The 56,088-nt window shown below is 58.9% G+C and carries 57 protein-coding genes (2 of these 57 only partly in view); 28 read left to right on the top strand and 29 right to left on the bottom strand.

What is annotated here, in order from left to right:
• Together mobB and GJU83_RS11145 are read left to right on the top strand one after the other, a co-directional pair.
• On the top strand, nt 1-362 hold the 3' portion of the coding sequence (mobB, locus tag GJU83_RS11150) for a molybdopterin-guanine dinucleotide biosynthesis protein B (protein WP_069182758.1). 145 nt of this gene lie to the left of the window's left edge; the window shows 362 of its 507 coding nt (coding positions 146-507); its start codon lies beyond the left edge, outside the window; its stop codon occupies nt 360-362.
• A complete protein-coding gene (locus GJU83_RS11145) occupies nt 359-1,606 on the top strand; it encodes a molybdopterin-binding protein (protein WP_153634355.1) in 1,248 nt (415 codons plus the stop codon). The genes mobB and GJU83_RS11145 overlap by 4 nt, the downstream gene beginning before the upstream one ends.
• On the opposite strand, the gene GJU83_RS11140 is transcribed toward GJU83_RS11145, so the two are convergent.
• The 4 genes from GJU83_RS11140 to GJU83_RS11125 are packed head-to-tail and all read right to left on the bottom strand — an operon-like array spanning nt 1,607 to nt 5,628.
• Nucleotides 1,607-2,083: a DUF6505 family protein gene (locus tag GJU83_RS11140; RefSeq protein ID WP_136629941.1), complete on the bottom strand. Its 477-nt coding sequence runs from the start codon at nt 2,081-2,083 to the stop codon at nt 1,607-1,609. It abuts the gene before it with no gap.
• A complete protein-coding gene (locus tag GJU83_RS11135; protein WP_227514456.1) occupies nt 2,080-2,787 on the bottom strand; it encodes a biotin/lipoate--protein ligase family protein in 708 nt (235 codons plus the stop codon). The genes GJU83_RS11140 and GJU83_RS11135 overlap by 4 nt, the downstream gene beginning before the upstream one ends.
• Nucleotides 2,784-3,629: an Mrp/NBP35 family ATP-binding protein gene (locus tag GJU83_RS11130; RefSeq protein WP_083231750.1), complete on the bottom strand. Its 846-nt coding sequence runs from the start codon at nt 3,627-3,629 to the stop codon at nt 2,784-2,786. The genes GJU83_RS11135 and GJU83_RS11130 overlap by 4 nt, the downstream gene beginning before the upstream one ends.
• Before the next feature lie 19 nt (nt 3,630-3,648).
• Nucleotides 3,649-5,628 (bottom strand): 4Fe-4S binding protein, encoded by a 1,980-nt coding sequence (locus tag GJU83_RS11125; RefSeq protein WP_153634354.1) that lies wholly within the window; start codon nt 5,626-5,628, stop codon nt 3,649-3,651.
• Between the two features lie 142 nt (nt 5,629-5,770).
• On the opposite strand from GJU83_RS11125, the gene GJU83_RS11120 reads away from it, so the two are divergent.
• The 9 genes from GJU83_RS11120 (at nt 5,771) to GJU83_RS11085 (ending at nt 13,165) form a co-directional block, all read left to right on the top strand.
• The gene (locus GJU83_RS11120; RefSeq protein ID WP_069182754.1) at nt 5,771-6,349 is read left to right on the top strand and encodes a DUF3305 domain-containing protein; all 579 of its coding nucleotides are present in this window, start codon (nt 5,771-5,773) and stop codon (nt 6,347-6,349) included.
• Entirely contained in the window at nt 6,349-6,996 is a 648-nt protein-coding gene (locus GJU83_RS11115; protein WP_153634353.1) for a DUF3306 domain-containing protein, read from the top strand. Before GJU83_RS11120 ends, GJU83_RS11115 begins: the two co-directional genes overlap by 1 nt.
• A 109-nt stretch (nt 6,997-7,105) precedes the next feature.
• Nucleotides 7,106-7,717, top strand: a complete 612-nt coding sequence (locus GJU83_RS11110) for a TorD/DmsD family molecular chaperone (protein WP_069182752.1) — start codon at nt 7,106-7,108, stop codon at nt 7,715-7,717.
• Nucleotides 7,718-7,757: 40 nt separating this feature from the next.
• Complete coding sequence (locus GJU83_RS11105) at nt 7,758-7,949, top strand: twin-arginine translocation signal domain-containing protein (protein WP_153634352.1); 192 nt, start codon at nt 7,758-7,760, stop codon at nt 7,947-7,949.
• Nucleotides 7,950-8,040: 91 nt separating this feature from the next.
• Entirely contained in the window at nt 8,041-10,926 is a 2,886-nt protein-coding gene (locus GJU83_RS11100; RefSeq protein WP_153634351.1) for a formate dehydrogenase subunit alpha, read from the top strand.
• A gap of 15 nt (nt 10,927-10,941) precedes the next feature.
• Complete coding sequence (gene fdh3B / locus GJU83_RS11095; protein ID WP_069182749.1) at nt 10,942-11,550, top strand: formate dehydrogenase FDH3 subunit beta; 609 nt, start codon at nt 10,942-10,944, stop codon at nt 11,548-11,550.
• Nucleotides 11,551-11,638: 88 nt separating this feature from the next.
• On the top strand, nt 11,639-12,811 hold the full coding sequence (locus GJU83_RS11090) for a formate dehydrogenase subunit gamma (protein ID WP_153634350.1): 1,173 nt from the start codon (nt 11,639-11,641) through the stop codon (nt 12,809-12,811).
• Nucleotides 12,808-12,933, top strand: a complete 126-nt coding sequence (locus GJU83_RS19130) for a hypothetical protein (protein ID WP_264754179.1) — start codon at nt 12,808-12,810, stop codon at nt 12,931-12,933. The genes GJU83_RS11090 and GJU83_RS19130 overlap by 4 nt, the downstream gene beginning before the upstream one ends.
• The gene (locus GJU83_RS11085) at nt 12,926-13,165 is read left to right on the top strand and encodes a sulfurtransferase TusA family protein (protein WP_153634349.1); all 240 of its coding nucleotides are present in this window, start codon (nt 12,926-12,928) and stop codon (nt 13,163-13,165) included. The genes GJU83_RS19130 and GJU83_RS11085 overlap by 8 nt, the downstream gene beginning before the upstream one ends.
• A gap of 46 nt (nt 13,166-13,211) precedes the next feature.
• Here the strand turns inward: GJU83_RS11085 and GJU83_RS11080 are convergent, their stop codons facing one another.
• Nucleotides 13,212-13,766 carry a hypothetical protein gene (locus tag GJU83_RS11080; protein ID WP_228715178.1) on the bottom strand — a complete coding sequence of 185 codons (555 nt, stop codon included), beginning with the start codon at nt 13,764-13,766 and terminating at the stop codon, nt 13,212-13,214.
• Between the two features lie 255 nt (nt 13,767-14,021).
• On the opposite strand from GJU83_RS11080, the gene GJU83_RS11075 reads away from it, so the two are divergent.
• Genes GJU83_RS11075 through GJU83_RS11065 form a run of 3 tightly spaced genes read left to right on the top strand, consistent with a single transcriptional unit; the run spans nt 14,022 to nt 18,961 of the window.
• Nucleotides 14,022-15,596, top strand: coding sequence for an NADH-quinone oxidoreductase subunit L (locus GJU83_RS11075; RefSeq protein ID WP_153634348.1), 1,575 nt, complete (start codon nt 14,022-14,024; stop codon nt 15,594-15,596).
• The gene (locus GJU83_RS11070; protein WP_153634347.1) at nt 15,596-17,965 is read left to right on the top strand and encodes a YbcC family protein; all 2,370 of its coding nucleotides are present in this window, start codon (nt 15,596-15,598) and stop codon (nt 17,963-17,965) included. Before GJU83_RS11075 ends, GJU83_RS11070 begins: the two co-directional genes overlap by 1 nt.
• Before the next feature lie 6 nt (nt 17,966-17,971).
• Nucleotides 17,972-18,961 carry an L-threonylcarbamoyladenylate synthase gene (locus GJU83_RS11065; protein ID WP_153634346.1) on the top strand — a complete coding sequence of 330 codons (990 nt, stop codon included), beginning with the start codon at nt 17,972-17,974 and terminating at the stop codon, nt 18,959-18,961.
• Here the strand turns inward: GJU83_RS11065 and nei are convergent.
• Complete coding sequence (gene nei, locus GJU83_RS11060; protein WP_069182739.1) at nt 18,958-19,800, bottom strand: endonuclease VIII; 843 nt, start codon at nt 19,798-19,800, stop codon at nt 18,958-18,960. The genes GJU83_RS11065 and nei overlap by 4 nt on opposite strands.
• A gap of 170 nt (nt 19,801-19,970) precedes the next feature.
• Between nei and GJU83_RS11055 the strand changes: the two genes are divergently transcribed.
• Entirely contained in the window at nt 19,971-20,357 is a 387-nt protein-coding gene (locus GJU83_RS11055) for a hypothetical protein (RefSeq protein WP_153634345.1), read from the top strand.
• A 30-nt stretch (nt 20,358-20,387) separates the two neighbouring features.
• Here the strand turns inward: GJU83_RS11055 and GJU83_RS11050 are convergent, their stop codons facing one another.
• Together GJU83_RS11050 and GJU83_RS11045 are read right to left on the bottom strand one after the other, a co-directional pair.
• On the bottom strand, nt 20,388-20,675 hold the full coding sequence (locus GJU83_RS11050) for a hypothetical protein (RefSeq protein ID WP_153634344.1): 288 nt from the start codon (nt 20,673-20,675) through the stop codon (nt 20,388-20,390).
• Nucleotides 20,676-20,768: 93 nt separating this feature from the next.
• On the bottom strand, nt 20,769-21,416 hold the full coding sequence (locus GJU83_RS11045; protein ID WP_069182736.1) for a hypothetical protein: 648 nt from the start codon (nt 21,414-21,416) through the stop codon (nt 20,769-20,771).
• A 131-nt stretch (nt 21,417-21,547) separates the two neighbouring features.
• On the opposite strand from GJU83_RS11045, the gene GJU83_RS11040 reads away from it, so the two are divergent.
• A complete protein-coding gene (locus GJU83_RS11040) occupies nt 21,548-22,498 on the top strand; it encodes a hypothetical protein (RefSeq protein WP_153634343.1) in 951 nt (316 codons plus the stop codon).
• Between the two features lie 91 nt (nt 22,499-22,589).
• On the top strand, nt 22,590-22,910 hold the full coding sequence (locus GJU83_RS11035) for a hypothetical protein (RefSeq protein WP_153634342.1): 321 nt from the start codon (nt 22,590-22,592) through the stop codon (nt 22,908-22,910).
• An 11-nt stretch (nt 22,911-22,921) separates the two neighbouring features.
• Here the strand turns inward: GJU83_RS11035 and GJU83_RS11030 are convergent, their stop codons facing one another.
• From GJU83_RS11030 to GJU83_RS11005, 6 genes are all read right to left on the bottom strand, one after another.
• Nucleotides 22,922-24,724, bottom strand: a complete 1,803-nt coding sequence (locus GJU83_RS11030; RefSeq protein ID WP_153634341.1) for an AMP-dependent synthetase/ligase — start codon at nt 24,722-24,724, stop codon at nt 22,922-22,924.
• Entirely contained in the window at nt 24,721-25,530 is an 810-nt protein-coding gene (locus GJU83_RS11025) for an ABC transporter ATP-binding protein (protein WP_069182732.1), read from the bottom strand. The genes GJU83_RS11030 and GJU83_RS11025 overlap by 4 nt, the downstream gene beginning before the upstream one ends.
• 8 nt (nt 25,531-25,538) lie before the next feature.
• Entirely contained in the window at nt 25,539-26,747 is a 1,209-nt protein-coding gene (locus tag GJU83_RS11020; RefSeq protein WP_153634340.1) for an ABC transporter substrate-binding protein, read from the bottom strand.
• A 71-nt stretch (nt 26,748-26,818) separates the two neighbouring features.
• A complete protein-coding gene (locus tag GJU83_RS11015; protein WP_069182730.1) occupies nt 26,819-27,862 on the bottom strand; it encodes a branched-chain amino acid ABC transporter permease in 1,044 nt (347 codons plus the stop codon).
• Between the two features lies 1 nt (nt 27,863).
• Nucleotides 27,864-28,742, bottom strand: coding sequence for a branched-chain amino acid ABC transporter permease (locus GJU83_RS11010; protein WP_064229120.1), 879 nt, complete (start codon nt 28,740-28,742; stop codon nt 27,864-27,866).
• Nucleotides 28,742-29,557 carry an ABC transporter ATP-binding protein gene (locus GJU83_RS11005; protein ID WP_069182729.1) on the bottom strand — a complete coding sequence of 272 codons (816 nt, stop codon included), beginning with the start codon at nt 29,555-29,557 and terminating at the stop codon, nt 28,742-28,744. Before GJU83_RS11005 ends, GJU83_RS11010 begins: the two co-directional genes overlap by 1 nt.
• A 249-nt stretch (nt 29,558-29,806) precedes the next feature.
• Between GJU83_RS11005 and GJU83_RS11000 the strand changes: the two genes are divergently transcribed.
• Entirely contained in the window at nt 29,807-30,601 is a 795-nt protein-coding gene (locus GJU83_RS11000) for an enoyl-CoA hydratase/isomerase family protein (protein ID WP_153634339.1), read from the top strand.
• On the opposite strand, the gene GJU83_RS10995 is transcribed toward GJU83_RS11000, so the two are convergent.
• A complete protein-coding gene (locus GJU83_RS10995) occupies nt 30,581-31,771 on the bottom strand; it encodes a GGDEF domain-containing protein (RefSeq protein WP_153634338.1) in 1,191 nt (396 codons plus the stop codon). The genes GJU83_RS11000 and GJU83_RS10995 overlap by 21 nt on opposite strands.
• A gap of 141 nt (nt 31,772-31,912) precedes the next feature.
• Here GJU83_RS10995 and nfsA point away from each other — a divergent pair, with 141 nt between their 5' ends.
• Complete coding sequence (gene nfsA / locus GJU83_RS10990; RefSeq protein WP_153634446.1) at nt 31,913-32,650, top strand: oxygen-insensitive NADPH nitroreductase; 738 nt, start codon at nt 31,913-31,915, stop codon at nt 32,648-32,650.
• A gap of 3 nt (nt 32,651-32,653) precedes the next feature.
• Here nfsA and GJU83_RS10985 read toward each other — a convergent pair whose 3' ends face one another.
• The 4 genes from GJU83_RS10985 to GJU83_RS10970 are packed head-to-tail and all read right to left on the bottom strand — an operon-like array spanning nt 32,654 to nt 38,425.
• Nucleotides 32,654-35,473, bottom strand: a complete 2,820-nt coding sequence (locus GJU83_RS10985; RefSeq protein WP_153634337.1) for an FAD-binding and (Fe-S)-binding domain-containing protein — start codon at nt 35,471-35,473, stop codon at nt 32,654-32,656.
• Nucleotides 35,470-36,141 carry a LutC/YkgG family protein gene (locus GJU83_RS10980; protein ID WP_153634336.1) on the bottom strand — a complete coding sequence of 224 codons (672 nt, stop codon included), beginning with the start codon at nt 36,139-36,141 and terminating at the stop codon, nt 35,470-35,472. The genes GJU83_RS10985 and GJU83_RS10980 overlap by 4 nt, the downstream gene beginning before the upstream one ends.
• A complete protein-coding gene (locus GJU83_RS10975; protein ID WP_153634335.1) occupies nt 36,138-37,589 on the bottom strand; it encodes a LutB/LldF family L-lactate oxidation iron-sulfur protein in 1,452 nt (483 codons plus the stop codon). The genes GJU83_RS10980 and GJU83_RS10975 overlap by 4 nt, the downstream gene beginning before the upstream one ends.
• The gene (locus tag GJU83_RS10970; protein WP_153634334.1) at nt 37,586-38,425 is read right to left on the bottom strand and encodes a (Fe-S)-binding protein; all 840 of its coding nucleotides are present in this window, start codon (nt 38,423-38,425) and stop codon (nt 37,586-37,588) included. Before GJU83_RS10970 ends, GJU83_RS10975 begins: the two co-directional genes overlap by 4 nt.
• 220 nt (nt 38,426-38,645) lie before the next feature.
• On the opposite strand from GJU83_RS10970, the gene GJU83_RS10965 reads away from it, so the two are divergent.
• Complete coding sequence (locus tag GJU83_RS10965; RefSeq protein ID WP_069182721.1) at nt 38,646-39,422, top strand: GntR family transcriptional regulator; 777 nt, start codon at nt 38,646-38,648, stop codon at nt 39,420-39,422.
• Between the two features lie 18 nt (nt 39,423-39,440).
• Here the strand turns inward: GJU83_RS10965 and GJU83_RS10960 are convergent, their stop codons facing one another.
• The 4 genes from GJU83_RS10960 to GJU83_RS10945 all read right to left on the bottom strand — a co-directional run bounded on the left by GJU83_RS10960 (nt 39,441) and on the right by GJU83_RS10945 (nt 43,366).
• Nucleotides 39,441-40,181 (bottom strand): ParA family protein, encoded by a 741-nt coding sequence (locus tag GJU83_RS10960; protein WP_069182720.1) that lies wholly within the window; start codon nt 40,179-40,181, stop codon nt 39,441-39,443.
• A gap of 165 nt (nt 40,182-40,346) precedes the next feature.
• Entirely contained in the window at nt 40,347-41,102 is a 756-nt protein-coding gene (locus GJU83_RS10955) for a putative 4-mercaptohistidine N1-methyltransferase (RefSeq protein WP_153634333.1), read from the bottom strand.
• Nucleotides 41,103-41,139: 37 nt separating this feature from the next.
• Nucleotides 41,140-41,970 (bottom strand): ethanolamine ammonia-lyase subunit EutC, encoded by an 831-nt coding sequence (eutC, locus tag GJU83_RS10950; RefSeq protein ID WP_153634332.1) that lies wholly within the window; start codon nt 41,968-41,970, stop codon nt 41,140-41,142.
• Nucleotides 41,963-43,366, bottom strand: coding sequence for an ethanolamine ammonia-lyase subunit EutB (locus GJU83_RS10945; RefSeq protein WP_153634331.1), 1,404 nt, complete (start codon nt 43,364-43,366; stop codon nt 41,963-41,965). Before GJU83_RS10945 ends, eutC begins: the two co-directional genes overlap by 8 nt.
• 76 nt (nt 43,367-43,442) lie before the next feature.
• On the opposite strand from GJU83_RS10945, the gene GJU83_RS10940 reads away from it, so the two are divergent.
• Nucleotides 43,443-44,219, top strand: coding sequence for a crotonase/enoyl-CoA hydratase family protein (locus GJU83_RS10940; RefSeq protein ID WP_153634330.1), 777 nt, complete (start codon nt 43,443-43,445; stop codon nt 44,217-44,219).
• On the opposite strand, the gene GJU83_RS10935 is transcribed toward GJU83_RS10940, so the two are convergent.
• On the bottom strand, nt 44,185-45,057 hold the full coding sequence (locus GJU83_RS10935; protein ID WP_153634329.1) for an Nmad3 family putative nucleotide modification protein: 873 nt from the start codon (nt 45,055-45,057) through the stop codon (nt 44,185-44,187). The genes GJU83_RS10940 and GJU83_RS10935 overlap by 35 nt on opposite strands.
• A gap of 97 nt (nt 45,058-45,154) precedes the next feature.
• Here GJU83_RS10935 and GJU83_RS10930 point away from each other — a divergent pair, with 97 nt between their 5' ends.
• A complete protein-coding gene (locus GJU83_RS10930) occupies nt 45,155-45,784 on the top strand; it encodes a metallophosphatase domain-containing protein (protein ID WP_174805026.1) in 630 nt (209 codons plus the stop codon).
• An 85-nt stretch (nt 45,785-45,869) separates the two neighbouring features.
• On the top strand, nt 45,870-46,877 hold the full coding sequence (locus GJU83_RS10925) for an LLM class flavin-dependent oxidoreductase (RefSeq protein WP_153634327.1): 1,008 nt from the start codon (nt 45,870-45,872) through the stop codon (nt 46,875-46,877).
• Here the strand turns inward: GJU83_RS10925 and GJU83_RS10920 are convergent.
• A complete protein-coding gene (locus GJU83_RS10920) occupies nt 46,874-47,374 on the bottom strand; it encodes a glutathione peroxidase (RefSeq protein WP_228715184.1) in 501 nt (166 codons plus the stop codon). The genes GJU83_RS10925 and GJU83_RS10920 overlap by 4 nt on opposite strands.
• 190 nt (nt 47,375-47,564) lie before the next feature.
• Here GJU83_RS10920 and GJU83_RS10915 point away from each other — a divergent pair, with 190 nt between their 5' ends.
• The 5 genes from GJU83_RS10915 to GJU83_RS10895 all read left to right on the top strand — a co-directional run bounded on the left by GJU83_RS10915 (nt 47,565) and on the right by GJU83_RS10895 (nt 51,774).
• On the top strand, nt 47,565-48,104 hold the full coding sequence (locus GJU83_RS10915; RefSeq protein WP_228715176.1) for a YqiA/YcfP family alpha/beta fold hydrolase: 540 nt from the start codon (nt 47,565-47,567) through the stop codon (nt 48,102-48,104).
• A 141-nt stretch (nt 48,105-48,245) separates the two neighbouring features.
• Nucleotides 48,246-49,274 (top strand): TRAP transporter substrate-binding protein, encoded by a 1,029-nt coding sequence (locus tag GJU83_RS10910; RefSeq protein WP_153634324.1) that lies wholly within the window; start codon nt 48,246-48,248, stop codon nt 49,272-49,274.
• Nucleotides 49,275-49,382: 108 nt separating this feature from the next.
• The gene (locus GJU83_RS10905) at nt 49,383-49,976 is read left to right on the top strand and encodes a TRAP transporter small permease (RefSeq protein WP_069182710.1); all 594 of its coding nucleotides are present in this window, start codon (nt 49,383-49,385) and stop codon (nt 49,974-49,976) included.
• A 35-nt stretch (nt 49,977-50,011) separates the two neighbouring features.
• Nucleotides 50,012-51,295, top strand: a complete 1,284-nt coding sequence (locus GJU83_RS10900) for a TRAP transporter large permease (RefSeq protein ID WP_069182709.1) — start codon at nt 50,012-50,014, stop codon at nt 51,293-51,295.
• A 38-nt stretch (nt 51,296-51,333) separates the two neighbouring features.
• The gene (locus GJU83_RS10895) at nt 51,334-51,774 is read left to right on the top strand and encodes a universal stress protein (protein ID WP_069182708.1); all 441 of its coding nucleotides are present in this window, start codon (nt 51,334-51,336) and stop codon (nt 51,772-51,774) included.
• Nucleotides 51,775-51,778: 4 nt separating this feature from the next.
• Here the strand turns inward: GJU83_RS10895 and GJU83_RS10890 are convergent, their stop codons facing one another.
• From GJU83_RS10890 to GJU83_RS10875, 4 genes are all read right to left on the bottom strand, one after another.
• Complete coding sequence (locus GJU83_RS10890) at nt 51,779-54,037, bottom strand: sensor domain-containing diguanylate cyclase (protein ID WP_153634323.1); 2,259 nt, start codon at nt 54,035-54,037, stop codon at nt 51,779-51,781.
• Nucleotides 54,038-54,133: 96 nt separating this feature from the next.
• A complete protein-coding gene (locus tag GJU83_RS10885) occupies nt 54,134-54,469 on the bottom strand; it encodes an antibiotic biosynthesis monooxygenase family protein (protein WP_069182706.1) in 336 nt (111 codons plus the stop codon).
• Between the two features lie 63 nt (nt 54,470-54,532).
• On the bottom strand, nt 54,533-55,384 hold the full coding sequence (locus GJU83_RS10880) for an ABC transporter permease (protein ID WP_069182705.1): 852 nt from the start codon (nt 55,382-55,384) through the stop codon (nt 54,533-54,535).
• Nucleotides 55,385-55,394: 10 nt separating this feature from the next.
• Nucleotides 55,395-56,088, bottom strand: the 3' portion of a protein-coding gene (locus tag GJU83_RS10875; protein ID WP_174805025.1) for an ABC transporter permease. 167 nt of this gene lie beyond the right edge of the window; the window shows 694 of its 861 coding nt (coding positions 168-861); its start codon lies beyond the right edge, outside the window — the gene reads right to left on this strand; its stop codon occupies nt 55,395-55,397.

Raw genomic sequence — 56,088 nt, 5'->3', positions numbered from 1 at the left:
CGGACAGCTACAAACACCGTGAAGCCGGTGCCCGCGAAGTGATTCTGGCCGGGGGCCAGCGCATTGCCATCATGCACGAGCTGCGGGGCGCAGGTGAGCCCTCACTGGAGGATTTGCTGGCCCGCCTGTCGCCCTGCGACTGGGTCGTGGTGGAGGGTTACAAAACCCACGCGCACCCGAAGATTGAAGTACACCGGCAGGAATCGGGCCGATCGCCCCTTTACCGGGAAGACGCCAACATCATCGCCGTTGCCAGCGACTATGCCGCCGATTTTTCCGGGCCTTTGTTCGATATCAATGACGTCACCGGCATTGCCGATTTTATTATTGATCATGTACAGCCACCAGCGAGAGAGTCATGAAGCCGCTTCGCAATGACTGTTTTGCCCTTCCCCCGGGCGTGAACTGGACGCCGGTCGAAGAAGCCCTTGAGCGGTTGCGTTCAAGGTTGCATCCCGTGGTGGAGGTGGAGCGTGAGGTTCCGCTGTCACAGGTGAACGGCCGAATCCTGGCAAGTGATGTCTATGCGCCCCGGGCTCATCCCCCAAGCACCAATTCCGCCGTGGATGGCTATGCTCTTGCCGGGCCGTTAACGGACGTGCCCTGCACCCTGCCTCTGGTGGATGGCCGCAGCGCCGCCGGTGAGCCTTACAAGGGGCAGGTGCCCAAGGGATACGCAATCCGGATTCTGACAGGCGCGGTTATTCCCGCCGGCACGGATACCGTGGTTCTGGAGGAAGACTGCGAAGTCCGGGATGGCCAGTTGCATTTGAACGGTACGCTAAAAGCAGGCGCCAATGCCCGCAAAGCCGGTGAAGACATCAAAGTCGAGGACCGGATTCTTACGGCCGGAACGCGGCTCAGTCCGACCCAGATTTCGGTGCTTGCCAGCGTGGGCGTGGAAGCCGTTGATGTTTATCAGAGACTAAGGGTGGGCGTGCTGTCCACCGGTGATGAGGTGAAGCCGGTGGGCGCACCCGTCACAGACTGGCAGATATACGACGCCAATCGCCCTATGCTCAGCGCCCTGGTATCACAACTCGGCTACGAGCTCGTGGATCTTGGCCATGTGCTGGACCGGGCCGAAGAGGTGAAGGCGGCCCTGGAGCGCGGCGCGGAGCAGTGTGACCTGATCCTGACCAGCGGCGGCGTGTCCGCCGGCGACGAGGATCATGTGTCGAAAACCCTGAAAGAACACGGTGACATCAGTAACTGGCGCATTGCCATCAAACCCGGCCGTCCTCTGGCGCTTGCCATGTTCCGGGGCACGCCGGTAGTCGGTCTGCCGGGTAATCCGGTGGCCGCCTGGGTCTGTGCGCTGAGGTTTGGTGCGCCTGCCATGGCATTGTTGGCAGGGGCCGAATGGTTCGAGCCCCAAGCGTATACCATGCCGGCTGACTTCTCGAAGAACAAAAAACCCGGGCGCAGCGAGATGCTGCGGGCACGGGTTCGCGATGGGAAGGTCGAGGTATTCGGGTCGGAAGGCTCTGGCCGGGTGACCGGTCTGGCCTGGTCCGAGGGTCTGGTGGAACTGGATGAGAGCGCCCAGCAGATCGAGCCCGGCACCCCCGTCCGATTTATTCCCTACGGCAGCTTCGGCCTGTAATCAGTCAACGCTGCCGTGGACCGCAAAGGCCTCCAGTGAGGCATCCTGCGGGCCACGGGAGCGGTAGGTTTCCTCAACGCCCAGGTCGGTCAGGGTGCGGCTGACCATCAGCAGGGTGTTGTCCTCAAAGTCTTCGCACATGCTGCGCATCTGGTCGATTTCTTCACAGGCCACCGGGTAAGCGGCCTCGATGTCCGGCGCGCCATAGATCTCCACAAAAGTCTGCGCGAGCGTCTGGCGTAGCCGCTCCAGCTCCGGCTCGGTAATGTCGCACACGCCAACAAAGCTGGCACGACCACCCGACTCAATGCTGTACCAGCCATTGGTGAAGGCTTGCCGGGCTTTGCCTGTCAGGTCCGCCTCGGTCCAGTTGGAAAACTCGAAGCCGCCAGAAATGGCCCACTCCCCACTGGGTGCCGGCCGCTCGAAGACGTTTTCATCGGAAATGTCCAGTCTCAGGGTTCGGGCCAGTTTCATAGGTGCTCCGCATAATCAATCAGGCTAACAGTTTCGGTCATCACATCCTGGCGCAACAGCATGCGCCCCTTTTCATCCAGACCCACGAACAGGCCGGCTCTGGGCTCCTCGATGCGCTTGCCAATGGTATCGCAGCGCGGACGCCACTCGTTGTGGACCCGCTCGAACCCGCTGTCCAGAAAATAGGTCAGCCATAACAGCGTATGCTTGGACCAGCTCTCCAGCAACGCCATGGGCATTATCTCTACACAGCCCTCTTCGTACAGACAGGTCTGATCCGGCGTTTCACCCGGCTCGCCGCCAGGATGGGTGAAGGGCACCACGATACCGATCACCAGCCAGTTCGGCGTTTCTTTGGGGTCGGACACATCGGCCGCAAACCGGACACTGCCACACAGGGCCCCGTTGACCTTGATGCGGTCAGGCCACTGGAACTGCACCGGCACCTCGGGCGGCGCCAGGGCCCCGAGGCTCTCGGCCAGGCCAATCTGGGCCACGTACACCGCCTGAATAGCCTCTTCCAGCGGCGTCTCGGGTGCCAGCACCAGTGCCGCGCGCAGGGTATCCACGGCCTCGGAATAGAAAATGGTGCCGGAATCCACGCCGGCGATGGCACGGCTGACGGCCTTATCGAAAGGATCCGTATGCGGGGGCACAACCTCGCCGCTCAGTAGCGGTGGGAAACGGGGAGACTCAATGATCATTGGACGGCCCGGGCGTATTGTTCGGAGGCAATGATTTGATCGGCCAGCCGCTGGAAAGCCTGGGCCTGCGGACTGTCGGGCTTGGACACCACAATGGGCACCCCGCCATCGGAGCCGATCCTGATATCGAGATCCAGAGGAATTTCACCGAGGAACGGTGCCCCCAGCTTCTCGGCCTCAGCCCGGGCACCACCGTGGCCGAAGGGATGATGCTCCTTGCCGCAGCCATCGCAGATGAAAGAAGCCATGTTCTCCACCAGGCCGAACAATGGCACGTCCATGCGCTTGAACATGTCGATGCCTTTGCGTGCATCCATCAGGGCAATGTCCTGGGGCGTCGACACCACGATGGCGCCGGCCACGAAAAACTTCTGGCTCAGGGTCATCTGGACATCGCCAGTGCCCGGCGGCAGATCCACCAGCAACACGTCCAGCCTTCCCCAGTCCACTTGGTTCATCATTTGCTGCAGAGCGCCCATCAGCATGGGTCCGCGCCAGACAATGGCTTCCTCTTCGGAGGTCATCAGCCCGAGTGACATCAGGGTCACGCCGTGGTTGCGAAGCGGCAGGATGGTGTTGCCGTCCGGGCTGGAAGGTCGGCCAGACACACCCAGCATCCTCGGCTGGCTGGGGCCATAGACGTCGGCATCCAGCAGGCCGACTTTCAGGCCCTTGGACGCCATGGCCACGGCCAGATTGGAGGACACGGTGGATTTCCCCACCCCGCCCTTGCCTGAGGCAACCGCAATAATACGATCCACGCCCCTGGGGTTCTTGTCCTGTGGCCGGGGCGCATCGGTGCCAATCAGGTTACTTTTTCCTACTTCGGTGTACTGGACCATGGAAATTCCTGTCTATCAATCAATTGTCCCGGTAGTCATCACTGGTACGGACCCTGGGTCTGGCGGCGCCAGCCATGGGCGCCGTGTCGCCATGGAACTGTGCCTTCACCCGGCAGTCGTCGCACATCTTGATGAGCTGGACATTATCAGATTTGGTGTACATCCAGTGCTGGTTCTCCAGCTTTTCGACAATCCGGTTGATGGTACTGGCCACACCAAACGGTTTGCCGCACTGGATGCACTCGAACGGTTCTTCGCCATGCAAAGCCCTCGGGCTGAGCGCAGCCTTTGACAGATCCAGCTGCGGCTTGAGCGTAATCGCCGTTTCGGGGCAGGTGCTGTCGCAGATACCACACTGCACACAGGCGTTCTCGGTAAATTGCACTTCCGGCCGGTCCGGGTGATCCCCCAGTGCGCCGGTGGGGCACAGGGAAACGCAGGCAAGGCACAGAGTGCATTTGTCTGAATCGATCTCGATGGCACCGTACGGCGCACCCTTGGGCAGCGGGATCGGCTCGTCCACCTTCTCCGCCATGGCTGTGGCGGTCACCCGGGTAATGTCGCGACGGCCGCCCACCAGCAGCACCGGCTCACTGACCCGTCCCGCGTTGTCGCCCGGCGCGGACAACTCTATGGCATCAATCACCCGAACCCGGCTTGGCGAGTTATGGGTGCCTTTGAGCATGGCCTGGGCCAATTCTACTTCGGCCGCCAGGGCCCGACGATCCAGTTCGTTGTCTGCCAGAATCAGCACTTCGGCATAACCGGCACCGAACGCCGCCATGATCTCGGCGTGGCCAATACGGTCCACATGTTCCAGTCCGAGTGGGATCAGATCGTCGGCCAGGCCATCGTCGTAGCGAGCCAGGTAGGTGATGGCTTCCGAGCCGGCGCCCAGGGTATGGAATACCAGGCGTGGCGATTCGTGAGTGTGCTCGCGATAGGTCTTCGCCATCACGTCCATGACTTTGACTATCGCCTCGTAGGGCGTTTCGTTCATGGTGACTGCGGATGTGGGGCAAACCGCCGCGCATGAGCCACAACCTGCGCAGATGTCAGAATCGATCTGGATGTGGTCGCCGGCAGAGAAGATCGCTTCCGTGGGGCAAACGTCCAGGCACCGGGTACAGCCCGGCTTGTTAGCCCGGGAATGGGCACACAGGGACTCTTCCAGCCGGAAAAAGACGGTTTTTTCGAACTCGCCCACCATTTCCCTGGCTGTGAGGGCAATGCGTTCCAGCTCGCCGGCTTTGTTCGGATCGGCCCAGAAATACCCATTGCGCTTCTCGTGGCTGGGGAAGGCCTGCGCGCCACCGCGCAGATCAATAAACACGTCGCACTCGCTGCGAGCCGTTGTCTGCGCCGGCGTGTAACCCAGCTCACCCCGACCGGCCGGATGCAGGGTCTGCAACCCGGCGAACTCCAGCTTGAAGTTGCCGAGGGCGCCATAAGCGCTAGTCAGTTGACCCTTGGCCACGTCGTAGGCGGCCGATGGCAACTGGATGGGGCCGGCATCGTTGACCACACAGGTAACGCCCAGCTCATCCTGTACCAACCCGGCCATGCGAATGGCTTGCTCGGTGGGGCCTACGATGCAACAGACGCCGTTGGACTGAATGCTTTTCGCCGGGGCGGTGGGCCCTGGCAACTGGGCTGCGGCCACCAGGGCCGCCTGTTTGGCTTCCAACCGCTTGGGGTTGGCATCGGCAGAACTCCAACCCGCCCGGTCACGTATATCGATGGTGTGCAGTGGCGCTACATGCTGGATCTCGGCGTGAATGTCCTCGGCCAGGCGCTCGAACAGCGCTGCCTGCTGGCCACAGGCGATAAGCACGTCGTTGCTGGCGCCCAGGTGCTCGGCTGCGACTTTCATATCGTTGCCGCACAGCTGGTCTACCGCGACGACCTGCTCGGCACCCGCAACCGCCTGAAGGGCCTCGGAATTGAAGCCCTGGCTCTTGTCGCAGGTGCACAGCAATAGAGATTTTTTTGATGTCATCAGGAACTTTACTCTGTTCGTTGTTGTTATACGTATACGAATCACTCTCTTATTTCGAGCATGCCACAGCCATCTACTTTCGGACAATTGGATAATTGTTGGAGCCCTGCTAGCTTTTATCTATAACAAAAAGAGACACATCATGAGCAGTAGAACCGATCACTGGAAACGAGCATTGCAGGTGGGTGCCGTTGTTCGCCGATCGCCGGGGGTAACGCGGTGGGCGAAACACGTCTGGAAACCTGTTGCTGTCATCCCCGGGGCACCGGACGCCTTCTGGAAAGAACTGGTACGCGAGGGCGAGGTGGTCGATTACCACGCCGGCACGGTCACTATGGAGCTGTTCCGTGCCGATGTCGAAGGTTATCTCGTCTCCCTCAACATGAGCACGCCTTCCGTCTGGATCATCCTGGACCGTGACGTCACCGGTCAGTCGCCCTCAGGCTGGGCGGTCAGCACCGTTACCGCCAGCGCCCACGAGGCTCTGGACTCCCTGGACAGCGGCGAAAGCATTGTTGAGGCCGTGCCTATTCCGGAATCCCTGGCCGCCTGGATCAAGGAATTTGTCGACATGCATTACATCGAGGAGCCGTTCAAGAAACGGCGCCGGGATGAGGTGCGCGTGGACGCTGTGGAAGACGCCAAGGGTGATCCACGTATTCGGCAGGAAAGCGATGTGTACCGGGCTCCCGCCAACATCAAGAAACCCAGGTTACAGTAATGGTTGAATCACGCTGGCAGCGCTGGGCGCGCAAAAAGGCCGAAGCCAACAGAACGGTAGAACCCACGCCGCCTCCGGCGCCGGAGCAAGCCGAACCGGCCCCGGAGGAACAGGAACTCGCCGTTAACGAGAGCCTGTCTGAACCGGAGCTTCTGGAGAAGTACGGACTGCCAGATCCCTCGTCCATTGAGATCGGAACGGATATCACCGGTTTCATGCGCAAGGAAATACCCGAGTTCCTGCGCCGAAAGGCCCTGAGAAGCCTCTGGAAATCCAATCCGGTGCTGGCTGTTCTCGATGGGCTGAATGACTACGACGAGGATTACACCCTGGCGTCGACGGCCGGGCAAACCGTGAAATCACTCTATCGGGTCGGCGAAGGGCTGGTGGATAAAGCCAAGAAAGCGGCGGATGTCATTGATGAACCAGTGCAGTCGTTGGCTCAACCCTCCCCGGCCGATGCCGAATCCCCGGTCACCGGTCAGTCGGAAGCTGACGGGCATGGGGATGAACAGGCAGCCATTGAGCAGGACGACCATACCGGGCAGGCGGAGCTGACCAACCGAGTGACCGCACAACCGGAGAACAGCCAATCAGAAGAGGTGCCGGAACCGCGATTCCGCCCTCGCATGCGTTTTGACTATTAGCAGAATGCATTTCACCTATTGGCGAAATAAACGTGGCTTACCCCACTATTCTCGTTTGTGCACTAAGATAGTGTGAGAGAGCGCACATAATAATTAGAAGGAAAACGACTTGACTGACACGGCCGAAATCCAGTGCCCGCGCTCAATCACTGACGAAGATAGAGCGCGGGCCCAAATCTATCAGCTGCTGGGCGTCCTGCTTGACCGACCACCCTCGGCGGAATTGCTGCAAGGTCTGGCCTCGTTGCAGGGGGACGACACACCCCTGGGCACCGCCTCGAAGAACCTGGCCAAGCTCGCAGAGCGCACCAACCCCTACGATCTCGAGCGGGAGTTCAACAACCTGTTTGTCGGTCTGGGCAGGGGGGAGCTCCTTCCCTATGCCAGCTACTACCTCACCGGCTTCCTGAACGAAAAGCCCCTGGCCGAGCTCAGAAGCGATTTGCGGTCACGTGGTATCAAAGCCCGCAGCGACGTCAAGGAACCGGAAGACCACATCTGCACCCTGTGTGAAATCATGGCCGGGATTATCACCGGCGAATTTCCCTGCGACAGCGGTGTGGCCTCCCAGAAAGCTTTTTTTGATGCCCATTTGGCGAAGTGGGCAGAACTGTTTTTTACCGACTTGGAAGAAGCGCAAAGTGCCATCTTCTACGCGCCGGTGGGCTCGCTTGGCCGAGCCTTCATGGCAGTGGAAGCCGAAGCCTTTGCAATTCAGTAACCGGGACCGACAGGTCCCTTAACCCAGGGGGAGGTGTCCAATGGACAACCCGAAGCGTGAAAACAGCCGTCGCCATTTCCTGAAAATGGCCGCTTTCGCAGCTCCGGCTGCGGTGGCAGCGACGGTTGCACCGAACGCCGCAGCCGAGGTCGTCAGAACAGACGCACCGAAAAGCCGCGGATTACGTGATACCGAACACACACGTAAATATTTCGAATCGGCTCGCTTTTAACGGTGGTCTGAGTTGATCAAGGTTGCGAAAGGCCCTTGAGAGACTGAGCTTTCCGGAAAAACGAGAATAATAAAAGAGAGAGGTATACGACATGTTAAGGAAGAAGACCAACGGGGTAGCGAAAGGCCCCCGTGCAGGCTCTTTGCTTTCTTCTCTCGCTGCGAAAACGCTGGATCGTCGTCAATTCCTGACAACGTCTGGTGTCGCAGTGGGTGGTCTGGCGGCACTGTCGCTGACATCGGGTCGGGTTGAAGCGGCAGCTCCAGCCACCGGTGGCGGTGAAGTGGTCGTCAAGAAATCGGTGTGTACGCACTGCTCGGTCGGCTGTACCGTCGAGGCGGAAGTACAGAACGGCGTCTGGACCGGCCAGGAACCGGGCTGGGACAGCCCCTTCAACATGGGCGCTCACTGCGCCAAGGGCGCATCGGTTCGGGAGCACGCCCACGGCGAGCGCCGTCTGAAGAGTCCCATGAAGATGGTCAACGGCCAGTGGCAGAAGATTCCCTGGGACCAGGCCATCAACGAAATCGGCGACAAGATGCTGCAAATCCGCGAGGAGAGTGGTCCCGATTCCGTTTACTGGCTCGGCAGTGCCAAGTTCAACAACGAGCAGGCCTACCTGTTCCGGAAGTTTGCCGGCTACTGGGGCACCAACAACGTTGATCACCAGGCCCGTATCTGTCACTCGACCACGGTTGCCGGCGTAGCCAACACCTGGGGCTACGGCGCGATGACCAACTCCTACAACGACATCCACAAGTCCAAGGCGATCTTCATCATCGGGGGCAACCCCGCTGAAGCGCACCCGGTGTCGCTGTTGCACGTACTGAAGGCGAAGGAAGAGAACAACGCTCCGCTGATCGTCTGCGATCCGCGCTTCACTCGCACAGCAGCCCATGCCGACGAGTTTGTGCGTTTCCGTCCGGGCTCAGACGTTGCGCTGGTGTGGGGCATTCTCTGGCACATCTTCGAGAACGGCTGGGAAGACAAAGAGTTCATCCGTACCCGTGTATACGGCATGGAGGACATCCGCGAGGAAGTGAAGCGCTGGAACCCCGAAGAAGTGGAGCGTGTTACCGGTGCGCCTGGCGCACAGCTTGAGCGTGTAGCTCGCACTCTCGCCAACAATCGGCCCGGCACTGTCATCTGGTGCATGGGTGGTACCCAGCACACCAACGGTAACAACAATACCCGCGCCTACTGCGTGCTGCAGCTGGCCCTCGGCAACATGGGCGTAGCAGGCGGCGGTACGAACATCTTCCGCGGCCACGACAACGTTCAGGGCGCAACGGATCTGGGCGTGCTCGCCGATACACTGCCGGGCTATTACGGACTGTCTGCTGGTTCCTGGGCCCACTGGGCTCGAGTCTGGGAAGAGGACCTCGACTGGCTGAAAGGCCGCTTTGCCGTTATGGATAAAGACGGCAAGTCCCGGGCCATGATGAACGAGAAGGGCATTCCGGTCTCCCGCTGGATTGACGGTGTTCTGGAAGCCAAGGAAAACCTTGAGCAGCCGGATAACACCCGCGCCATGGTTCTGTGGGGCCACGCGCCCAACTCGCAGACCCGGATGACAGAAATGAAGGAAGCCATGGAGAAGCTCGACCTGCTGGTCGTGGTTGACCCCTTCCCCACTGTCTCTGCGGTGTTGCATGATCGTAAGGAGGGCGCATACCTGTTGCCCACCACGACCCAGTTCGAGACTTACGGCTCGGTGACCGCTTCCAACCGCTCACTTCAGTGGCGGGAGAAGGTGGTTGAACCGCTGTTCGACTCCAAGGTCGACCACGAAATCATGAAGCTGTTTGCGGACAAGTTCGGCTTTACCGATCGCATGTTCCGCAACATCGCCATTGACGGAGATGAGCCGTCGATTGAAGACATCACCCGCGAATTCAACCGCGGCATGTGGACCATCGGCTATACCGGCCAGTCTCCAGAGCGCCTCAAGAAGCACATGCAGTATCAGCATCACTTCGACAAGACCACACTGCGTGCCGTGGGTGGACCTTGCGATGGTGATTTCTATGGCATGCCGTGGCCGTGCTGGGGCACCCCCGAGATGAACCATCCGGGCACCGCCAACCTGTACGACATGTCCTTGCCAGTCTCCGAGGGCGGCCTGACGTTCCGGGCCCGTTTCGGTGTTGAACACAACGGCCAGAACATTCTGGCAGACGGTGTTTACTCCAAGAACTCGGAAATCAAGGATGGCTACCCCGAGTTCACCATGCAGATGCTGATGGACCTGGGCTGGGACGGCGATTTGACCGCCGAAGAGCGAGCCAGCATCGAAGCAGTGGCAGGCCCCTCCACCAACTGGAAAACCGATCTCTCCGGCGGTATCCAGCGAGTGGCCATCAAGCACGAGTGCGCGCCGTTCGGCAATGCCAAGGCCCGTGCCATCGTCTGGAACTTCCCGGACCCGGTACCGCTGCACCGCGAGCCCCTGTACACCAACCGTCGCGACCTCGTGGCCGACTACCCGACCTACGAAGACAAGACCTTCTGGCGGGTTCCGACCATGTATGAATCCATCCAGCAGAAGGACTTCAGCAAGGAGTTCCCGATCATCCTCACCTCCGGTCGTCTGGTTGAGTACGAGGGTGGTGGTGACGAAACCCGCTCGAACCCCTGGCTGGCGGAACTTCAGCAGGATATGTTCATCGAGATCAATCCGCGCGACGCCAACAATCTGAACGTCCGTGATGGCAGCGACGTCTGGGTGCACGGTCCAGAAGGAGCCAAGATCAAGGTCAAGGCCATGGTCACAGAACGGGTCGGAGAAGGCGTGGCGTTCATGCCATTCCACTTCGGCGGTCATTATCAGGGCAAGGACCTGCGGGACAAGTATCCCAAGGGCGCCGACCCCATCGTTCTGGGCGAATCCACCAACACGGTTCAAACATACGGGTACGACTCGGTCACGCAGATGCAAGAGACCAAAGCCACCCTGTGTTCGATCATGCCGGCATAACAAGAGGTGTAGACCATGGCACTTGAAGGACAAGCAAGAGCAAAATTCCTTTGCGACGCCGAGCGCTGCATCGAATGTAATGCATGCGTAACGGCCTGTAAGAACGAGCACGAGGTTCCCTGGGGCATCAACCGTCGCCGGGTGGTAACCATCGAAGATGGCAAGCCGGGAGAGCGTTCGATCTCTGTAGCATGCATGCACTGTTCAGATGCGCCTTGCATGGCTGTCTGTCCGGTGGATTGCTTCTACCAGACCGAAGACGGTGTCGTGCTCCACTCCAAGGACCTGTGTATCGGTTGTGGCTATTGCTTCTACGCATGCCCGTTCGGTGCGCCCCAGTTCCCGCAAGCGGGCAACTTTGGCAGCCGGGGCAAGATGGACAAATGCACGTTCTGTGCAGGCGGTCCGGAAGAAGACAATTCCACTGTTGAGTTCCAGAAGTACGGTCGTAACCGTATTGCTGAGGGCAAACTGCCGATCTGTGCGGAAATGTGCTCAACCAAAGCCCTGTTGGCCGGTGACGGCGACGAGGTTGCGGATATCTATCGCCAGCGTATTGTGAACCGTGGTTTCGGTTCCGGTGCGTGGGGATGGGGCACTGCCTACGAGAAGAAGGGTGCATAAACTGGCCTGACGGATTTGGGGCTCTTCGGAGCCCCGAATTCGGTTACGGCATAGATTTCTTCTTGCTGATTCCGCTGGAGTGCTCTAGATGAACAAAAAACTGATAGGCGTCGTCGCCCTGGTGCTAGCGACGCTGTTATTCAATCCTGCCTGGGCGCAGGACATTCCCGAACCGGAACGAAGCGCAACCGGTGGGGCTCAAACCCTCGAAGACATCCTGCGACGCCAAAAGCAGCTGGAAGTCGACGACAGTTTCCGCTCTCAGAATCTTGGTAATCCGGAGAACGCACCCTCTGTCTCGGCGCCTTTGGGAACCCGGGGCGGCGTCTCCGATTCGGAAAACTGGCGGGCTATCCGCTACAACGAAATTGAGCCAACCACTCAGGTACGCGGCCCAGCCGCCGATGTGCTGATTCAGGACGGCGGCATGCCCTGGTGGAAGCTTCGGGAAGGCCCGATGATCACCTATGGCGGCGGCGCACTGCTCGCGATCATCGGCCTGCTGGTGGTGTTCTATTTCGTTCGCGGCAAAATCATGATTGATGGCGGGCCTGCGGGTACCACCATTGAGCGGTTCAAGGCTGTCGAGCGCTTTGGTCACTGGTTGCTGGCCGGCTCGTTCATCGCACTCGGCCTGACCGGGCTGATCACCTTGATGGGACGCAGCTTCCTGATTCCGGTTATGGGGCCGGACGCGTTTGCCACGTTGGCAGCCGGTTCCAAATGGCTGCATAACAACGTGGCCTGGGCATTTATGCTCGGCCTGGTGATGACCTTCGTGATGTGGGTTGCCCACAACATACCCAACAAACTCGATTGGCAGTGGATCAAGGCTGGCGGCGGTATCTTTACCAAAGGCCACCCTTCCGCCAAGAAGTTCAATGCTGGCCAGAAGATCATTTTCTGGACGGTGATGATTCTGGGCGTCTCGGTATCCCTGTCAGGTCTGTCACTGCTGTTTCCGTTCCAGATGCCGATGTTTGCCGACACATTCGCGGTGATCAACAGCATTCTGGGAACCAGCTTCCCGACCGATCTCGCACCCCATGAAGAGATGCAATACGCGAACATCTGGCATTCGATTGTAGCGTTTGTGATGATGCTGGCCATCATTGCCCATATCTACATCGGCTCTGTCGGTATGGAAGGCGCGTTCGACGCCATGGGCAACGGGCAGGTTGATCTCGAGTGGGCTCGCCAGCACCACGACCTGTGGGTAGCTGAAGTTGAGGCCAAACAAGGCAAAGGAGGATCATCGTGAAGGTCATGATTTCCGCGTTTGTCGCAGCTCTGCTGATTGCTACGGCGGCACCGCTGGTGCTTAACCAGTTTGGCTGGTCGTCGGCCGCACAAACCAGCGCCGAGAGCGTTCGCCTTGACTGATCAGTCTGAGGTATACCAGATCGACGCCGTCGGTCTGGTATGCCCCCTTCCCGTCCTGCGCTTCAAAAAACGGGTCAAAGACCTGCCCAGCGGTACACAGGTAGATTTTCTGGCGGACGACCCCACCGGCCGCAAAGACCTGCAAGCCCTGTGTGAGATCACTGGCCACCGGATTGAGTGGACTCGGGAAGAAAGCCACGGCGTTACCCGCTATCGAATTCGCCTCGCCTGATGGCCGATTTCGGAAGACACCTCAAGCCCGTAGAAAGAACGCATCTTTAATGGCCCCCACGGGGATGTTTGCGGGCCTCCAGATTCCCCAGCGACATCTGCACATCACGCTCGGACAGTTCTGGCAACTCTTCAAAATCTGACACCTGGGGAAAATCCGCATCAATGATGGTCGCGAGGGTGGTGTCTATGCAGAGGGTATCCGCTATGGCCTGATGACAACCTGGCATCAGGATCGCCCTGATCTCGCCGATTTCCCTGGTCCCCGTTTCCACATCGCCAGAGCGACTGGCGCTGATCACGGTGAGTTGCTCCCCCCAATTTACGGTGCGGCCGTCAATAGCCCTCGCCTCGATTGCCTTGCAGGCTGTCAGCGTTGCTTCAAGGAGCGTCCGGAAATTCGCAGATTCGGCCAGCCGCTCAGCTTTCTCGCGAGCGCTCCGCTGGTTGTCAGATAGCAGTAGGATGTATGGCGTATTATCCACGAACACACCCCAGTATTCGGTCATCATGGCTTCGGGCGTGGGGTGGTATAGCCCGGCCGTCAATGTGGAGTGCTTTTTCCTTCGAGCCAGGAATGCCCCCTTGTTTTCACGATCCACTTCTTTTGCCTCGGTCTTTTCCGGTTGTCACTGCTAAAACGCCTTTTCGAGGAACGGCGACCGGGTTACTGCCGCCAACCCCCTGTGGCTGTCTCTTTTAACGAGGCCAAAAGATGGTGTTTGAAGAAAGGTTTTACAAACCACAGGCCAATTGTTCTTTAATTTAGAACGCTTCGATCGGATATATATATTTTTGTTCACATAAAAACTTTCGGATACTACGCGTACACACACGTTTGATTCCGAGGCCCTCACATGTTCGACGTTCAGGCGATCGAATCCTTGTTCTACCTGCTGGTCCCGCTGCTTTACGGCGCCGGGGCCGTGGCGACGGGGTTTGCAACCAAACCGAACAACCTTCTCGTACGATCGCTGACCTTCAAACTCGCCTTCGTTTCCGCTGTGGCCGCCGCCATTACAAGTTGGTTGTGGCCCGTAGCTGGCGTCTGGTTCAGCCACGGGCCACTGGCCTCTATCATGTTGTTGCTGATCACTCTGCTGGGAATGGTGCTGGGGCGTTTCTCGGAACGGTATCTTGCGGGGGATCCGGGCCAGCGCAGCTTTATGGTCTGGCTGCAGGTGATCCTTGCCAGTGTTGCCTTCATCGCGATCACCAACCATTTGCTGGTGTTCCTCATCAGTTGGATCGCCATCAGCATCAGCCTGCATCAGTTGTTGATGTTTTTCCCCGATCGTCCGCGTGCCGCCCTCGCCGCCCACAAGAAGTTCATTTTTGCGCGCATTGCGGAGCTCTGCCTGGGCGCGGGGTTCCTGCTGCTTTATGTTCAGTACGACACGCCGTTCATTGATCGAATCCTGGCACAGGTTTCAGCGTCACCAGAATTGCCCGCCGCAGCGCACGCTGCCGCGATCCTGATGGCGGCGGCGGCCCTCTTCAAATGCGCGCAAATGCCTTTCCACGGTTGGTTGATCCAGGTGGTTGAATCGCCCACGCCGGTCTCCGCCCTGCTTCACGCTGGCGTTGTGAACCTGGGTGGTTTCCTGATGATTCTGATGGCGCCTCTGATTGTCCAGGCAAGCGCTGCCCAATGGCTTTTGCTGTTGGTAGCGGGCCCCACGGCGGTCTTTGCCAGCCTTGTCATGATGACGCGCATTTCCATCAAGGTGAAACTGGCCTGGTCGACTTGCGCCCAGATGGGCTGGATGCTGGTTGAATGCGCTCTGGGTCTATACGAGCTGGCACTCCTGCACCTGGTGGCCCATTCCGCCTACAAAGCCCACACCTTCCTCAATGCCGGCAACACGGTTGAGTTGTCGATGAAGAAACGACTGGTTGCGATCAACGAGCCCGGGCCGCGGCAGTGGCTAACAGCTGCTTCTTTTGCGGCCCTGTTCATGCTGCCGACGATTTTCCTGGCCAACGAGTCAGCGCCGGCGGATCTGTTTTCATGGGTCGTGCCGGGCATCGCGTTGACGATTCTGCTTTCAGAGTTCCTGTCTGCATCAGGCGGCGTTCTTACCCTTGGCAGGGGCTTACTCCTTGGAGCGGTTTTCTGGGCGTTGTACTGGCTGCAGAAAACCTTCTTTGGTCTGGTGCTGACACCACCCCATAGTCAGGCGGGCCTGGAAGCCGTGGGGTTTGTCGTTGTTCTTATCGCTCTGCTCGTGCGCGGCTATTACCAGATCCGCTATCACCGGTTCACCTCCGCAGGCGCCAGGCTTTACCGATTTCTGTTTGCCGCGGGCTACCTTGATGAGTGGTCCACACGCCTGACCCTGAAAATCTGGCCAGCAAAACTGCCTGATGTGGTGCGTCCCAGGGCCATGGTCAGCGTTTCTTCAACTTCCGGTTCCAGGGAGTCTGCATAATGCAAGCAAGGCAACTCGATCCATCGATTGAACAGAACAGACAGACACCGGAGTGGCAGGCAGCTGTCTCGGATGCCTGCCGGCGAATCGCACCGTCCTGGCCCCTGGATCAGATGATCGCGGTCAACCCGTTCTGGGAAATGCGGGACTTGCCCTTTTCCAGAGTCGCCTCTCGTATGGCGGCACTCAATGGCACCTGCTGCCAGAATCAGGCAGCGCTTGATCATCAGGGTAATGGCGTAGTCGACGCCGAGACCGCCAGCATGCCGGAGCACTGGCAGAACCTCAGCGCGCAACTGGATCGCAACCGCGATACCGCTCATCACGTGGGTTGGCAGGATGAGGTTGTACACCAGATCAGCCAGTTCTGCGGCGACTACTTCCAGCGCCTGGATGCGGGAGATTTCAAAGCGGATGCACAGGATCTGTATCACAGCTGGCTGGAGATGACCCGCGCGGACCGTGGCATTGCCATTGTTATGGAAGAGCCATCCCTGCCTTCCCAATTTCAGGTTCTGCCCAATGATCATGAAAAACTGATCACCGACGCGTTCAACGCTCTCGCGGCGCAACCCTCCTACACTGCCGATTATGCCCACGCGCTACTGTTGGATATCAACGGGTGGTCATCCTGGGCCGCTTACCTGCGCTGGCAGGCACGGCTGCGAGGCAGCGAGGAGGACCTTCTCCCGGGCCTTCTGGCCATCCGGCTGGCCTGGGAGCTGGCCATCTGGCGGCATGTCCAGCACGTTGGCGGCGCCATCTTCGCTGAGCTGAAACGGGACTGGCTGAAACAGTGGGACGCCTGGCCGGAAATGCAGGAAATCCATGAGCAGTCTCAAACCACAGGTTGGCACCAGCTGAGAGAAGCGGAGGCCGCCTATCAGTTACAGCTGGCTGACAAGCTTCTGTCAAAGCCGGAAAAACCGTTGCCGGGCGACGAGCCCCTCAAACTGCAGGCCGCATTCTGCATTGATGTTCGCTCGGAGGTCTTTCGCCGTGCACTGGAAGCCCAGGACCCTGCGATCCAGACACTCGGGTTCGCCGGTTTCTTCGGGCTGCCGATTTCGTATCGCCCCAAGGGCACTGAATTTTCCCGGCCCCAACTGCCGGGACTGCTGGCACCCGCGCTTGAAGTCACAGAGGCCGAATCCTCCGGCCGCTTCAGCCAGCAATCGTTGGCTAACCATACCCACTGGTCACAGTTTTCCAACGCGGGTCCGGCCAGTTTTAGCTTTATAGAAAGTATGGGGCTGGCAGGTCTGGGGCGTATGGTTCGCAAGACCTTTTTTGGCAAGTCATCGGCCAAGCCCGTGGACCAGCTCCATAAAGGACATACCAACTTCGAGATCCGCCAGAATGGCACCCTTTTGGGAGCTAAAGAGAAAACGGAACTGGCTGGCGGTATCCTCAGGGCCATGACCCTGACCGACCGGTTTGCCCCGACAGTATTGCTGGTCGGGCACGGCAGCAGCACCCGCAACAACCCCCACGCCGCCGGCCTGGACTGCGGCGCCTGCGGCGGCCAGACCGGCTCGGTGAATGTTCGTGTGCTTGCCGACATGCTGAACGACAAGGACGTACGTGCGGCCCTGGCGGAACAGGGTCTCTCGATTCCTCCCGAAACCCGCTTCGTGGGAGCACTGCATAACACCACTACCGACGAGGTCGAGTGCGCCGGTGAGGTTCCCGACGACATCCGGAAATTCCTGGCCAAGGCCGGAGCCCAGGCCCGTCGCGAACGCGCCGTTCGTCTGGGTGTCGCAAGCGACAACGACGTGGACAGCGCCATCAGAAAACGCAGCCAGGACTGGTCCGAAGTACGCCCGGAATGGGGCCTGGCCGGCAACGCCAGCTTTATCGTGGCGCCTCGCTCGGCCACCCGGCACCTGGATCTGGGTGGACGCAGCTTCCTGCACGATTACCGCTGGCAGAACGATGAAGGGTTCAAGATTCTTGAGCTGATCATGACCGCGCCCATGGTGGTCACCCACTGGATCAACCTGCAGTACTTCATGTCGGTCACCGACAACCTGCATTACGGCAGCGGCAATAAAGTGCTGCACAACGTGGTTGGCGGTCACCTGGGTGTGTTTGAAGGCAACGGTGGTGATCTGCGCATCGGTTTGCCGCTGCAGTCCGTACACGATGGCGAACGCTGGGTTCACGAACCCCTGCGCTTGAGCGTGTATCTGGCCGCACCGAAAGAAGCCATTGCCGAGATTGCCCAGAAGCACCAGGTCGTTCAGGACCTCATCGACAACGACTGGCTGTATCTGTTCCGGATTGACGATGAGCAAACCTCGATCGAGCGTTTTTACAAGAATCAATGGCACGCCATTGCGGTCAGCCCGACCAGCAACCCGTGAGACCCTATGCCCGAAACCATCAAACTAGACGCAACACAAACGACTGACATCGAGAAAGCCGCCTCGCTGCTTCTTGCCGGCCACCTCGTGGCTATGCCAACCGAAACAGTATATGGACTGGCGGCCGATGCCAGCAACGAACAGGCGGTCAGAAAAGTGTTTGAGGCAAAGCAGCGCCCTGTCGGACATCCGCTGATCGTGCACGTAGCCTCGCCCGAACGCATCAGATACTGGGTCGATCGGGTGCCAGAGGCGGCCGAAAAGCTGATCAACACCTTCTGGCCAGGGCCGCTCACGTTGCTACTTCCAAAGAAAAGCGACGTAAGCGATTTCATCACCGGCGGCAATCCCGGCGTGGCGGTCAGGATGCCGGCGCACCCGGCCACGGTGGCAACCATGGAGAAGCTTGGTCGGGATCTGGTAGCCCCATCCGCCAATCCCTATGGCCGGATCAGTCCGACTACCGCAGAGCACGTGCTCGGGGGGCTGTCCGGAAAAATCGCGGCGGTTCTGGATGGTGGCGACTGTTCGGTGGGCATTGAATCCACCATTGTCGACCTGACCGGCGAAACCCCGGTCATCGCGCGACCGGGGCAGATCAGCCAGAGCGACATCGAAGCCTGCCTCGGAATCACACTGGCACCGGGCAAAGGCGCCAGCCAGGTGGTACCGGGAAGCGTAAAGCGCCACTACCAACCGGTCACGCCCACCGTTGGCGTAGCAACGGATCAATTCGCGCGGCTTCTACCAGAAATCACGCCGTCAGGCGAAAGGATTGGCGTGATCTGGTGGCAGTCAGCACCGGGCGAGTTGGCCTCCGAGTCCATCATGCTCAGCGCCGATCCGAACGAGTATTCCCGCATGCTCTACACCGCGATGCACTCAATGGACCAGGCGAATGTCGATCGAATCGTCATCGAGCTCCCGCCAAGGGAAAGCCGGTGGCTGGCCGTCCACGATCGGCTGGGACGGGCCTGTACCGAACAGTTCGGTTAAGCTGGCACACCCTGGCAACCGGGGCAATAGTACAGCCGCCGGCTGGCCATCATGGTTTTGACAAGCGGCGACGCGCAATCGTGGCAGCGTTGGCCATCGCGGTTAAACACCATGTGCCGGCGCTGACCGAACGTCCATCCTTCCTGTTTTAGCCGCTCTGCCCGCTCGGGCGAATTGGTGACGCCCTTCAACCGGTAGGTCCGCTGCACCAGTGTCAAAATGGCCTCGGCCAATCTCACCTGCTGATCGACATCAAGGTCGCGAGGCCGGGCCTTCGGTGAGATACGAGCCTCAAAGAGAATTTCCGAGCGCAGATAATTGCCAATACCGGCAACGAAGCCCTGGTCCAGCAGCAAGCCACCCAGGTTGCGGCCCCGGAAACGCCTGTCGTCAAACACCGCCAGAAGGTGATCGACACTGACATCCTGATTGAGAGGGTCTGGTCCCAGCCGTGACAGATAGGGCACCTCACTCAATTCGTCGGGCCGAACCAGCTGGATATCGGACGCACTGTATAACCGGGCGGCTTTCTTCGAACCTATAATCGCAAATCTCAGTTGCCGATTGGTACTCGGCTCCCGATCGGGTTTGCCCATGCGCCACTTGCCATAGAGCTGGTTATGGCTGTAAACGCACCATGGGCCGTCTTCATCCGTGGCCTCAAAGAACACCAACACGGCTTTACTCCGCGCTTCCACCCTCTCGACTCTGCGCCCCCGAAGAGCGCTCTCGAAAGGCTTCAGGTGTTCAAAGGCAAAAAATACCGATTGCGCTTTCTTGCCGCCAACGGCCTTGTGAATGTCATCCACCATGCGCCGTATTTCAGGACCTTCGGGCATACTCGTCTCCGCTGCTGACCGGTCTGTGTGCATCACAGGTGAGCTTAACCGTACGTTGAGAGCGGCGATTCAGAGTTGCGTGGTCACAAAGTTTTGCCCGGGTCGAGGTAAGCCCTTTGCCCATCCTGCTCGTAGGTTCTGGTGTATTTAACGCACGAACAAGGTGAGGCATGAAGGATACCAGGCTGGCATTACTGATCGCAGCGATCCTGATTGTGTTGGCGGCGATGACACGGGAGGACCCGGCTGCTTCGGAAAGCTGGGCCTCGACTCAGGTGGTACCCCTGGCATTTGCCGAAAAGCGTGGAGCCGATAAGTGGCCAACCTCGCAGAAAGAACGCTTTCTGAGCGACCCGAAGAACCAGATCAGATTGAGTCAGCCTGACAGTGTTCTGCGGAACGGACGTGGTCCCGGCGAGTGGCTGCCGACATCCGGTCAATGCGACTACATGGGCAGGTTTATGGCGGTGATGGAACGTTACCAGCTCCACCACCGGGAGCCCCAATGGCGGGACTGGCAGACGAAACGGCAGCGCTGCTATACCCAATTCCAGTAAAAGCAGCCCGGCGTTCCGCAGAGGGGCGGCCTAGCGTTTATCGTCAGGCCCAACCAGATCGGAGAGCTGCTTGCGCAGGCTGTCGATGTTGTCTTCACCGCTCTGCTTGAGCTCATCCAGTTTTTTACGGCCATCCGAGATCTTGTTCTCTACCGAGCGCAGCGCGTCCGATGCACTCTGCTGGATATCGGCGCTCGCCTTCTCGTTCTCGGCTTCGGCTTCCTTCGCTTTCGCCTTGGCCTTCAGGGAATCGGCTTGCTTTTCCCATGCCTCCAGCTGCGTTTCCGCCTTTCTGATCAGTTCGTCTTTCAATGACATGTAATGCCTCCTTTGCTTCGTTGGCGAGTGTCACGGCACATCGTCAAGAAATAGAACCGGAAACGCAAGCGGCCCCATCCGCCTCTGCCTGACTCAATGCGACTGTGAAGATTGATCCGAGCTGTCAGATTCAGAGCTCCCTTTGCATTCTGGCCGAAGCTCCTCTTCAACCCAGCGCCTGACCTGATGTCGGTCTTTCCGGCGCACCAGTTGTTCACTGTGGATATTGCGCGGAAAAATCTCGGGCCGACCCTCATGGCTGAGGGTAAAACTCCGCCGCACACCCACCGGATACTTTGTGGGCCCGTGAATCACCGCGGCCCGGATCTCAACACCGGTGATGTCCTCGAACAGGTAATCGCTGTCACTTTCTTCGCTGCGTCGCCCCAGGATGATGTTCCTGAACGAGCCCAGCACCAGATACCCACCGGGCTGCAACGGGCCCTGGCGCAACACCTGGTGCACGTTCGCATCGTCCGCTCCGACCCGGCGATACTCGGTGACCGTCATGACTTTCTCTTCACCCGCACGGGTGTGGAGGACCACCTGAACGCACTGCACGTGCACCGTTTCCTTACCCATGTTCACCAGCAGACACAGGGCATCCGGGTTTTCATTCTGGGCATGGTGAATCACAAGGTAGGGACGGTTGTTCCGTTTGTATTGCAGAAAAAACAGCTGGAAGTAAACAATCCAGACAATTGCCATGATGGCGCTGCTGACAGGAGCGATGTAGTCCATCTATCTGTTCTCCCTCGTCCATATCAATCACTACGCTAGCTCGCTTTACCTGATTTTTACACCCCGTTGACGGAGCCTCCACGAAAACCCTGCGATCATTCTGGACAATAGGATCGTTTCGGGAGTCTCTTATGACAACCAGTAAAGCCACGCTGGTACTCAGTGTTCTTGTGCTGACGTTGACCGGTTGCAAGGTCACTACCTCTGACAGTCTCCATTACCCGGATTCCGATGGCTTTGTATCCGGGCTCTTCTATGACGCACGGGATACCGGCCGGCACTACCCCACGAGCTCCTGGGCACTGGGCAGAGACACTGAGGCCTGTCGGAACGAACCTCTGTATTTCGAAACCCACAGCGGCCGGGTGCGGGTCTATGGCTCACCGGCCTACAGCGAGACCTCGTTCCGGGCTGCCGCGTCGGAGCTTGAACGCAGGGTCGACGGTGTGCTGAGTCGGTTCCAGTTGCGTTGGCCCGATTTTGTCGAGGACCGCAGCGCGGCAGTTCCCTATCCCAGACAGGTTATCGGCTGCCTTAGCCCAGAGGTGCCACACACTGAGTTTGTGTCGGCCTCAATGGCCGCCGTGGCGTTCCACCCGTATTACGGTCAGTGGCCCCATGAGACCGGCCAGTTTGTTGCCCACGAGCTGGCCCATTTCGTCCAGGAAAACCTGTCCCGGTATGATGCGGGTTACAGCCTTCTGCCCTACTGGTTCGCGGAGGGACAGGCCGTCGTTGCAGCAGGGGAGTCCGTTGCTCCGGTGTATCAGCACTATGACTACGATCCCCTCTGGGATGTCACCGCCGCCGACGCTGCAAACACACCGTATCGCTTCGAGCATTACGGACTGGCGTACCGGTACCTGGAAAAAGCCAACGGCGCCCTGGCGATGACGGTATTGCTGGAAATGGTGCAGTTGCTGGACTGGGACGGCGGTTTCTACGGCGAGGTCAGCACCGGAGAGTCCCGGGCCTTTGTGGAAGCGTTCAATTCTGCAGGTTTGGTGGACCACCGAAATAACTATCTGAGTTTCCAACGATTTCGAAGCGACTATCACGACCTTCTGAACAGCAGTTATTAAGCAACCGGACCCTGAACTGGATTAAATTTGCCCAATCGGGGATAATTCGGCCCGTTTTTTAACCAGCTGAGTCGTTTGGTAGTCTCTGGTCATGACCATTTTAAGTGTTGTTCAGTTAATCATCTTTTCTGTTCTGTTGCTCAACACCGTGCACCTGATGCCGGCTTTCGGCCGTTTGCTCAAGGGCGCGCAATCGGCGTTTCAGTCCGGGTATCTGTGCGCCATGCTCACCCTGCGTCTGGCCCGCAATATCCTGGGCCTGATCCTGGTAACCGCCAGTACCGCACCCAACCCTGAAATTCATGCTCTGGTCCCCAAGGGCATCCTGCTGTTCCTGGTTCTGGCGGTACTCAATGCCGCCCTGACCCAGTACATGGAACGTCTCCGGGTGGAAGAAGGCGCCCGTTTCTAGGCGCCTTCCCATCAGGCGTAAAGCGACTCGATTACTTCGGTGTATTTCTCGTAGATATTGCTGCGGCGGACTTTCATGGTCGCTGTCACCTCGTCGTCGTCGTGGTCCAACTCCTTGGTCAGCAAATGGAAACGCTTGATCTGCGCCACCTGCGGTAACTGCTCGTTGCCCTTGTTCACCTCGGCCTGTATGAGTTCATTCACCTGTGGCTGTTCGGTCAGGCTCCGGAAGGTGGTGTAGGCAATCCGCTCCTGCTCTGCCCACTTGGCCACCGTATCGAAATCAATCTGGATCAGCGCAGACACGTACTTTCTGGCCTCACCGATCACAATGCATTCCTTGATGTAGGGGCTGGCCTTGATGGTGTTCTCGATTTCCGTCGGTGACAGGTTCTTGCCGCCGGCGGTAATCATGATGTCTTTCAGGCGGTCGACAATCTTCAGCTGGCCATCCCGCCATTCACCCACGTCGCCGGTGTGCAGCCAGCCGTCTTTCAGGGTTGAGGCGGTGGCCTCGTCGTTCTTGTAATAGCCTTTGAACATGCTGCCACCACGCATGATGATCTCGTTGTGTTCGCCGAGTTTTACCTCAACCCCGGACACAGCGACCCCCACCGTTCCCAAGCGCACATCTTCAACGGGTTGCGCCGTGGCAACGCCGGTGCTCTCCGTCTGGCCATAAACCTCTACCAGGGGAATGCCGATGGTCCGGAAGAACTCCAGTATGCCGGTTGATATAGGAGCCGCCCCGGTGAGGGCAATGCTGCATCGGCGCAGGCCGATAAAATTCTGCAAGGCACGCAACACCAGCCAGTAGCTGATGCCGTACAGGCATTTTTCCTTCAGGTTCCACGTTGAGCGAGGTTTGGTGGCCATGGGTGAACACACCCGAATCGCCCAGTTGAACAATGCCTGCCGCAATCGCCCTGTCTCCTGAATCTTGATGTAGATGGACGAGTGCAGTTTCTCCCAGATCCTCGGCACGCCCAGGAAAAAGGTCGGGGCTATCTCACGCAGATCCTCCTGAATGGTCCGCAGACTCTCACCAAAGCTGACCGTACTGCCCACATAAACCGGTGCGATGTTGGTAAAGGCCTGTTCGGCCACATGGCAGAGGGGCAGGTAAGAGAGTGTGGACCCATGTTCATCGGCCTGTAAAAGCTTGATGAGCCCCGGCGCCGCGGCGTGCAGATTGTGCCAACTGATCATCGCCCCTTTCGGTCGACCGGTGGATCCGGATGTATAGATCATCAGGGCGGTGTCATCCATTTGCTGGCTGTCCAGCAGTTCATCCACCAACCCGGGATGTTGCTTTTCGAATTCCCGGCCCCTGGCCTCGATATCCTCGAACGCTGCCGGCGGCTCCGGGTAGTAGCGCAGGCCTTTCATATCGATGGCAATGCAGTGCTTCAGTTTGGGAAGTTCTGGCCAGGCTTCCAGCACCTTGTCAGTCTGTTCCTGGTCTTCGCAGATCACGAACTCCGCGTCGCTGTGCTCAAGAACATAGGCCACCTCGTTCCAGGGACTGGTGGGATAGACCCCGACACAGATGCCCTGCACCAGGCCGATGCCCATCTGGCCGATGACCCACTCCACCCGGTTTTCCGAGATAATGGCCACATGGCCACCTGGTTCGAGCCCCATGGCACGAAGCCCCAGCCCGAAGTGCCGGGCCCGCCGGTAATAATCCTGCCAGGAATAGGCCTGCCAGATACCGAAGTCCTTCTGGCGCAGGGCCAGGGCGTCCGGGCGCTCCCGGGCATGGGCCCGCAGCATCTGGGTCAGCGTCAGGTCAGGGATGGAAGGCATTGTCATGACAGCCACCGTTTACGGCGTTTGTAGTGCTTGATGTCTCGATAACTGCGGGCCTCACCTTCCTTGCCCCCCACACCCAGATAGAATTCCTGAACGTCTTCATTGGCCGTGAGTTTGTCCGCCGGGCCGTCGATCACAATCTTGCCGTTTTCCATGATGTAACCGTAGGATGCGATCGCCAATGACACCGCGGCGTTCTGTTCCACCAGAAGGATGGCAGTGCCCTGCTCCCGGTTGATTCTGGCCACGATGGTAAAGATCTCTTCCACCAGCAGCGGCGCCAGACCAAGCGAGGGCTCATCCAGCATGATCAGGTCCGGCTGTGCAATCAGCGCCCGACCCAGGGCCAGCATCTGCTGCTCGCCGCCTGAGAGATAACCGGCCAGCTGCTTACGGCGCTCCTTCAGTCTCGGGAAATAGTTATAAACCAGCTCATAGCTGTCACTCAGGGAAGGCTTACTGCCGCTAAGCGCGTAAGTGGCGGCGATGAGATTTTCCTCCACCGTGAGGTCCTCGAACACTCTTCGGCCCTCCATGACATGGAAGAGTCCGTCGCGCACAAGCCGCTCCGGCGGAACGCCTTTTACGTCCTTACCCCTGAAGCGTACTTCGCCGGCCGTGACCTCCCCGTCTTCCAGGGTCAGCAGCCCCGAGACGCTTTTGAGGGTGGTGGATTTACCAGCACCATTGGAGCCGAGGAGCGCCACAATGGCCCCCTCCGGCACCCGCAGTGACAGGCCCCGGAGGACCTGCACCGACTTGTTGTAGACCACCTCGATATTATCGATTTCCAGTAAGGCTTCCATACAGCCCCTCAGTCGAGGTGGATCCAGTCCGATACCGGCTCATAACGGCCGGCCTCGGCATTCACCCGCCAGATACGGCCCACCGGGAACGACATATCCTTCACCGTGACCGGAATGCCGATGATGCCGCCGGTGTCCCAGTCCTCAATGGAAGCCAGGGCTTCGGCCATGTTGTCCGCGTTGAGCTCCTTACCGGCATCGAGGGTGCGCTTGATCACCTCCGTCCAGACCATGGCGTTGAACCAGCCCTGAATATAGCCGGTCGGACGGTAACCAGCCTCCGGATCACTTTTCTCTGCCTGAGCCCTCAGGGCATCAAGCATCGGACCGCTTTCCTCGCTGTCGTAGTAGTTGTAAGGCATCACACCCATGTAGCCGTCGGCATCCGCGCCCATCTTGTCGATGATCAGCTTGTCCGAGGACCAGAAGGTGCCCATGAACTGGGTGTCCAGTCCCATCTGGCGCATCTGCACCATGAACTCGTTGATCGGTGACAACACATAGCCGTGGAATACCACGTAATCCGGGCGCACCCGGCGCAACTTCAACACCTCGGCGGAGACATCGACGCTACCCGGCTTGGTGACGATCTCTTCCACCACTTCGATGCCCAGCTCAGCCGCGCGGGCTTTGCCATTCTCGATCGGGTCCTTGCCAAATTCGGTATCGCTGTAGACAAACGCCACGTTCGGCATCTCGCCATCCTCACCCTGGGAGGCGATGTACTCCAGGATGATCCCGAACATCTGGCTGTAGTTAGGGCCCGGGATGAACTGGTACGGATAGGTTTCATTGTCGGTCAGTACGGTGGCGAAAGACGCGCCGCTCATCAGTGTGTCGCCCTGGCTGTTGAGCTCCGAGGCAATGGCTTTCATGAAACCGGTGCTGTCCCCGTAATAGGTGGCCGGGGAGCTGCTGCCGGAAATCTTCTTGAAGGCTGCGACTGACCTGTCCACCTCATAGGCGGTGTCTTCCATCACGTATTCCACCGGATGACCATTGATACCGCCCTGGCTGTTGATCCAGTCGGTGTAATCCGTCAGGCCGGCGTGCAGGTGAATGCCTGCAAAGGCAAAAACACCGGAGAGCGGGATCGAGCCGCCGAACACGATGGGCTCTTTGTCCTGAGCCATCGCCGGGGCAGCAACGGTCAGCGCAGCGACCAGGCTACCAAGCCCGGCAAGCCGGCGACCTTTTTCGAGGATGTTTCTGAACATGTTTCTTCTCCTTGCTGCTTCTTGTTGTTGGTGGTGCATGGGCTCTGTGTACCAGGCCCGTTGAAACACGGTTAATTCCTGAATGGCCACAGCCGGAAAAACCGGCGGATGCGGTGCCAGATCTCCGCCAGGCCATGGGGTTCAAAGATCAGAAAGCCCACGATCAGGGCACCGAAGATAATTTCCAGCATCGGCGACATGAACACCGGGGCGTTGGGATAAAAAGGCGTCAGCGCAGCGGTCAGCAGTTTCAGGGCTTCCGGCACCAAAGTCATGAAGGCGGCGCCGAGAATGCCCCCCAGCAGGTTGCCCATGCCCCCGACGATCACCGCCGCCAGATAGAAAATCGACATGGAAAGCGGGAAGCTTTCCGGCGTCACCACCCGATAGAAATAGGCGAACAGGCCACCGGCGATCCCGGCATAGAACGAGCTGAGGGCAAACGACATCAGCTTGTAACGCAAGAGGTTGATCCCGAGAATCTCGGCGGAAATATCCCGGTCACGAATGGCGATAAACGCCCGGCCAATCCGGGTCCTGAAAACATTGCGGGCAGCCAGCACCATCAGCACCGCCAGCGGCACAATGATGAAATACATTCTGAAATCGCTCTGGAAGGTCAGTCCGAACAGGTGGGCTGGCTCCAGACTCAAACCACCCATCCCGCCGGTCACCGATTCCCACTCGGCGAAAATGAAATGCAGGAACACGCTCGCCGCCAGGGTGGCGATGGCCAGGTACAGGCCCTTGACCCGAAGCGAGGGCAGACCCACCAGAATGCCCACGGCGGCGGCCATCAGCCCGGCCATCAGAAGCGTAACCGGAAACGGCAGGGCGGTATTGAGGGATAACCAGGCCACGGTATAGGCGCCCACGCCCATGAAGCCGGCCTGCCCGAGGGAAATCAGGCCGGTAAAACCGGTCAGGATGTTCAGGCCGGTGGTGCTGATCACGGCAATCCCCACGAGGCACCCCAGGTAAAGCAGGTAGGAATTCACCACAAACGGGAAAACCAGCAGAATCAGCAGGAACAGCCCCAGCCACAGCTTCTGGGTCTGGCTGGTCCAGATTGCCTCATCGGCCTCGTAACTCTGCTTCGCGTCACCGATGCGCATCTTACACTCGCTCTATTTCGTGGGTGCCGAACAGGCCGTAGGGGCGGATCACCAGGATAATTGCCAGCACCAGGAAGGTTGCCGGCATCCGGTACTCGCCGCCCAGATAGGCGCCCGCCACGGTTTCCAGCCAGCCGATAAACACGCCGGCCACCAGGGCGCCGAGAATGCTGTCCAGACCGCCAACAATCACCACCACCAGCACACTCAGGCCTATGATCCCGAATTGCGGGCTCAGCCCACCGGTGGCCGCCACAAGCACACCGGCCAGTGATGCGGCCAGTGAGCCGAACACCCAGGCCATGTTGAAGACCCGGCGCACGTTGATGCCCATGGAATAGGCAGCCGCCTGATCCGAGGCGGTGGCTCTCAGGGCCACGCCACCCCGGGAGAACCGGAAATACAGCAGGTAAATGATCAGCAGGGCGGAACCAATGAGAAAGCCGTAAGCGATCTTGGGAGCCAGATACAGTTCCCCGATAAACACCGGCTCCCGAGGCAGGAAGTTGGGCAGCAGTTGCGGATCAGCAGTCCAGATAAACTCCACCAGGCCCACCAGGATGCTGGCGATACCGATGGTGACCATCACCACGGAAATCGGCGATTCCCCCAGCATCGGCCGGATCATGGTTTTCTCTATCACACCCCCGAGAATACTGCCGCCGATAACCGCCATCGGCAGGGCAATCCAGGGCGACAGCTCCATGCCGCCGGCGAATGCCAGAAACAGGTAGGCCGCGAACATCATGATTTCGCCGATGGCGAAATTGATGACCCTCGTGGCTTTATAGATGATCACGAAACCCAGAGCGATCAGGGCATAAAGGCCGCCCATGGCCAGGCCCGCCAGGCTGATTTCGCCGAAGAACAACCAATCCATCAGGCGGCCTCCCCCTCGGCGTTGAGCTTCTTGCGAAGGCTCTCGATATCGCTGTTGCCCAGGTAGGCCTTGATCACCTCCGGGTTATTCTGAACCTCCGCGGGCAGGCCCTCGGTGATGACCTGGCCAAAGTTGAGTACCGCAATGTGGTCGGAAATATCCATCACCATACCCATGTCGTGTTCCACCATCAGCACGGTGACACCCCACTCTTCCCGGATGTCGAGAATAAAGCGGGCCATGTCTTCCTTTTCTTCCCGGTTCATGCCCGCCACCGGCTCGTCCAGCATCAGCACTTTCGGCTGCATGGCCAGCGCCCGGGCCAGCTCAACCCGCTTCTGAAGACCGTAGGAAAGGCTCGCCACTGGCTGGCGGCGAATGTGGTCTATCTCCAGGAAATCGATGATCCGCTCTTCCACGTCTTTACGAACGGCCATTTCCTCGCGTCGGGCCGGCCCGAAATAAGCCAGGGCACTGAGCAGACCGCTCTTCATATGCACGTGGGCGCCCAGCTTGATGTTATCGAGCACGGTCATGCCCCGGAACAGGGCAATGTTCTGGAAGGTTCGGGCCAGCCCCATTGCGGCTCGCTTCGGTGGCTTGATGCTGCCCGGCAGTGGCTGCCCCTGATAGTGAATCGTGCCCTGCTGGGGTTTGTAGAACCCGGAGATGCAGTTGAACAGCGACGTCTTTCCAGCGCCGTTGGGGCCGATAATGGTGGTTACGGTGTTCTCAGGCACCCGGAAACTCACGTCCTGCAGCGCCTTCACACCACCAAACGACAGAGACAGGTTACTGATTTCAAGGATGCTCAAACTTCCTCCCGGCACCCCTGGCGCCGGGCACACAGACACGTGAACACGTCCTGACAGTACCCATCCCACGCCCGAAGATGATTGTATTCATTGTTTTTTCTTGTCGTCGGGGTGAACCCCGATTCAGATTTAAAGTAGTCCATTCGGGCAACATTAGGCAAACCGCTCTATCTTGTTATCCGACAGACCACGAAATCAGTACGCAGGTTTCTGACCGTGAGACCTGCATTACCGGGAGGGCATTTGACCATGGCAGATTCACTGGTAACCACCGCATTTGATGCCGGAACAGGGGTCGCCAGATTGACCTTCAATCGTCCGGAGGCCCTCAACGCCATTAATATACCTCTGGCAGAGGCCCTCCTCGCAGCGGTGAGGGACATCCATGGTCTTTCCGGTGTTCGTTGCATCGTTCTGACAGGCGCGGGGCGAGCCTTTATGGCAGGCGGTGATGTATCCAGTATGGCGGGCACGTCGGAGCAGGCTGGCGCAGCCATCGGCGCCATCCTGGACGCGGTCAACCCCGCCGTCCTGCTTCTGCGCGGCATGGATGCGCCTGTGATTGCCGCAGTCAGGGGCGTGGCGGCCGGCGCAGGACTGAGTCTCACCCTGATGGCCGATCTGGTGATCGCCGATGAAGAGGCAAAATTCCTGGTGGCCTACAACGGCATTGGCGCGGTTCCGGACTGTGGCGGCAGCTGGGCCCTGGCCCACAAACTCGGCGCCGGCCGGGCGGCCGAACTGATGCTGCTGGGGCGCACACTGGGCGCTGATGAAGCCCGGGACTGGGGCATAGTCAACGAAGTTGTCCCCGACAGCGAATTCGACAACCGGCTGAACCGGATGATCGAGAAAGTCGCCCAGGGACCAACCCGAGCCTATGGTGCCTTTCGTAAACTGATCGATCAGGCCAACGGCGGCCGGCTGGCCGACCATCTGGAAGCGGAACGTGCTGCATTCCTCGAAATGACCCGTACTGAAGACTTCGCGGAAGGCGTTTCGGCGTTTCTGGCCAAACGGCCGTCAGAGTTTCGCGGCCGCTGACGTCGGAACAAATTCGGCCCGGTTGCGGCCATTGTGCTTGGCCCGGTAAAGCGCCTTGTCTGCCGACGCCATAACGTCTTTAAAAGAGCCATGGTCCCGGGTAAGAGTCGCACCACCGATGCTGGCCGAAAGATGCACCGGAACACCATGGACCTCCCGGCCAGTCTCAACGATTCTTTGCAACAGGCGCCCGGTTATCGCCTCGATCGCTTCGCGATTATTGTTGCGAAGCACGGCTGCAAACTCTTCACCACCAACGCGGCCAACGATGTCGTCATCCCTGAGTTCGGCTCTCATCAGACTGGCAACGACCTTCAATACCTCATCGCCGGTGGCATGCCCCCAGCGATCGTTGATCTGCTTGAAGTGATCCAGATCGATCATGAGCACGGTGACAAGGTCCCCGGCCCGCCGGGCTTTTTCAAATGCCAGCTCGCCTTCCCGGTAGAACGCCCGGCGATTGTACAGCTGGGTAAGCCCATCCCGCTCCGCCAGCACCACCAAAGCCTGTTCGGAACGGGTGAACGCCAATAACGGAAGCGCCATGGCCGTGGCACTCACCAGCAGCAGGTGATTCATCAGAATGAGTTTCAACAGCCCCTGAAGATCCAGCTGTACGCTTCCGCTCATGGAGACTGCGATTACCAGTACCTGGGTCATCATCAGCGTCCCGTGGATGCCGAACAGTGTTTGCAGAATGCGAAGGGGCAGTCTGGGCCTGTGCCCAATTGAGCCCAGCCGGTAGATCGCCAGGCTGAAGATCAATGCCGAGAACAGCGCAGTCAGGAATCTGGCCACCACCGGATCCCAACCCGCGCTGACAGCCAGGCCGGACAGATAGAGTAGCAAGGCGCCATGGATAAGACGGGATGACCGTCTCTTGCCCGCTATTGGCAACCCCATCAGTGCGTGGATACCAGCAAGGACCAACAGCGGTGAAGCACCAAGAAACAGGTGGGCGACGAATATCAGCCCCCCTGGAGCGCCGGGCAACTCATTGGCTACTGCGAATGCGGTACCCAACACAAAGGTCAGGCAGGCTAGGGCCCAGAGCAGAAAACAGCGCTCCCTATGGCGGAGGTGATAGATCGCCCAGAGCATGCCGCCGATCAGGAGGTTGATCATGACCGAAGTGACCAGCAGTGTTGGCAGATGCAGGTTCAGGTCCATAAAGGCAAAACGTTCCAGGCTAGACGGTATGATCTGTCAGCGTATCAGTTTGGCTTCCGCACATGCGCGAGTAATGTGTAGCGTTTGGTATGATAATTGTCACAGACTGGCGCGACATCCATGAACTCACTGCGAGACCCCATGAATCCAACCATAGAACTGCTCAAATCCCACCGCTCCATCCGCAAATTCACCGGTGAAAAGATCCCGCCTGACCTGCTCAGGGAACTGATTCGGGCCGGCCAGTGCGCCGCCACCTCGAATCATGTGCAGGCCTATTCGATCATTCACGTGATCAACCCCGACAACCGCCGGAAAATCGCGGAACTTGCCGGGGGCCAGAGCTACATTGCTGACTGCTCGGACTTTCTGGTGTTCTGTGCCGATATGCGGCGCTCAACCGATGCCGCAGGACGGGCCGGGGCTGACGTGGTGCGAGGGATGACGGAACAGTTACTGGTTGCCACCATCGACACCAGTCTGATGGCGCAGAACGTGGCGATTTCCGCGGAATCCGAAGGGCTTGGGCTGTGCTACATCGGTGGCATCCGCAACAACCCGGCCCAAATCAGCGAGATTCTCAGGCTTCCGGAACACGTTTATCCGGTGTTCGGCATGTGTCTGGGCTACCCGGATCAGAACCCGGAGGTGAAACCCCGGCTGCCGGTGGAGGCCATCCTGAGGGAAGACTACTACTCCGATGCCCGTGACGAAGAACTGGTGGCCGGCTTTGATCGCACCATGAACGAGTACTACCGGGAAAGGACCGGAGGCAACAAGGACACCACCTGGTCCGAGCAACTAAAGCCGCTGTTCACCTCGAAACTGCGGCCACACATGCGCGATTTCCTGCGCAAATGCGGCTTCGAGATGAAATAGACACTAGGCGTTGGCTTTCGGCCTGGTGACTCGATCCACCAGATACACCAGGCCATGGTAGTCGATACCGCTGTGCCGGCTGAGCCCGATCTCGCAGGTACGGCTGGTGGAGATACCTTCCTCGCAGCCGGCCGTCTGTTCAGCCAGGGTTTTCAGGGAATGGGCATTTAACTCGGGCACGTTGAAGCCTTTATCCCCGGCAAAGCCGCAGCAGTGGATGCCCTCGGGGATCACCACATTGGTACTGCAGCGACGAGCGATATCGATAAGACCCTGTGATTCCCCAAGGTGCTGGGTACTGCAGGTGACGTGCACGGCCAGCGGGGTCTGCTCCGGCTCGAAATCCAGGCGCTCGTAAAGATGATCACGAATAAACCGGACCGGGTCGAACAGTGTGAGCCCGGCCTCTTCGGCAGCTTCACGGATCTGCAGGGTGCAGGGGCTGGTGTCGCAATAGATCGGATCCACACCATTGCGGCTGGCCCGCAACAGCGCCGAAATCAGTTCATCTTTTTTGGATGCCGCCTGGTCCGGATAGCCCCTGGAGGCAAATGGCTGGCCGCAGCACAGACTGTCCAGCGCCTCCGGATACACCACCTGGTAACCACCTTTCTCCAGCAGCCTCCGGGTCACGCTGATCAACGGCTCCTGCGCCTTATCGCTACGGGCCGGGCCCATGGTCCGGGACACACAGGCGGCCAGATACACCACCCGGGGCCGACCTTCGGCCGGATCCTCCTGTGCTGCTGGTGACACAAACCGCACCGGTTGGGGCAGAGTCGGATCCCATTGGGCGACCTTGCCTCCGGACACCTTTCGGACGCCCGCACTGAGACGGGTCAGCATTGGCGCGCCCATCAGCCGTTCGGCCATGGAGGCGCTGGCAAGGACAAAACGGGTGGCTTTCAGTGCGCCGGCAAAATGCTTCGCCAGCTGATTGGCCACGGACTGGCCGCCGGCTTTCTCGCTACGCAGCTTACGCACCAGATCACCGGTATTGATACCCACCGGACAGCGCTGGGCACACAGACCGGTCGCGGCGCAGGTATCCAGGCCGTGATACTGGTAGGCCTTCTCCAGTTCGGCCGTATCTTCACCGGCACGGCGGCGGGCCTGGATGTCCCGCCAGATCACAATGCGCTGGCGAGGCGAAAGGGTCAGCCCTTCCGAGGGACACACCGGCTCACAGAAACCGCATTCAATGCATTTATCAACTAGAGGATCGGCCTCGGGCAAGGGCTTCAGATTCTTGAGATGAATCTGCGGGTCCTCAGAGAGCACCACATCCGGATTGAGCAGATTCTCCGGGTCCAGCAGCCGCTTGATCTGCCACATCAGCTGCCAGGCGTCGTGCCCCCACTCCAGCTCCACAAACGGTGCCATGTTGCGGCCGGTACCATGTTCCGCCTTCAGGGAACCACCGAATTCCCCAGCCACCAGCTGGGCCACATCCTGCATGAAGGCCTCGTAGCGGGCGACTTCCGCAGGGTCGTCAAAGCCCTGGGGGAACACGAAGTGCAGGTTGCCCTCCAGGGCGTGGCCAAAGATGATCGCGTCGTCATAGCCATGCTTCACAAACAGTTCCTGGAGACGGGTAACACCCTCGGATAGCTGATCGATCGGGAAGGTCACATCCTCGATGATCACGGTGGTACCGTTCGGTCGCACCGCGCCCACGGCCGGGAACGTGCCCTTCCGAATGGCCCAGAGCTGATCGGACACTTTCGCGTCTCGGGTGAAGTCCACCTGCTGCTCAAGCGGGAATTCGGCCAGGGACGCCCTGATCCGGGCCAGCTGTTCATCCAGACTCTCCGAGGAGGCCGCCCGGGTCTCCACCAGCAACGCGCAGGCATCCTCCGACAGATCATGAATCCGGTCAGGCAGGCCGGGCTTGTCCTGCACCGAGCGAAGGCTGCGGCGATCCAGCAACTCTACGGCCGCTACCGGTTGTGAACGCAGCACCGACGCGGCCCGACAGCAGCTCTCCGCATCCCGGAATACCAACAGGGCCGTGGCCTTGTCCGGGTACTCGGGAACGGTGTTGTAGGTGACCGCGCTCACGAAACCCAGCGTGCCCTCGGAGCCCACCATCAGGTGGGTCAGGATGTCGATCGGACAGGTAAAATCCACCAGGGCGTTCAGGGACAGGCCAGTGGTGTTCTTGAGGCGGTATTTGTGGCGAATCCGCTCTGCCAGCTCGGGATTTTCACGGGTATTGATGGCCAACTTTTTCAGAGCTGCTAACAGGTCTCCGTGGCTCTCGCGGAACGCCGAAACGCTCGTCGGATCCTCGGTATCCAGCACGGTTCCGTCGGCCAGCACCAGCCGCATACCGGCCAGGGTGTGGTAGCTGTTCTGGGCGGTACCACAGCACATCCCGCTGGCGTTGTTGGCAACAATGCCGCCAATCTTGCAGGCGTTGATGGACGCCGGATCCGGTCCAATCTTGAAGCCCTTGGGTGCCAACCAGGCGTTGGCCTGGGCGCCGATCACACCCGGCTGGAGGCGAATCTGGCGGCCTTCAGCGCGGATGTCGTGGCCGTTCCACTGGTCGCCAAGGACAATCAGGATGGAGTCGCTGATGGCCTGCCCGGAAAGGCTGGTACCGGCGGCCCGGAAAGTCACTGGTACCTTGTGGTTGCGGGCAATCGCCAGAAGATCGACCACCTCGGCCTCTTCCTGAACCCGCACCACCACCTTGGGGATCAGCCGGTAGAAACTGGCGTCGGTTCCGAACGCCAGGGTGGACACCGGATCGTTGAACACCCGGTTTTCCGGAATCCGTTGCCGGATATCGGCCAATGTCGCTGCGGAAAAGCTCATAGGTCCTCCAACACCAGCACGATGAGCTCACGAGGCCCGTGAGCGCCATAAGCCAGCACCTGTTCGATGTCCGCGGTCTTGGACGGGCCGGACACCAACAGGACATTGGTGGGCAGCCCGGCTGCCCAGTCCTGAGACACCATCATGTCATACAGATTGTCGTGAATCTCGCTGGCCTTGAGCAGGGCAATGTGGACTGGAGGTACCAAACTCATCAACCGCGGTTCGTGGCGATCCGGCCAGAGCACGACTGTACCGGTGGCAGCAATACCACCCAGGGTGCCGGTCAGGCTGGCATCCACATTCCAGAACAGCTCTTCCTTCCACGCTTCCACCGGCTGATCGTAGGCCAATAACTCGATCGTCTGCTCCGTGGCCTCGAAGTAAGCCTGCAGCGCCCGGCCATGTTCTATCGACGGGGCGCACAACAGGTTGGTGAGGTTGCGTTTGTTCAGAAGTTCGGCCACCAGTTCCGGCCAGTTGTCAGAGCCGCACTGATGCACTTCCGTGTGGACCGCTTCCATCAGGCTACGCAACCGGGCGATCCGGTCCTCCGGCGCGTACCGCCAGGGGGCCGTAACCAGAGCCTCATCGAACTCGTCGGGGCGGGGCGTCGTGCCAACGAGACTGCTTCTCAACTTCCCAAGGATATTTGCGCGGGCAGTCATGATGGTCGACCTCCGTTCTGGTCAAGATGCCGGGCCGCCAGATCATGCAGGGAGCGGCGGGCGGGCACCGGTGCACTGTGATTTTCGGTCCAGGGGCCGGCTTTTTTCGGGGCCAGCGCCCGGAATCGGGTCGCTGCCCAGAGAAAACTGCGATACAGCGCCGGCCGGGTATTCAGCATCTGCCAGCCGCGCCAGATCCAGCGCTCCGTCCGGGAATACTTGGCGCCGCCACCTTTCACCTGCTGCGGCTGCTCCGGATCCTTCACATTTTCCTGCCGTAAACGCTGAAGCAGCTCGGGAATCGGAATCTTGACCGGGCAGACCTCACCGCAGGCCCCGCACAGGGAGGAGGCGCTTGGGTGGTCTGGCACCTTGTCGAGGCCAGCCATATGCGGTGTGATGATCTTGCCGATGGGGCCGGGGTATACCTCACCGTAGGTGTGGCCGCCCACCCGGGTATACACCGGGCAGTGGTTCATACAGGCGCCGCAGCGGATGCAGTTCAGGGTCTGACGCATCTGGGCATCGGCAAAGGCGCCGGTACGGCCGTTATCCAGCAGCACCAGGTGCACTTCCTCCGGGCCGTCCAGTTCGTCCGGTTTGCGGGGACCGGATATCAGGTTCACATAGGTGGTAATGGGCTGCCCCAGGGCCGAACGGGTGAGCAGGGAAACCAGCGGCACCACATCCCTCAGGTTCGGCACCACTTTTTCAATGCCCGTTACCGCAATGTGAACCGGCGGTGCCGTGGTGCTCATGCGACCGTTGCCCTCGTTTTCCACCAGCAACAGGGTGCCAGTTTCGGCGATGGCGAAGTTCACTCCGGATACACCCACATCCGCGTCCATGAATTTCCGACGAAGGGTTCGCCGGCCGATCTGGATCAGTTGATTGACGTCTTCGGTCTCCGGCTCCCCCAGCTTGTCGTGAAACAGCTTCGACACCTGCCGGGCGTTCTTATGGATCGCCGGCATGATAATGTGGGACGGCTTTTCATTATCGAGCTGGACAATGTACTCCCCCATGTCGGATTCCAGGCATTCGATGCCCCGCTCCGCCAGATAGTCGTTCATCTCCATCTCTTCGCTGACCATGGACTTGCCTTTTACCACCTGGCTGCCCTTGCGGGCTTCGATGATGCCGTGCACCAGTTCGTTGGCTTCCTCGACCGTCTCCGCCCAGTGAACCTTGACGCCGTTTTCAGTGAGTTTCTTTTCCAGCTGCTCCAGCAGATCCGGCAACCGCGACAGGGCCCCGGCCTTGAGCCGGTTACCCAGTTCCCGCAGCCCCTCACGCTCATCGGCATCGGGAAACGCGTTGGCCCGCTTGGTCATGAGCGAGTCCATGGCCACCCGGAAATTGTTTCGCAGCTGCCCATCCGTCAGGGCTTCTTCGGCACGCCCCCGGAAGCCCGGAGTCAGCTCGGTCACCGGAATACGCTGGCTCATGCCACCTCCCCTTCGCTGGCGCCATTGATTCGCTCCCACAGGAAGCTGGCCAGATGCCGTCCCCGGAAGCGCTCTTTCTGTTTCTCGAGGGAACCATTGATGTTCATCAGGCAGCCGCCATCGGCGGTAACCATTTCCACCGCGCCGGAATCCATCAGCGAGCGCGTCTTGTCCTTGACCATGGCACCCGAGACTTCCGGCATCCGAACCGAGAAGGTGCCGCCGAACCCGCAGCATTCACTCTCATGGTCATGGTCGACACGCTCGACCCCTTCGAGCTGCTGGAGAAGCTCACGCGCATGGAGGTGTGTGTTCATTTCCCGACGGGCCGAGCAGGACGTGTGCAGGGCGATCTTGCTGGGTGCCCCCCGGTCCGACAGTTGCACTTTGCAGACTTTCAGCAGGAACTCGGTCAGCTCGAAGGTGCGCTCCGCCAGCGCTTCCACCCGCTTGAGTGTGTCCGGCTCGTCGGCAAACAGCGCCCGGTAATGATGCCGGAACATACCGGCACAGGAGCCGGACGGCACAACGACCGGCAGCCCCGAACGATCCAGGATCTCCAGTTGGGCACGGGCCACGGCTTTGGCCTCATCCCGGTATCCCGAAGTCCAGGCAGGCTGCCCGCAACAGCTCTGCTCCTGAGGGAAATGCACGCGGACGCCTTCACGTTCCAGCAGACGAATGGCGTCCAGCCCGGCTTCCGGGAAGAACAGATCCACCACGCAGGTGCCAAACAGGGTGACGGCCTCGGGCTTTTCAGGGTAATACCTCTCCGGCTCCCGCTCCGGGGCTACACGGGTGGCATTGGGGGCGGCATCGTAAAACAGGTCGCTCATTGGCTGGTGCCTCAATACACTATCAAACTGACCAATTTATAAATTGGTAATACCAATTGACATCAATAGTTAACCAAGGTATGGGAAAATGTCCGCCAATGTCAAAAGTTTTTGGTGCAAAAGACACACTTTGAAGGACTTCTTCATGCTAACCCTTGGCCGAGAAAGTCACTTGTGATATTGGTATTACCAATAAATTTTCGATACGGGTACATCAGGAATGGCCATCGGACAGATCGCGCCGAAAAGACTCGCAGACACCATTGTTGAACAGCTGGAAACCATGATTCTGGAGGGCACCTTGCAGCCAGGCGAGCGCCTGCCGCCAGAACGGGTGTTGTCAGAGCAATTCGGAGTGTCACGCCCTTCGCTGCGCGAGGCTATCCAGCGACTGACGGCCAGGGGCCTGCTGGTGAGCCGCCAGGGCGGCGGCAACTATGTCACCGAGTCCCTGGGTGGCAGTTTTAGTGACCCGCTGATTCCCTTGCTGGAAAACCGGCCGGATGCCCAACGGGATTTGCTGGAGTTCCGACGCACCCTGGAAGCGGACTGCGCCTACTACGCGGCATTGCGGGCCACCGAGGTGGACCGCGCCCACCTGAAAACCGCCTATGAGGCGCTGCAAGCCTGCTACAGCACCGAAAAGGAGCGGGATCTGGAAGCCGAAGGCGCGGCGGACGCACGCTTTCACCTGGCCATTGCCGAGGCCAGCCACAACGTGATCCTTCTGCATACCATTCGCAACCTCTTCAACATGCTGAAGAGCAACGTAGTGACCAACATTGGCGGCATGTACCAGAGGGAGGCGGAGACCCGTCAGGGCCTGGTGGAGCAGCATCGAATGCTGTACGAGGCCATCACGGAAGGTAGGGCCGACGAAGCCCGGGAACTGGCCGGCAAGCACATTCTGTACGTTCAGCAGGTGCTCTCGGAACGGAGCGAGAATAACCGTCGGCTGGAGCGGTCCCTGCGGCGGGACAAACTGGCGCGAACCTGAACAAGCCCTGGCCGGTGCTCAGAGCATTCGATTGATCTCTTTCCACAATCTGCGATAGGCATCGGCGGCCACGGAGCTGGGCGCGAGCAGCTGCACCGGCGTGCCTTCTTCGCCCATTTTCTCAACTACACTGGCGTTCGGGATGATGGTTTTCAGGCCTTTGGGCAGGATCTCATCCTGGGCATTGATCAGCTCCCGGTGCAGCCCTTTGCGCCGATCGGCCATGGAATAAAACGGGTGCAGCTTACCCGGCTTCAGCTTCTTGTCCTTGGCAAACTCCGCCAGCTGTTTCCAGCTATTCAGGGACAGCCAGGTGGGAATCACCGGCACAAACACCTCGTCTGCCGCTTTTAGCACCTGCTCCGAAAGCCGGGACAGCGACGGCGGGCAATCCAGTATCACCAGACTGGTTTCTTCGGACAGAGGTGCCAGCCACTGTTTGATCAGGTTACTGCCATCCTCCTGGTCCAGTTTGACATCCAGATTACGGAAACTGGTGTGGGACGGGATGAAGTCCAGGTTTTCATAGTCGCTCTCGTGAATGAACTCGGCGATGGGCGTCTTCCCCTTGAGCAACTGCGACAACTTGTGACCTTTGATCTTGTCGGCACCGGCCAGGTACCAGCTGGAAGCGCCCTGAGGGTCCAGATCCCACAACAGTGTCGAATACCCGGCCTGGCTGGCCAGATAAGCGATGTTCACGGCAGCGGCGGTTTTGCCAACACCGCCCTTCAGACTGTAAAACGCGATGGTCCTCATCCTGTCAGATCCTTTTATCCAGGCATAAAAAAACCGGGGAAGTCCCCGGTTAAAGCATTCACACGATGCACAACACAATGCATGTCGTCCTGATGAGATCTCAGGTTAGGCTTTTCCGGTGACAGTTTGATGACAGCCGGCAGGCCATCGTCAAACTTTCCCTGTTCACTGACTTACCCTCTCCCAGACGGTCAGCTCGGAGAAGCTGTGCTGAAACTTGTTTCTCGTCTCCCGTATAACAAACGGCAGACTCCAGGGCTCGAACAGCAGGCGGAAATGTGGCGCCAGCATTTCCCTCAGGCCGTCGAACGTCGAGAAGTCCTCACCATCCTTTTTGAAACCACCGACCCAGTGTTCCCTGGGCGTGTATTCCTCCAGCCAGGTGTAGGGTGAGGCAATCACCAGAAGCCCGAGCTCGTTAATCCGTTCGTGGATGGTTTCCAGAAACAGCGATGGCTGGTACAGCCGATCGATCAGGTTGCCCGCGAGCACCAGATCATACCCCGCGAACTGCGATGGCAGATCGCAGGCATCGCCCTGGTGAAAAGCCACACGGTCGGCGGCCTCCTCCAGCCCGAGGGATGCCAGGCTCTGATCCTGAAAACTCACCAGCTCACCTTCTTCCAGACGGGCATAGCGCACTCGTTTATCCCGGGCCACTTCCTGACCTTTGTTAACGAAGGCGTTGGAATAATCAATGCCGTCTACGTGGCGGAAATGCCGGGCCAACTCGAAGCTGGTGCGGCCAACGGCGCAGCCAATATCCAGCGCACGATCCAGGGGCCTTCCATCCATCGCATGCATGGCAGCGTCGGCCAGGGCCTTGGGAAAGTTGGCCTCACCATGCCACCGTTCGCCAAAGTGAAATTCCAGGTATTGGGCGAGGGTGGTGTCGTTTTCATAGTACGCGGCTTGCTGCAAGGGAATTCTCCTAGCCTGAATGGTTTAACGGTTATCACTAGCCTAACAGGAAGTTGCCAATGCCCTGATCAATAACCGTCTCTTCCGAGCGATCCTTGAGCGGCACCCCGGAAACCTGCTGTCGGCGGGCCTCTTTGAGCAGATACATCAGCCGCCGGCTCGCCTCTGCGCACGACAGCCCCGCCGGCCGAATGTTCGATATGCAGTTCCGGCTGGCGTCGGTCAGCCCGGGCTCAGGCGCCCAGGTCAGGTAAAGCCCGAGACTGTCCGGAGAACTCAGGCCGGGGCGTTCGCCAATCAGCACCACCACACAGCGGGCGTTGAGCCGGTGCCCCACATCGTCCCCGATCGCAACCCGTCCTTGAGAGACAACGATCAGGGGCGCCAGTTCCCAGGCCTGATCGTCGGCTTCAAGATCTGTCAGTAGCGCATCGAGAAGGCCGAGGGCATTTTGCTGCACACCGAAGGAGGACAGGCCGTCTGCGATCACCAGTGCCAGGTCGACGGGCGAGTCGCCGGTGTGGCCCAACCGATCCAACTGCTCACAGGACTGAGCGCTGAGCCTGCGACCAAGGTCCGGGCGCTGCAGGTAGGTTACCCGGTCGTCGGCCTGACTGTGCAGATGAACCGGCTGATGTGGCAGCAGTGATTTTCCTGGTTCGCTCAGTTCCGCCTGTTGCGTCATTAACGCAGCCGTGTCCAATGGCAGATGTACCGCGTCCCTGGCCTGGGCATGAGCCAACTGAAACGCCAGCATCTCCCGGGTGGGCAGGCTCACACCTGCGCGACCCAGACCAATCCGGGCATCGGTCCAGGCCGACAGCCGACGCCACGGGTTCTCAATAACTACCGGTTTGTGCTCAGTCATGGCCCTGCCCCTCCGGCAACCGGGCCAGACTCTCCCGGAACGCCTCCGGTAAGCCCTCGGAGGGCACCTTGCCTTCGGAATCGCCGAAGATCTGCATCCTGGTCAGCCACTGTTCGAACTCCGGCGCCGGTCGCTTGTCCAGAACCCGTCGCAGATACAGGGCATCGTGAAACGACGTGGTCTGATAGTTCAGCATGATATCGTCCGAGCCGGGTATGCCCATGATGAAGTTACAGCCGGCTACGCCCAGAAGTGTGAGCAGGTTGTCCATGTCGTTCTGGTCGGCCTCGGCATGATTGGTGTAACAGATATCACACCCCATGGGCAGGCCCAGCAACTTGCCACAGAAGTGATCTTCCAGACCGGCCCGGGTAATCTCCTTGCCGTCAAACAGGTATTCGGGGCCGATGAATCCAACCACCGTGTTCACCAGAAGCGGCTGGAATTTGCGGGCCACGGCGTACGCCCGGGCTTCACAGGTCTGCTGGTCCACACCGTGATGGGCATCAGCGGACAGCGCACTGCCCTGGCCGGTCTCGAAATACATCACATTGTTGCCCACGGTGCCTCGGTTCAGCGAGAGCGCCGCATCCCGGGCCTCGGCCAGAGTTGCCAGATCAAATCCGAAGCTGCGGTTAGTCGCCTCGGTACCGCCGATGGACTGGAATACCAGATCCACAGGCGCCTTCTGTTCGATGGCTTCCAGGCTGTTGGTAACATGTGTCAAGACGCAGGACTGCGTAGGGATGTCGTATTGTCGAATCACCTCATCCATCATCTGCAACAGCCGAACGGTCTGGGCCACGTTGTCAGTCGCGGGGTTGACCCCGATAACGGCATCACCACTGCCATACAGCAACCCATCCAGGATGCTGGCCGCTATACCGGTCATGTCGTCCGTTGGATGGTTGGGCTGGAGTCGTGTGGACATTCGCCCGGGTAAACCGATGGTGCTGCGAAAGGCAGTCTGGACTCGGCATTTGCCCGCCGCCAGGATCAGATCCTGGTTGCGCATGATCTTGGAGACCGCAGCTGCCATCTCCGGTGTGATACCCGCCCGGATGCTTGCGAGCATCTCCGGAGTGGCGTGGTCGCTGAGAAGCCAGTTGCGGAAATCGCCGACGGTCAGATGCGAAACCGGCTCGAACGCCACAGGATCATGGTCATCCAGAATCAGTCGGGTGACTTCGTCCTGCTCGTAGGGAATCAGCGCTTCGTTCAGAAAGGTTTTCAAAGGCAGGTCCGCCAGAGCCATCTGGGCCACCACCCTTTCCTCCGCCGTATGCGCGATGACGCCTGCCAGGCGATCACCGGAACGCGCCGGCGTGGCCCTGGCCATCAATTCCGCCAGCGTTGCGAACTGCCAGCGCCGGTCACCCAGACTGTACCGATACATATCCCTCTCCCTGAGACGCGTTGTTCTACTATCTTAGGTGAATATCACACAGACAGATCAACTGCAGGGTAACGCAATGACCGAGCACGCGGTTCTGACCAGTAGCAATGACGGCATCTGCACCATCACGCTCAACCGGCCCGACAAACGCAACGCCGTGGACGGCCCGACAGCCGATGCCCTGCGCAGGGCATTCATCGAGTTTGAGGAAAACGATGCCCTGAAGGTTGCAGTGCTGTGCGGCACCGGGGGAAATTTCTGCTCCGGCGCCGACCTGGAAGCGATCGGCGATGAACAGCGGCGAAACCGCATTGATCCGCACGGGACGGGCTACGGCCCCATGGGCCCGACCCGTATGCACTTTACCAAACCGGTGATCGCTGCCGTCTCCGGCTATGCCGTGGCCGGAGGTCTGGAACTGGCACTGATGTGCGACCTGCGGGTTGTGGAAGCCTCTTCGGTATTTGGCGTTTTCTGCCGGCGCTGGGGCGTTCCCCTGATTGATGGTGGCACCGTCCGGCTGCCCCGCATTGTCGGCCATGGGCGAGCCATGGACATGATACTGACCGGGCGCCCCGTCAACGCAGAGGAGGCCATGGAAATGGGACTGGCAAACCGACTCGTTCCGGACGGGACGGCACTGCAAGCGGCCCAGGAACTGGCAGCAACCATTGCCGGATTCCCGCAACGCTGCATGCGGACAGACAGGGCGTCTGCCATTCATCAATGGGATCTGGATACCCGGGAAGCCCTGGAAGCCGAGGGGGCCGCGGGCTACCCGGTGGTTTTCGAAGAGGCCATTGACGGGGCCCGGAAATTTAAAGAGGGGGCTGGCCGCCACGGCCAGTTCTGAGCAGGCTCGCAAGCCAGTCGATCAGATCCGGATAGGCATCCAGAGCCAGCACAAATTCCTGTCCGCGGGCCGCGCAAGTCAGGTAGCACCAGGGTGAATCGAGCTGCCAGCGGTCCGCTCTGGTGTGGTAGCTCAGGGGCGGGCGGTCCTCGCCCGGAAAAAATGCAGCCGGCAGACGCCATCGGGTCGGCAGCCGGCTCTGCGGGTCCGTGAGAACAAGATCATCCCGCAACATCGGGAACACGCCACTGCCGGGAAAGACCTCCGTCGCGGTTGCCAACTGGCAGGCATCAGAAGACTCATAGAGCGTGTTGCCAGCGTCCGGCTGGCCGTGGAAATGCGGATGATATCGGGCCCAGGGCAACGCATCCGGTGCTAGTTCATCAATGGCATGTATCTGGCCAATCTGCAGCCAGCCCCAGATGGCATGAAACGGGCGTGAACCGGGCACAAAGCGCCAGCGCCGGTTATGCAGTTCAGCGTGCCGGAATACCCCGAAGAACAGGAACAGGTCTCCGGGCTCAACCCCCTGATTGCGCAAATGCCCCTGGGCAGAACCGGTTTGCCCCAATAAAGGTCGCCAGCCATTCTCACGTGGGTAGGCATCGGCCACCAGGTCCGGGTCCAGGTGGGCGCCATGCCCGCCTCGAATTCTGCCGCCGGTGAGATCCCGGGCGATTTTGCCCAGACGGCGTTCTTCGAAAACGACTTCGCTATAGCGGATTCGGGACTGGGCATCCGGAATGGGCAGTACACACAGGGAACCGTCCGGTAAAACCGGGCTGGGACAACCACCGGCAGAAGAATCGAACCCCTTCCGGCTCAGAATCAATCGCATGGCATCACTGGAAAATCATGAGGGCTGAACGGGCCGTAAATGCTATCGTAGTTTCAACAATAATGCGCGAATGCCACCGATCGGAACCTTCAACACCATGAGAATAGTCTGCATCTCCGACACCCACAGCATGCATCGCCAGATCCAGGTGCCTGACGGCGACCTGCTGATTCACGCCGGCGACTGCCTCGGCGTCGGGACCCTGGATGAACTGGAGGATCTCGACCGGTGGTTTTCCGAGTTACCCCACAGAAACAAAATCCTGATTGCCGGCAATCACGACTGGTGTTTCCAGGATGAGCCGGCCGAAGCTCGCGAACTGATACGCCATGCCCATTATTTGCAGGACAGCCCGGTGGAACTGGAAGGCCTGAAGTTCTGGGGAAGCCCATGGACGCCGATGTTCTTCAACTGGGCGTTCAACCTTGAACGGGGCGATGCTCTTGCCGAACGCTGGGCCCGTATTCCCGAAGACACCGACGTGTTGATCACCCACGGTCCCCCGGCGGGTATCCGGGACAAAATCGATTCGCCCACCGGCATTATTCGTCCCGGCTGCGAAGCACTGGCCGAACGCGTAGCCAGCTTGACTCTGAAGCTGCATATCTTCGGCCATATTCACGAAGACCACGGACGGGAACAGATCGGTGACTGCCTCTACGTGAACGCCAGCACCTGCAACGCAAGGTTCAAGCCTCTGAACCCGCCGATTGTGATCGATCTGTAGCACCGATTGGGGCTAATCTTGAAACAAGCGCCCGCAGGCACCATGGTTGCGAATTCGCGAATGACTTTTCTGCAACGGGAGCTCCATGTCTGACTGTCCTGAATACTCACTGCTCGAACTGGCGTCCGTCCGCGAGGGCGACTCGGTCGGCACCACGCTTGCCAACAGTGTGGCCTATGCCCAACGGGCTGAGAAACTCGGCTTCAAGCGCTTCTGGCTGGCCGAACATCACAACATGGAGGGCATCAGCAGCTCCGCTACATCGGTTTTGATCGGGCACATCGCGGGCAAGACGGAAGCTATCCGGGTCGGTTCTGGCGGCGTCATGCTCCCAAATCATCCCCCACTGGTGATCGCCGAGCAGTTCGGAACGCTGGAAAGCCTGTACCCGGGCCGGATTGATCTCGGACTCGGCCGCGCACCTGGCACTGACCCGGTAACCGCACGGGCTCTCAGGCGTGATGGCCTGGGGGCAGAACAGTTTCCGGAGGATGTCGCGCGGCTTCAGTCGCTGCTTGGCCCTCTTCAGCCTGGCCAACCCGTGAAGGCGATACCGGGGGCCGGCACCAACGTGCCTCTGTGGCTGCTGGGTTCAAGTCTTTACAGTGCCCAGCTTGCCGCCATGCGAGGCTTGCCCTATGCCTTCGCCGGGCATTTTGCCCCCAGACTGTATCGGGAAGCCCTGCGAGTCTACCGCGACAACTTCCAACCTTCGGAGCGACTCGAAAAGCCCTACGCCATGCTCGCACTGCCGGCCATTCCGGCGGACTCGGTGCAGGAAGCCGAGCATCTGGCCACAACCAGCTACCAGCGTATTCTCGCGCTGTTCCGGGGCCAGCCACTCTGGATGAAGCCTCCCGTGGACACCATGGAGGGATTGTGGAACGCCGGCGAAAAAGCCAGCGTAAAGGATTTCCTCGGGCTCCAGCTGCTCGGCGATGCCAACACCATCCAGCGCCAGCTTGAACAGATCCTTTCAGGCATTGAGGTCGATGAATTGATGTTTACCGTGGACATTTACGATCCCGCGAAGCGCAGGCATGCGCTCGATATCCTTGCTCAAACCAGAAAGGCCCCGCAGGCACTCTCCTAGAGCACAGACTCCACCGCATCGATCAGCTCCGGATCTTGGGGACGCACACGGCTTGGGAAGCTCTCCATCACCGTGCCTGATCGATCAATCACATACTTGGTGAAATTCCAGCGCGGGGGCAGACTCTGCTCGTTAATGGCCTGGAACACAGGGTTTGCCTCGGGTCCGGTAACCGCGCCCGGGGCAATCATGGTGAAGGTCACACCGAAGTTCTTGAAACAGACAGTCGCTGCTTCGGCTTCTGAATCTGCCTCCTGCCGGAAATCGTCGCTGGCAAAACCGACCACCACCAACCCATCCTTCGCGTATTGCTTATGCAGGGCCTCGAGCCCCTCAAACTGGCCGGTGTAACCGCAGCGGCTGGCGGTATTGACCACCAGCATCGGCTTGCCGGCCGCCAGGTCGCAGAGATTAACGGTGTCGGAGGAGTGCAGCTTGCGCATTTCATGATCGAGAAACGCCGGGCAGCTGTCGGCTTGCGCCAAAGGCGCGCCCATAAGGCTGGCAATCAATGCCGGAATCGTAAGAATCTCTTTCAGGTTTTTCATGGATCCCGCTTCCCTGTTCGCTTCGCTGCTTTTTATACGCGCCGATCGGACGACTGGCTCAGCCCGCAAAGTGGACATAAAGGGTTCGGCTGCTCATCATCCCGGGTAAACAATGTTCAAAGCCGGAGCGATTTTCATCATGACCGATACCCCGATCCATGTCTTCCTCTCCCACGGCCTGGAAAGCGGCCCGGGCAGCACGAAAATCCAGGCCATGAAAGCCGAAGCCGAAACCTGCCCGAACATTAAGGCCCATGCGATTGATCACAGGAGTACCAAGGATCCTTCTACCCGCCTGAAACAAATGCAGGAGGCGATAGCTCAGAGCGGCGCCAATCCGGCAAACACCATACTGGCCGGCTCCAGCATGGGCGGCTGGGTGTGCGCTCAAACCAGTTCTGACACTCCGGTTCTGGGCTGCTTTATCCTGGCACCAGCCCTTGCCATGGCCCGGTACCCCCAGTCCAGCCCGATCATCCGGGCCCGCCACTGCCAGATCATCCACGGCTGGGACGACGACGTGGTACCGGTCGCGCCGGTGCTAGGCCTGGCCCGGGACCAGGGCCTTCCCATACTGGTTGTGCCCGATGGCCACCGGCTGGAAAACAGTCTCGATCGGGTTGTCAGTGAGTTCCGCGGATTCCTCCAAACCTGCCTTTCAGATTTGAATCAACCGTGATTTCATGAACTTGCGAAATTGGGAGAACCACATCTTCGGAATTTACCTTTTTGGCCATTTTCTTGCGAAAACCACTTTGTTTTGCCAGTCTTTAATAATGTAACAATAAATTTCAGCAAAAAAACGAACGGAGAAAACCCGATGAGCAGCATGAGCAAGTTCAAAAAACTGGCCGGAATTTCAGCGTTCGCGTTCGCTGCGATGACCATGGCGAATTCTGTAAATGCCGCAAACTGGCGGTACGCGCACGAGGAATACGAGGGCGACGTACAGGATGTGTTCGCCTACAAGTTCAAGGAATACATCGAGGAAAATTCCGACCACACCCTGCAGGTTTACCGTTTTGGCGAGCTGGGTGAGTCCGACGACATCATGGAGCAGACCCAGGCGGGCATCCTCAACTTCGTTAACCAGTCGCCCGGCTTTACCGGTTCCCTGATTCCTGAAGCCCAGATCTTCTTCATTCCTTACCTGATGCCGACCGACATGGATACGGTTATCGAGTTCTTCCGCACGAGTGAAGCCATCAACGAAGACTTCCCGGAGCTCTACGCAGAAAAGGGCCTCGAACTTCTGAAGATGTACCCTGAAGGTGAAATGGTTGTGACCGTGGACGAGAAGGTCACCAAGCCGGAAGATTTCAACAACAAGAAGATCCGGGTCATGACTAACCCGCTTCTGTCCGAGACCTATTCTGCCTTTGGCGCCACACCGACCCCGCTGCCCTGGGGTGAAGTGTACGGCGCACTGCAGACCAACATGATCCAGGGTCAGGAGAACCCTATTTTCTGGATCGAGTCCGGCGGTTTGTACGAAGTGTCTCCGAACCTGTTATTCACCAAGCACGGCTGGTTCACCACCGCCATGATGGCCAACCAGGATTTCTACAACGGCCTGTCTGATGCAGACAAGAAACTGGTGCAAGACGCCGCTGACTATGCCTTTGAAGAAATCATCGTGCACATCGACGGTCTTGCCGACGAAGCCCTGGCCAAGATCCAGAAAGCCAGCGATGAAGTCACCGTCACCCGCCTGACCGACGAACAGATCGAAGCCTTCAAGGCCCGCGCGCCCCAGGTGGAAGAAAAGTTCATCGAGATGACTGGTGACACCGGCGAGGCGCTGCTGAACCAGTTCAAGCAGGATCTGGAAGAAGTTCAGAACAACTGAACCTGATGGAACCACTCCCGCCGGCTCCGGCCGGCGGGTAGCTGTACTAACCCCGCCCCGCCGGGGACTTCCTACCGGCCGGGAGCGACATTCTCTGGAGCAGATCCCATGTCCGAGAATTCCCCGGATCTTGAAGACGATACCGGCATCTACGAGTCCGGCCTGCCCGGATTTCTTGGAACCATCGATGAAATAATTGCCAAGGTCGAGGCGTTCATGCTGGCCGTTGGCGTCATCCTGATGGCCATCAATACCTGTGTGAACGTTATTGCGCGGTATGTGTTCGGCGAAGGCCTTTTCTTCTCCGGTGAAATCAACCGGATTCTCATTATCCTGATCACCTTTGCCGGCATCGGCTATGCGGCCCGCCATGGCAGGCATATCCGGATGTCTGCAATTTACGACGCCATTCCGGTCAAGGGGCGAAAAGTGCTGATGATCATCATCGCTTTGTTCACCTCTGTGGTTATGTTCTTCCTTTGCTATCACTCGTTCGAATATATCCAGACCCTGTACAGCCGGGGCCGCATTCTGCCTGCGCTGGGTTTTGAAATCTGGTGGATCTATATCTGGGTGCCCATCGGTTTTGCCATTACGGGAATTCAGTACCTCCTCACGGCCATCAAGAACTTCACCAGCAAGGACGTATACCTCTCTACCGGGGTGGTAGACGGTTACGCGGATACCGAATCGGAAGTATGAACCCTGCAGCTGACATAAAGGAAGGATAAGAAATCATGGCAACTATAATGATGTTGATCATGATCGGGCTATTGCTGCTGGGCTTCCCGATGATGATTCCCCTGATCACCGGCGCTGTGGTCGGCTTTGTAATGATGTTTGATGGCTTCGGCCAGATGGGCACCTTCGTCCAGCAGATGATGGGTGGCATCCGGCCAGCCTCTCTCATTGCCGTCCCGATGTTTATTCTCGCCGCAGACATCATGACCCGCGGTCAATCCGCTGACCGCCTTATCAATATGGTCATGGCGTTCATCGGCCACGTGAAAGGCGGTCTGGCGATCAGTACCGCCACCTCCTGCACCCTTTTCGGTGCGGTATCAGGTTCTACCCAGGCAACAGTTGTGGCGGTTGGCTCGCCATTGCGGCCCAAACTGCTCAAGGCCGGCTATTCGGATCCGTTCTCGCTCGCGCTGATTATCAACTCCAGTGACATTGCGTTTCTGATACCCCCGAGCATCGGCTTCATTATCTACGGGGTTATTTCGGAGACCTCCATTGCCGAGCTGTTCATTGCCGGTATCGGGCCAGGCTTGATGATTCTGATAATGTTTTCGATCTACTGCCTGATCTATGCTCGCGTCAACAACCTTCCGACCGAGGAGAAGTCCACCTGGAGCCAGAGAGCCGTAGCCATGCGCGAGGCTTTGTGGCCGCTGTTTTTCCCGGTCATTATCGTGGGCGGCATTTACGGGGGCATCTTCAGTCCGACAGAGGCTGCAGCAGTTTGCGTACTCTACGCCTTCCTGCTTGAGTTCGTGGTGTTCCGATCACTCAAGCTTGCTGACATCTATCGGATCGCGAAGTCCACAGGCTTGATCACCGCTGTCGTATTTATTCTGGTAGCCGTGGGCACCGGCTTCTCCTGGATTATTTCCTTTGCCCAAATCCCCCAGGCTATTCTGGACGCGGTCGGAATCAGTGACATGGGCCCGATAGGCGTGATGATTACCATCTGTATCGCCTTCTTTATTGCGTGCATGTTCGTTGACCCGATTGTGGTGATCCTGGTTTTGACGCCAATCTTTGCACCAGCCATCGAGGCCTCTGGCATCGACCCGGTACTGGTCGGTGTGCTCATTACCCTGCAGGTAGCCATCGGCTCGGCAACGCCGCCGTTCGGCTGTGACATCTTTACCGCCATCGCGATATTCAAGCGCCCCTATCTGGAGGTTATTCGCGGCACGCCGCCGTTCGTAATCATGCTGATAGCCGCTGCCGGGTTATTGATTGCGTTCCCGCAAATTGCGTTGTTCCTGCGCGACCTGGCCTTCAGGTGATCTGATCACCCTGAAGGGTGAATACAAAGGAGAGCAAGATGTTCAAACGGATTCTGGTGGCAGTCGATGGCTCGATGACCTCCTTCGATGCTCTGACCAAGGCCATCGAATTACAAAAACTGACCGACGCAGAGATTTTTCTCCTCTGCGTCTACAAACACCACAGCCTGTTTGAGGCGTCGCTGTCGATAGGACGCCCGGACGACATGGATATCCCGGACAAGGTGCTGTCGGAATACGCCAAGGAAGTCGTCAATCACGCAAAGGAACTTGCCAAGGAACGTGGCGCCACCCACGTTCGGGGCTTTGTGAAGGCGGGCAGGCCGTCAAGAGTTATCATCGATTTTGCCAAAGACAAGGGCGCAGACCTGATTGTCGTGGGCACCAAAGGAACTCACAGCGACAAGGATGGCATGTTCCTTGGCAGTGTTTCCCACCGGGTTGCATCCCACGCCAAATGCCCGGTTCTGGTGGTGTAAACGTCTAAACCGAGGTTTCGACCCGGTTACGGCCGGCTTCCTTGGCGCGATACAGCGCCTTGTCGGCCAGGGTAAGAATCTGTAATGGCCTTTCAGCATCGTCGGGCCAGTTGGCAACACCCACCGAGACCGTCAGCACCCCAAGATCCTGTTCCCGATGGATAATAGGTACCTTGCGAACGGCTTCGCACAGCTGGTTCGCTTTATCCCGGGCTGCTTCGGAGGTTGCTCCCGGCATGACCACCACAAACTCTTCACCGCCGTACCGGCAAACTATGTCACTCTCCCGGAACTGCTTTTGAAGAATGCCAGCGACGATCTTCAGGGCATGGTCTCCCGCTTCGTGGCCGTGGGTATCGTTGAACCGTTTGAAGTGATCGATGTCGACAATTAACAGGGATAGCGACAAATCGTTACGCTGCGCGACGGCGCTTTCATGTTCGAAAAGCTGATCAAAGTAGCGGCGGTTTTTCAGTCCGGTGAGTGCATCCTCGTAGGAAAACTTCTGCAACTCTTCCCGCAGGGCAATGCTTGAGAGGGTGATACCGATTCTCTGGATGGCCTGATCCAGCGCCGTAAGCAGACGTGCCGAGCCATACTCGCTCTCTGCCTTACCGAAAACGCCATCGCCCTCGAGCAGAAGCACACCTTCAGTCACATTGCCGGCACTGGCTGACTCCACATTCACCCAGAAACACAATGTACTGCTCTCAGCCTCTCTCCCCTCCCCCTCGGCGCCCTGCCACTGTTTCAGTTGCGGCAGCCTGGAGGGCTCCGGGAGGCCTTTGCGGGCATCCAGAATCACCGGGAGCGGAACCGGGCGACTGAAACCCCAGACGGCAACCCGATCATACCGCTCGTCTGAGCCCCGCTGATAAAAGGCGCCTTTAAGCGGGCTGCAAATATCCGGGAGCGCCCGGACAAGCAACCCGAACGCCTGCTTCAGGCCCAGACAGTCCTGAAGCTCGGTTATCACGTCGCCCAGAATCCGGTTTTTCTCATTTTCAAAGGTCAGCATCCGGACCCGCGCCTGCTCGCGCCGGGCCAGAGCCTCCGCCTTGGCGGTACGTTCGGCAACCTTTTCTTCCAGTGACACGTTCAGCCGCTTCAACGCCTCCTGGGTGCCTGCGTAGTGCCAGAGTGAAATAACCACCACCGCCAGAGAGAACAGGAGCATTCCCCAACTGACCGGGACCCGGCCCCAGGGAAGAACACCATGGGCCACTGCCATATCCACAATCAGCAGCGTACAGAAAAAGCCAAAGGCCAACAGCAGTACCTGTTGCTCGCGCAACATTTTACCGATACGACGAAGCACGACGGCAAAAATAATAACCAGAGAAACGAGAAACATGGCATCAAATGGCGGGAACGTGGATGAGAGATCAAACACGCCCGCCAGCGCGCCCAGCAATGCACCCACCAGGTAAACAAGATGAACTTTCCAGATCAGATTTATCACCCAGGGGCGATGATTGGTCAGCCATTGCTCCAGCAGCAGTGCCAGTGCCACCGGCAGCATGTAATAGGAGCCGGCAGCCAGGTAATCCCACATCAACGGCTGGTAAGCAATCAGTAGACTGGCCTGGCTCTCAGAAACCAGCATCAGGGCAGATGAGAGGGTAAACAGAGAGATAGTCGCAAAGGTTTTCTTTTCCGCCTGCAACAGCGCAAAGATGATCGCCAACAACGCAATCAAGGTGGCGAAACCCGCAATGACCAGTGCTTCGAGGGAATTCTTGAGAATGTAGAGAACCAGATCCGGATGATCCATGATGGAGACTTCGCCCCACAGCCCGATATCCGTGTAATTGGAGAAAATCCGGAAATACACCGGCTTGCCTTCATAGTTCTCCGGCAGCACGATTTCATGCCACGGCCAGCCCTCAAACCGGCCCCGGCCCTGGTCATCAAACTCGCCATACTGGTAGATTTTTTCACCCTCAACCCAGACCTGAACGATCAGATCGACACTGAAGATGTAAAGGACGGGCTCCTGCCACTCGCCAGTTGGCAGGGTGACCCGGAACCAGACATTCTCACGCCCTTCACGGCCGGGTGGATTGGAGGGAAAACCAATGCTTTGCCATTTTTCGGGTGCATCCTGCACCACCCACTCCGGAACACCGTCCTCGGTAAAGGGAGAATCACCCCAGCGATACTCCCAACCTTCGGCTACCGGCTGAGACGCTCCATAGGTAAGTGCAGGCAGTATCAAGGCCAGAAACGCGGTAACCAGACGAAGCAGGCTAATCTGTGGCATCAGGAAGGCAAACCTGAGTTGTGGGGCGATCAGATCTGATTATAGTCCAGTCCCCGAAAATCCGGAGCACTCTTTCGGGGCATACGACCGGTGCGCTCAAGGCGATTCGTGACCATGCGATGATCGAGGCGGCTCCACCACCCATTCCGGGTCCTCAAACTCACCGATGGGTTTGATATCCACGAAAGGCGCAGCGCTGCGGATGATCGCGGCTACCTCGGGGTTATGCTGCCCTTCCATGGCATCCCGCTGTTCCTTGCTCTCCCAGGAGGCGATGGCAATCAGCGTATTGGGGTCGCCAATCTTGCGGTGCAGCTCGGTGCCGCGGGCCCCCGGCGCCTGCTGGATAATTTCGCTCGCTCTTACCCAAGCATCCGCGTATTCCTCGGCAGTATGGCCTTCCCGGATATGCACTTCGAAAATAAATTTCATGAGACCTCCCGGTGACTGCCGGCTCAATCGGGTCGCGTTATCCCATGATGGCGGCGAACACCGTTAACGTGAGGAGCGACCCATCACCAGCAACGCCAGGAGCGCAGAGCCCACCATCAGCAACAGTGCCACCGCATTGAGCACGGGCGTCGACCCTTCCCGAAGGCGATTGAAGAGGGCCACCGTCAATGGTGTATCACTACCTGTCAGCATAACGGTGGTATTGAAGTTTTCAAATGACATCAGGAAGGCCATGGCGGCCGCTCCGAAAATGGATGGCAACAGCCATGGCAGGGTAACGGTAAACCAGGCCACCAGGGGCGTGGCGCCCAGGTTAAGGGCAGCCTCTTCCAGCTGGGGATCAAACTTGCGAAGACGGGCAGCGATCACCAACGTACTCAGAGTCGCGATGAAGGTCACCTGCCCCATTACCACCAGCGTCATACCGGGCCGGAACAGGTCCAGTTCGATGCCCCAGGCGGCCGACATATCATTGGCCATGCCGCTGTAAAACACCAGTATGGACACCCCCAGAATGACACCGGGAATCACTAAAGGCAGCAGCATGAGCAGGTACAGGAACTCCTTGCCCCGGAACTGTACCCGTTCGAACAACACGGCGTTAACACACCCCAGGGCAACGCTCACCAGCGTTACCCAGAACGCAATTTTGGCACTGACCCATAGCGCCGTAAGCAGCCCATCGTCGTGGAAGAGTCCGGTGCGGCCCTCGCTGCCATCGGCGAAATACCAGTCCAGAGTGAAGCCTTTCCATGGCAGCGACGGAAACGGCGCGTCATTGAAGGCAAACACGGCTGTAACCAGCAGGGGCAGTGCGAGGTAAACGAAAAACGCCACCAGATACGCCAGGTAGAGCCAATCGAACAGACGGGATCGGGGGACGGAACGGATCATGGCTTCACCCTCATCCCATCACCTTGCGCAACGACTGGCCGGAGATTTTCAGACCGAGCCAGACGATGACCGAAGACAGCACCAGCAGCAGAACACCCAGTGCGGCGCCCTGCTCCCAGTTAAAGCGGGTAATGAACTGGGTGAAGATCTGCTCGGTAAACCAGGCGCTGTCCTTCCCGCCCATGAGCACCGGAGTCAGATAGCTACCCAGGGTAAGCATGAACACGACGATGCAGCCGGAGACAATGCCGGGCATGGCCCAGGGCACAACGATTTCGCGCAATACGGTACCGTGGCCGCCACCCAGATCGTAGCCGGCTTCCACCAGATTCTCGTCCATGCCATCCAGCGTGGTCACCAGCGGTACCACCATAAACAACAGCCCGTTATAGACCAGGCCGATAATGACCGCCACGTCGTTATAGAGCATTTCCACCGGACCATCCACCCAGCCCAGGGCCTGTAGCCAGGAACTGAACAGACCACTCTCACGCAGCAAGATCATCCAGCCGTAAGTACGTACCAACTCACTGGCCCAGAACGGAATCAGGCAGGCCAGAAACAGAATGCCCTTGGAGCGCCCCCTCGCAAGACGGGCTATGTACCAGGCAATGGGGAAGGCGATGATCAGCGTCAAAAAGGTAGTGAACAACGACATCACCCCGGTTCGCACGAACGTTCGCCAGTAATAGGACTCGGTAAAG

The sequence above is a fragment of the Marinobacter salsuginis genome (genome assembly GCF_009617755.1).
Taxonomy (GTDB): Bacteria; Pseudomonadota; Gammaproteobacteria; order Pseudomonadales; family Oleiphilaceae; genus Marinobacter; species Marinobacter salsuginis.
Note: the sequence above shows the minus strand (reverse complement) of the source record. Positions and strands in the feature narration are given on the sequence as shown.

Bases quoted from the DNA above. Each gene is read 5' to 3' on its own strand.
- GJU83_RS11145 (WP_153634355.1), top strand. From the start codon at position 359: ATGAAGCCGCTTCGCAATGACTGTTTTGCCCTTCCCCCGGGCGTGAAC.
- GJU83_RS11140 (WP_136629941.1), bottom strand. From the start codon at position 2,083: ATGAAACTGGCCCGAACCCTGAGACTGGACATTTCCGATGAAAACGTC.
- GJU83_RS11135 (WP_227514456.1), bottom strand. From the start codon at position 2,787: ATGATCATTGAGTCTCCCCGTTTCCCACCGCTACTGAGCGGCGAGGTT.
- GJU83_RS11130 (WP_083231750.1), bottom strand. From the start codon at position 3,629: ATGGTCCAGTACACCGAAGTAGGAAAAAGTAACCTGATTGGCACCGAT.
- GJU83_RS11125 (WP_153634354.1), bottom strand. From the start codon at position 5,628: ATGACATCAAAAAAATCTCTATTGCTGTGCACCTGCGACAAGAGCCAG.
- GJU83_RS11120 (WP_069182754.1), top strand. From the start codon at position 5,771: ATGAGCAGTAGAACCGATCACTGGAAACGAGCATTGCAGGTGGGTGCC.
- GJU83_RS11115 (WP_153634353.1), top strand. From the start codon at position 6,349: ATGGTTGAATCACGCTGGCAGCGCTGGGCGCGCAAAAAGGCCGAAGCC.
- GJU83_RS11105 (WP_153634352.1), top strand. From the start codon at position 7,758: ATGGACAACCCGAAGCGTGAAAACAGCCGTCGCCATTTCCTGAAAATG.
- GJU83_RS11100 (WP_153634351.1), top strand. From the start codon at position 8,041: ATGTTAAGGAAGAAGACCAACGGGGTAGCGAAAGGCCCCCGTGCAGGC.
- fdh3B (WP_069182749.1), top strand. From the start codon at position 10,942: ATGGCACTTGAAGGACAAGCAAGAGCAAAATTCCTTTGCGACGCCGAG.
- GJU83_RS11090 (WP_153634350.1), top strand. From the start codon at position 11,639: ATGAACAAAAAACTGATAGGCGTCGTCGCCCTGGTGCTAGCGACGCTG.
- GJU83_RS11075 (WP_153634348.1), top strand. From the start codon at position 14,022: ATGTTCGACGTTCAGGCGATCGAATCCTTGTTCTACCTGCTGGTCCCG.
- GJU83_RS11070 (WP_153634347.1), top strand. From the start codon at position 15,596: ATGCAAGCAAGGCAACTCGATCCATCGATTGAACAGAACAGACAGACA.
- GJU83_RS11065 (WP_153634346.1), top strand. From the start codon at position 17,972: ATGCCCGAAACCATCAAACTAGACGCAACACAAACGACTGACATCGAG.
- nei (WP_069182739.1), bottom strand. From the start codon at position 19,800: ATGCCCGAAGGTCCTGAAATACGGCGCATGGTGGATGACATTCACAAG.
- GJU83_RS11055 (WP_153634345.1), top strand. From the start codon at position 19,971: ATGAAGGATACCAGGCTGGCATTACTGATCGCAGCGATCCTGATTGTG.
- GJU83_RS11050 (WP_153634344.1), bottom strand. From the start codon at position 20,675: ATGTCATTGAAAGACGAACTGATCAGAAAGGCGGAAACGCAGCTGGAG.
- GJU83_RS11045 (WP_069182736.1), bottom strand. From the start codon at position 21,416: ATGGACTACATCGCTCCTGTCAGCAGCGCCATCATGGCAATTGTCTGG.
- GJU83_RS11040 (WP_153634343.1), top strand. From the start codon at position 21,548: ATGACAACCAGTAAAGCCACGCTGGTACTCAGTGTTCTTGTGCTGACG.
- GJU83_RS11035 (WP_153634342.1), top strand. From the start codon at position 22,590: ATGACCATTTTAAGTGTTGTTCAGTTAATCATCTTTTCTGTTCTGTTG.
- GJU83_RS11030 (WP_153634341.1), bottom strand. From the start codon at position 24,724: ATGACAATGCCTTCCATCCCTGACCTGACGCTGACCCAGATGCTGCGG.
- GJU83_RS11025 (WP_069182732.1), bottom strand. From the start codon at position 25,530: ATGGAAGCCTTACTGGAAATCGATAATATCGAGGTGGTCTACAACAAG.
- GJU83_RS11020 (WP_153634340.1), bottom strand. From the start codon at position 26,747: ATGTTCAGAAACATCCTCGAAAAAGGTCGCCGGCTTGCCGGGCTTGGT.
- GJU83_RS11015 (WP_069182730.1), bottom strand. From the start codon at position 27,862: ATGCGCATCGGTGACGCGAAGCAGAGTTACGAGGCCGATGAGGCAATC.
- GJU83_RS11010 (WP_064229120.1), bottom strand. From the start codon at position 28,742: ATGGATTGGTTGTTCTTCGGCGAAATCAGCCTGGCGGGCCTGGCCATG.
- GJU83_RS11000 (WP_153634339.1), top strand. From the start codon at position 29,807: ATGGCAGATTCACTGGTAACCACCGCATTTGATGCCGGAACAGGGGTC.
- GJU83_RS10995 (WP_153634338.1), bottom strand. From the start codon at position 31,771: ATGGACCTGAACCTGCATCTGCCAACACTGCTGGTCACTTCGGTCATG.
- nfsA (WP_153634446.1), top strand. From the start codon at position 31,913: ATGAATCCAACCATAGAACTGCTCAAATCCCACCGCTCCATCCGCAAA.
- GJU83_RS10985 (WP_153634337.1), bottom strand. From the start codon at position 35,473: ATGAGCTTTTCCGCAGCGACATTGGCCGATATCCGGCAACGGATTCCG.
- GJU83_RS10980 (WP_153634336.1), bottom strand. From the start codon at position 36,141: ATGACTGCCCGCGCAAATATCCTTGGGAAGTTGAGAAGCAGTCTCGTT.
- GJU83_RS10975 (WP_153634335.1), bottom strand. From the start codon at position 37,589: ATGAGCCAGCGTATTCCGGTGACCGAGCTGACTCCGGGCTTCCGGGGG.
- GJU83_RS10970 (WP_153634334.1), bottom strand. From the start codon at position 38,425: ATGAGCGACCTGTTTTACGATGCCGCCCCCAATGCCACCCGTGTAGCC.
- GJU83_RS10965 (WP_069182721.1), top strand. From the start codon at position 38,646: ATGGCCATCGGACAGATCGCGCCGAAAAGACTCGCAGACACCATTGTT.
- GJU83_RS10960 (WP_069182720.1), bottom strand. From the start codon at position 40,181: ATGAGGACCATCGCGTTTTACAGTCTGAAGGGCGGTGTTGGCAAAACC.
- eutC (WP_153634332.1), bottom strand. From the start codon at position 41,970: ATGACTGAGCACAAACCGGTAGTTATTGAGAACCCGTGGCGTCGGCTG.
- GJU83_RS10945 (WP_153634331.1), bottom strand. From the start codon at position 43,366: ATGTATCGGTACAGTCTGGGTGACCGGCGCTGGCAGTTCGCAACGCTG.
- GJU83_RS10940 (WP_153634330.1), top strand. From the start codon at position 43,443: ATGACCGAGCACGCGGTTCTGACCAGTAGCAATGACGGCATCTGCACC.
- GJU83_RS10935 (WP_153634329.1), bottom strand. From the start codon at position 45,057: ATGCGATTGATTCTGAGCCGGAAGGGGTTCGATTCTTCTGCCGGTGGT.
- GJU83_RS10930 (WP_174805026.1), top strand. From the start codon at position 45,155: ATGAGAATAGTCTGCATCTCCGACACCCACAGCATGCATCGCCAGATC.
- GJU83_RS10925 (WP_153634327.1), top strand. From the start codon at position 45,870: ATGTCTGACTGTCCTGAATACTCACTGCTCGAACTGGCGTCCGTCCGC.
- GJU83_RS10920 (WP_228715184.1), bottom strand. From the start codon at position 47,374: ATGGGCGCGCCTTTGGCGCAAGCCGACAGCTGCCCGGCGTTTCTCGAT.
- GJU83_RS10915 (WP_228715176.1), top strand. From the start codon at position 47,565: ATGACCGATACCCCGATCCATGTCTTCCTCTCCCACGGCCTGGAAAGC.
- GJU83_RS10910 (WP_153634324.1), top strand. From the start codon at position 48,246: ATGAGCAGCATGAGCAAGTTCAAAAAACTGGCCGGAATTTCAGCGTTC.
- GJU83_RS10905 (WP_069182710.1), top strand. From the start codon at position 49,383: ATGTCCGAGAATTCCCCGGATCTTGAAGACGATACCGGCATCTACGAG.
- GJU83_RS10900 (WP_069182709.1), top strand. From the start codon at position 50,012: ATGGCAACTATAATGATGTTGATCATGATCGGGCTATTGCTGCTGGGC.
- GJU83_RS10895 (WP_069182708.1), top strand. From the start codon at position 51,334: ATGTTCAAACGGATTCTGGTGGCAGTCGATGGCTCGATGACCTCCTTC.
- GJU83_RS10890 (WP_153634323.1), bottom strand. From the start codon at position 54,037: ATGCCACAGATTAGCCTGCTTCGTCTGGTTACCGCGTTTCTGGCCTTG.
- GJU83_RS10885 (WP_069182706.1), bottom strand. From the start codon at position 54,469: ATGAAATTTATTTTCGAAGTGCATATCCGGGAAGGCCATACTGCCGAG.
- GJU83_RS10880 (WP_069182705.1), bottom strand. From the start codon at position 55,384: ATGATCCGTTCCGTCCCCCGATCCCGTCTGTTCGATTGGCTCTACCTG.